The following is a 57,671-nucleotide window of genomic DNA, read 5'->3' on the forward strand; positions in this document are numbered from 1 at the left end:
AGAGCATCCTGAAAAAAATTCTGACATACTTTACGGGCAGGCATAGCGGTGATCCCATTGAATTTGTGGAAGAATCAGTAGATCACATCTTGCTATGTCTGTCTCATTTTTGTGGGGATTCGTCAGGGCGAAAGCCCCTTTTTACTGCAGGTTGTTATGAAGATAGGTCATGAGGCGGTCAATGCTTCGGTAACTGACGGCTTCCTGCAAATGATAACGGCTGATCGTCTCTTCACCGGCCAAATCGGCCACCGTGCGCGCCACTTTCAGGATCCGCTGCCACGCTCGTACTGATAAGCCCAACTGATTTAAAACAGACTCCAGCCACTTCGCATCCGCAGAACAAAGCGCACACCACCGTAATACCTCCGCATTAGCTAAATGAGCGTTGATTTTTCCTGAACGCGCTATCTGTCTTTGCCGGGCAACAAGCACGCGCTCGCGTACCGCCACAGAACTTTCTCCCGTCTGCTGTTGCTGGCCTAACAGTCCCGGCGGTAGCAATGGCACCTCCAGCGACAGATCAAAGCGATCAAGGAAGGGGCCGGAAAGTTTGCTGAGATAGCGTAAAATCTGCTGCGGCGAGGTGCGGTTATGCTGTCCCTGATAGTGTCCTGTCGGACTGGGATTCATCGCAGCGACTAACTGAAAGCGTGCAGGGTAAACCACCTTAGCCCTGGCTCGCGAAATCGCGACTTCACCGGACTCAATGGGTTCGCGCAATGCATCCAGAACGCTGCGCTGGAATTCAGGCAATTCATCTAAAAAAAGCACTCCATTATGGGCCAGCGAGATCTCGCCGGGACGGGGCAATGCGCCACCGCCAATGAGCGCATACAGTGAAGCACTATGATGAGGGGCCCTGAACGGCCTTTTACGCCATGAATGATGCACTGGGCCCGCATTACTCAGGCTGGCTATCGCTGCGCATTCTAAGGCCTCCTGATCGCTTAATGGCGGCATGATGCCCGGTAAACGAGTGGCAAGCATGGTTTTGCCTGTGCCTGGCGGTCCGATCAGCATCAGGTTATGTCCACCGGCCGCCGTGATCTCCAGGGCACGGCGTCCTTGTTCCTGCCCGACAATATCGCGAAGATCGTCTGTGATTTCGTCGGTGTTATCGGCGTGGGCGGTGGCAATCGTGAGTTCACCCCTGTTGTGTAAGAAAGCACAAACGTCGATCAAATGGGCGGCTACCAGCGTTGAGCCTTTACGGATTAAACCCACATCAGTCTGGTTTTCTGCTGAGAGAATCAACTGCCTGCCAGCTTTAATCGCCGCAAGGGCAGCCGGAATGGCGGCCTGTACACCACACAGAGCGCCGTTTAGCGCCAGCTCGCCCAGAAACTCATATCCGCCCAGCTTCTCTGCAGGGAGCTGTTCAGACGCGACCAGAATGGCGACAGCCATGGGCAAATCGTAGCGCCCGCCTTCCTTAGGCAGATCGGCCGGGCCCAGATTGATGGTGATTCGCCGGGCAGGGAAGTCAAAGCCGCTGTTAATGATGGCGCTACGGACACGTTCGCGTGCCTCCTTGACGGTAGTTTCCGGTAAGCCCACCAATGTCAGGGCAGGCAATCCGTTGCTGATATGGACTTCAATAGTCACCAGCGGCGCATCAACCCCGATGGCTGCACGTGTCAGAACTTTTGACAAAGACATGGCCGCTCCCAAATGCGGCAAGTCTGCCCTGGCGCTTCAATGACGGCGAGGGCCAAAAGGACAAAATGTAAGCTGCGCCGTGATTTTTTTGCGCACTATACATCCGCACGCTTTTTTTGTGGAACCGGACTTTGAACGCGGTATAACCGCATCGGCATGGTTTTTTTGTCAAAGTCGGGGCTCAATAAAATAATCTTTTAATTACAAATTGATAACGAAAGAACGCAATGGGCCGCAATAAAAAACCTGATAAAAAATATTGTAATTAGCCTACTAACTATGATAACTCTGTAGGCATTACTTCGAACGAGTTAAAGAATCGAATACGTTATGAAAGCCCTTCTACTAGTGATTAGCCTTGTCGTGATTAGCGTGGTGGTGATTATTAACCCACTGTGCGGGGCAACGCTTGGAGCAAGAAAGGCTTAAAAATCAAGCCAGAACTCTAAAAAACCCCCCGCACCGAAAGGTCCGGGGGGTTTTTTTTGACCTGGCAAAATTCAGTAAATCTGCAAGGAACAAACAATGAACAGTAGCATAAAATTCTGTTGTTCCCCTCAGGCGACAGGAGAATAACGATGACAGGTGCACAATGGGTAGTTCAGGCTTTACGCGCACAAGGCGTTGATACCGTATTTGGTTACCCTGGCGGCGCCATCATGCCAGTGTACGATGCGCTATACGACGGCGGCGTCGAACACCTGTTGTGCCGTCACGAGCAGGGCGCGGTGATGGCCGCAATCGGCTATGCCCGTTCAACCGGTAAAACCGGTGTCTGCATTGCCACTTCGGGCCCCGGTGCAACAAATCTGATCACCGGCCTGGCTGATGCCATGATGGACTCCGTGCCGGTTGTCGCGTTGACCGGTCAGGTCGCTTCTGCCTTCATCGGTACGGATGCCTTTCAGGAAATCGATGTTCTCGGTCTGTCGTTAGCCTGCACCAAACACAGCTTCATGGTTGAATCGCTGGATGATTTGCCTTCCGTGATGGCCGAGGCGTTCGCCATTGCGCAGTCGGGTCGCCCCGGGCCGGTATTAGTCGATATCCCAAAGGATATTCAGCTGGCAAAAGGGGAACCTTCACCGCAGTTGATGCCGGTGGAAGAAGCGATGTCGATGCCGCATCAGGCAATTATTGACGCGCGGGCAATGATGGCGCAGGCCAAAAAACCTATGCTGTATGTCGGCGGTGGCGTCGGCATGGCGCAAGCGGTGCCGGCACTGCGCGCGTTGATGCAGGAAACCGGCATTCCCGCTGTTGCCACGCTGAAGGGCCTGGGAAGTGTGGATGCCGACAGCGAATGTTATCTGGGCATGCTGGGCATGCACGGCACTAAGGCCGCTAATCTGGCCGTCCAGTCCTGCGACCTGTTAATCGCGGTGGGTGCCCGTTTTGACGACCGCGTCACCGGTAAACTGGACACCTTCGCCCCGCTGGCCAGCGTGATCCATCTGGATGTGGACCCTGCAGAACTGAATAAGCTGCGCCGTGCACATGTGTCGCTGCAAGGCGATCTCAACCATGTCCTGCCGGCCCTGAGCCAGCCTTTACAGATTCAGGCGTGGCGCGACGAAGTCATGGCGCTGAAAGCACAGCATGCGTGGCGCTACGATCATCCCGGTGAAGCCATCTATGCGCCGTTATTACTGAAACAATTGTCCGATCGCAAACCGGCAAACACTGTTGTTACCACCGACGTAGGTCAGCATCAGATGTGGGCGGCCCAGCATATAGCCTGTGACGCGCCTGAAGATTTTATCACCTCCAGTGGCTTAGGCACCATGGGCTTTGGCCTGCCTGCGGCAATCGGCGCACAGGTTGCGCGCCCTCACGATACCGTCATCTGTGTCTCGGGCGACGGCTCTATCATGATGAATATTCAGGAACTGGGCACCATTAAGCGTGGCAAATTGCCTGTGAAAATTCTGCTGCTGGATAACCAGCGTCTGGGCATGGTTCGCCAGTGGCAGCAGCTGTTTTTTGACGGTCGCTACAGTGAAACCATCCTGACCGACAACCCCGACTTCCTCACGCTGGCCAGCGCATTTGATATCCCGGGCCAGCGAATCACCCGTAAAGATCAGGTCGACGCCGCAATCGATGCTCTGCTGAACAGTGAAGGTCCTTATTTCCTGCACGTGTCAATTGATGAGCATGAAAACGTCTGGCCATTGGTACCGCCCGGTGCCAGCAACGCCAACATGATGGAGAAAACCGTATGAACCAGCATCAATTGTCTATCGAAGCGCGCTTTCGACCTGAAATATTGGAACGCATTTTACGTGTAGTACGCCATCGTGGCTTTCAGGTGTGTTCAATGAACATGGCGACTGTGGCTAACGCCGAAAACATTAATATCGAAATGACCGTTGCCAGCCAGCGCTCTGTCGATTTACTGTCTTCCCAGTTAAGCAAACTGATGGATGTCGCCTGCGTCCAGATTCAACAACAGACATCACAACAAATCCGCGCGTAGTCGCGAAAGGAAATAATAATGAGCACCAAGAAAGCAGATTTCATTTGGTTCAACGGCGAAATGGTTAAGTGGGAAGAGGCGAAAGTCAGCGTGATGTCTCACGCTCTGCATTACGGCACCTCGGTATTTGAAGGCGTGCGCTGCTACGACTCACACAAAGGCCCGGTCGTCTTCCGTCACCGCGAGCACATGCAGCGTCTGCACGATTCCGCCAAAATTTACCGTTTCCCGATCAGGCACAGCGTTGATGAACTGATGGAAGCCTGCCGTGAAGTGATTCGCGTGAACAACCTGAAAAGCGCCTACATCCGTCCGCTGGCTTTCGTGGGCGATGTCGGTCTGGGCGTGAACCCGCCGGATGGCTTCACCACGGATGTGATTGTTGCAGCGTTCCCGTGGGGCGCTTACCTGGGCGCTGAAGCGCTGGAAAACGGCATTGATGCCATGGTGTCTTCATGGAACCGCGTTGCGCCAAACACATTGCCAACTGCAGCAAAAGCGGGCGGCAACTATCTGTCTTCCCTGCTGGTGGGCAGTGAGGCGCGCCGCCATGGCTATCAGGAAGGCATTGCGCTGGATACCAATGGCCTGATTTCAGAAGGCGCAGGCGAAAATCTGTTTGAAGTGAAAGATGGCGTGCTGTTTACCCCGCCGTTTACCTCCTCTGCACTGCCGGGCATCACCCGCGATGCCATCATCACGCTGGCGCGTAATATGGGCATCGAAGTGCGTGAACAGGCACTGTCTCGTGAATCTCTGTACCTGGCTGACGAAGTCTTTATGTCCGGCACGGCGGCAGAAATCACCCCGGTACGCAGCGTGGATCGCATTCAGGTTGGCGAAGGCAAATGTGGGCCCGTCACCAAACGCATTCAGCAGGCATTCTTTGGCCTGTTTACCGGCGAGACCGAAGACAAATGGGGCTGGCTGGACCCGGTTAACGCATAACCAGACCTTGCGCGGATGTCGCTGGATGTCCGCGATCTTATTTTGACTGGAGTAAAGAGCATGCCTAAGTACCGTTCCGCTACCACCACCCACGGCCGCAACATGGCTGGTGCCCGTGCCCTCTGGCGCGCAACAGGAATGACCGACGATGATTTCGGCAAACCGATTATCGCCGTCGTTAACTCATTCACCCAGTTTGTGCCGGGCCACGTACACCTGCGTGACCTGGGTAAGCTGGTTGCCGAGCAAATCGAAGCGGCAGGTGGCGTGGCCAAAGAGTTCAACACGATCGCGGTGGACGACGGTATTGCCATGGGCCATGGCGGCATGCTGTATTCTCTGCCTTCACGTGAGCTGATTGCCGACTCTGTCGAGTACATGGTGAACGCGCACTGTGCTGATGCCATGGTCTGCATTTCAAACTGCGACAAAATCACCCCCGGCATGTTGATGGCCGCGCTGCGCCTGAATATTCCGGTGATCTTTGTTTCCGGCGGCCCAATGGAAGCCGGTAAAACCAAACTGTCCGATCAGATCATCAAGCTGGATCTGGTGGATGCCATGATCCAGGGGGCTAACCCGAACGTCAGCGATGCTGACAGCGAGCAGATTGAACGCTCCGCCTGTCCAACCTGCGGCTCCTGCTCGGGCATGTTCACCGCAAACTCAATGAATTGCCTGACCGAAGCCCTCGGCCTGTCACAACCGGGTAACGGTTCACTGTTGGCCACCCATGCCGACCGTAAAGCGCTGTTCATTAACGCCGGTAAGCGCATCGTCAGCCTGACCAAACGCTATTACGAGCAGGATGATGTGAATATGCTGCCGCGCAACATCGCCACCAAAGCCGCGTTTGAAAATGCCATGACGCTGGATATCGCCATGGGCGGCTCTACAAATACCGTTCTGCACCTGCTGGCCGCCGCGCAGGAAGGTGAGGTGGACTTTAACATCTCTGATATCGATCGCCTGTCACGCAAAGTTCCCCAGTTGTGCAAAGTGGCACCGAGCACGCCGAAATATCACATGGAAGATGTGCACCGTGCGGGTGGCGTCATCGGTATTCTCGGCGAGCTGGATCGTGCCGGGCTGATTGACACCAGCGCTCGTAACATTCTGCAGCAGAGCCTGCGTGAAACGCTCGATCAGTACGACATCATGCTGACTCAGGATCAGGCGGTGAAGGACATGTTCCGTGCGGGTCCAGCCGGTATTCGAACGACTCAGGCGTTTTCGCAAAGTTGCCGTTGGGACACGCTGGATGATGACCGCGCTGAAGGCTGTATCCGTACGCGCGAACATGCCTATTCCCAGGATGGTGGTCTGGCCGTGCTCTACGGCAACATTGCCGAAGATGGCTGTATCGTAAAAACCGCGGGCGTCGATAAAGAGATTCTGACGTTCAGCGGCCCGGCCAAAGTTTATGAAAGCCAGGATGACGCTGTGGAAGCTATCCTCGGTGGCAAAGTGGTAGCGGGTGACGTGGTTGTGATCCGTTACGAAGGGCCAAAAGGTGGGCCGGGCATGCAGGAAATGCTGTATCCCACCACTTACTTGAAGTCGATGGGGCTGGGTAAAAGTTGTGCCCTGATCACCGACGGTCGCTTCTCTGGCGGCACCTCTGGCCTGTCAATTGGTCACGCCTCACCTGAAGCCGCTAACGGCGGCACCATCGCGCTGGTGAAAGATGGCGATATCATCGATATCGATATCCCAAACCGCGGTATCAGACTGGCCGTACCGGATAATGAACTGCATGCCCGCCGTGAAGAGCAGGAAGCCCGTGGCGACGCAGCTTACACGCCGATGAACCGTCAGCGCGACGTGTCGTTTGCCCTGCGCGCCTATGCATCGCTTGCGACCAGCGCCGATAAAGGTGCTGTGCGCGATAAGAGTAAGCTGGGAGGCTAAGATGGCTGAGGCTCAACCGCTACCCGAGGCGCCCTGCGGTGCCGAGTATCTGCGTGCGGTGTTACGTTCACCGGTATACGAAGTGGCACAGGTTACCCCACTGCAGAAGATGGAAAAAATCTCTGCACGTCTGGGCAATACCATTCTGGTGAAGCGAGAAGATCGCCAGCCGGTGCACAGTTTTAAACTGCGCGGTGCCTACGCGATGATTGCCGGCCTTGATGAAGAGCAGAAAGCACGCGGTGTTGTCACCGCGTCGGCCGGTAACCACGCCCAGGGCGTTGCGTTATCGGCGACGAAGCTGGGCATCAAGTCGCTGATCGTCATGCCGCTGGCGACAGCGGACATCAAGGTGGATGCGGTGCGTGCATTTGGCGGTGAAGCCTTCCTGTATGGTGCCAACTTTGACGAGGCGAAAGCCAAAGCCATTGAACTGGCGACGCAGCAGGGTTACACCTTTGTGCCACCGTTTGACCATCCGGCGGTCATCGCCGGACAAGGCACGCTGGCGATGGAACTGCTGCAGCAGGACGCACATCTCGATCGGGTTTTTGTTCCGGTGGGCGGCGGCGGTCTGGCCGCGGGCGTGGCGGTGCTCATCAAGCAGCTGATGCCGCAAATCAAAGTGATCGCTGTCGAGTCAGAAGACTCGGCCTGCCTGAAAGCGGCGCTGGAGGCTGGTGAGCCGGTGGATTTACCGCGCGTGGGCTTGTTCGCCGAAGGTGTGGCCGTGAAGCGCATCGGTAACGAAACTTTCCGCCTGTGTCAGGAATATCTCGACGACATCGTCACCGTGGACAGCGATGCGATCTGCGCGGCAATGAAAGATCTGTTTGAAGATGTGCGCGCCGTGGCAGAACCTTCAGGCGCGCTGGCGCTGGCGGGCATGAAGAAATACGTCCAGCAGCACGATATTCAGGGCGAACGCCTGGCGCACGTGTTGTCGGGGGCTAACGTTAACTTCCATGGTTTGCGCTACGTTTCTGAACGTTGTGAGCTGGGTGAACAACGCGAAGCTCTGCTCGCGGTCACGATCCCGGAACAGCAGGGCAGCTTCCTGAAGTTTTGTCAGACGTTGGGTGGTCGCTCGATTACCGAGTTTAACTATCGCTATGCCGACACCGACAAAGCCTGCATTTTTGTGGGCGTGCGGCTGACGCGCGGGATGGATGAGCGCGCAGAGATCATCAGCCAGTTAACGGAAAACGGCTATCAGGTGGTGGATCTGTCTGACGATGAGATGGCGAAGCTGCACGTGCGTTACATGGTGGGCGGACGGCCTTCCAAGCCGCTGCGTGAGCGCCTGTTCAGCTTTGAGTTTCCGGAAGCGCCCGGCGCATTGCTTAAGTTTCTGCAAACGCTGGGCACGCACTGGAATATCTCACTGTTCCATTACCGTAGCCACGGCACGGATTACGGCCGGGTCCTCACGGCCTTCGAGCTTGGCAACGACGAACCGCGTTTTGAAGAGCACCTTGCCGACCTGGGTTACGATTTCCACGACGAAACGCATAACCCGGCATTCCGCTTCTTCCTGGCAGGCCAGTAACTATAGCTGGTGCCAGAATGCACTGATAAGCGGCTCTCCGAGCAGCTTTTTTTGTACACAAACACCCAGCTCCAGCGGTGCGACGGACGCCACGCTTTCCAGCGGCAGCACACGGTTTCGTACCGGCTCAGGGCTGTTCTCCAGCACCACATCCGGCAGCAGCGCAATCCCACAGCCCAGCGCTACCATCGACACGATTGCTTCATGACCGGCAACGGTCGCATAAATCAATGGGTTAACGATGCGATGACGGCGGAACCATAGCTCGATCGCCCGCCGGACCGGTCCCTGCTCGGGCAGGATAAACGGAATCTGTGACCAGTCCGGTGCCTCTTCTGTCGCCTGACTGCGCACCGGACAGGGCAGTGCAGGTGCAATCAGCCCCAGCGGCAACAGCCCCAGCGTGGTGAAATCAATGCTGGCAGGCAGCGATTCAGGTCGACCGGCAATCGCCAGATCGGCATTACCCGACTGGACCATTTCAATCGCATCGGCCGCATCGCCGGTAGTCAGTTTGATTTCCACCTGAGGATGCTCGGCGCGGAAACGATCCAGAATGGGCGGCAGATGGCTGTACGCGGCGGTCACCGAGCAAAACAGGCGCAGTTCACCACTGAGTGACGGACCGTTGAGATCCATGGCATGGCGCAATTGCTGATACTGCAGTAAGGTTTGTTGTGCAAATAACTTCAGTCTTTCGCCCGCTTCGGTGAGCGTGACGGTGCGGTTATCACGCAGAAACAACGCGTGGCCGACATCCTCTTCCAGCCGCTGAATCTGGCGTGACAGCGTGGACGGACTGACGTGCATGGCCCGTGCGGTGCGGCCAAAATGGCAACTTTCTGCCAGATGTAAAAACAATTTGAGATCGCGTAAATCCATACAGGTTCCACCTCAGGAATGCATTGCGATTATTGCAATATAATGTTGTTAATATATCAATTTAAGCAACAGAAATCCTGTCATATGATGGGGTCATTCGCGGCGCTGAATCTCACGCCGTCAACAGACAAAAGCAAACACAACATTTAACCGGAGTACCCATGGCTAATTACTTCAACACACTGAATCTGCGCAACCAGTTAGCGCAACTGGGCAAATGTCGTTTTATGGGGCGTGACGAGTTCGCGGATGGCGCCAGCTTCTTGAAAGGCAAAAAGATTGTGATTGTGGGCTGTGGTGCGCAGGGCCTGAACCAGGGCCTGAACATGCGCGATTCCGGTCTGGATGTTTCTTATGCCCTGCGTGCAGAAGCCATCGCCGAAAAACGTGCCTCGTATCGCAAAGCCACCGACAACGGTTTCAAAGTGGGCACTTACGAAGAACTGATTCCTCAGGCGGACCTGGTGGTTAACCTGACGCCAGACAAACAGCACTCCGCCGTGGTTCAGGCTGTACAGCCACTGATGAAAGACGGTGCCGCGCTGGGCTATTCACACGGCTTCAACATTGTCGAAGTGGGCGAAACCATCCGTAAAGATATCACCGTCGTTATGGTGGCGCCGAAGTGTCCGGGCACCGAAGTCCGTGAAGAATACAAGCGTGGCTTCGGGGTACCGACGCTGATCGCGGTTCACCCGGAAAACGATCCGAAAGGTGAAGGTATGGCTATCGCTAAAGCCTGGGCTTCTGCCACCGGTGGCGACCGCGCTGGCGTGCTGGAATCCTCTTTCGTTGCGGAAGTGAAATCTGACCTGATGGGTGAGCAGACCATTCTGTGCGGCATGCTGCAGGCCGGTTCTCTGCTGTGCTTCGATAAGCTGGTGGCTGAAGGTCACGATGCGGCGTATACCGAGAAACTGATTCAGTTTGGCTGGGAAACCATCACCGAATCCCTGAAATTTGGCGGCATTACGCTGATGATGGATCGCCTGTCTAATCCGGCGAAACTGCGTGCTTACGCACTGTCTGAGCAGCTGAAAACCATCATGGCTCCTCTGTTCCAGAAGCACATGGATGACATCATCTCAGGCGATTTCTCTGCTGGCATGATGGCGGACTGGGCGAATGACGATAAGAAGCTGCTGACCTGGCGCGAAGAGACCGGTAAAACCGCGTTCGAAACCGCCCCTCAGTTCGACGGCAAAATCGAAGAGCAAGAATACTACGACAAAGGCGTTGTCATGGTTGCCATGGTCAAAGCGGGCGTTGAGCTGGCATTTGAAACCATGGTAGATGCTGGCATCATCGAAGAGTCGGCTTACTACGAGTCACTGCACGAGCTGCCGCTGATCGCGAACACCATTGCCCGTAAACGCCTGTATGAAATGAACGTGGTTATTTCTGATACCGCTGAGTACGGTAACTACCTGTTCTCTTTTGCGGCGGTGCCGCTGCTGAAAGAGTTTATGGACTCACTGCAGCCGGGCGATCTGGGTAAAGCTATTGACGGCACGCAGGTGGATAACGCCCAACTGCGCGACGTTAATGAAGCCATTCGTCAGCATCCTATCGAGCAGGTTGGCCGCAAACTGCGTGGTTACATGACCGATATGAAACGCATCGCGGTTGCAGGCTAAGTCGCACCGCCACCGTTTTCAGCAAATGTAAGACAAAAAGGCGCAGCCATCTGGCTGCGCCTTTTTGTTTTAGCATGCGCCTGGCGACACGATAACAGGCGGTAAAAGGCTCCTGTAACCAACATACTGACACCCGGCAAGAATAAGGAACACGCCAGCCGTAAGGTTGCCAGCAAAATACTCGTGATGATGTTTGAGGGCATAGCATACGGCGACAGAAGCGACAGCCGTGCGCTGCGGGTCGGCATTCAGTCAGTCCCCGCCTTTTCCCCCAAATGCGCTTCGGGAAGAGTCTGGCTGCGCAATGTGTGTAGATTTATCGCAAACGGCTATCTGCTTGATGGTCCACTGCGTCGTGTTTTGCCGGACTGGCACAGTGAAAACACAACACCGATGACGCTCTGGGCCATCACCTTACCCAACCGTCTGCTGCCGCTAAAAACCCGGGTTTTTATCGACGATTTTATGGCCTGGCTTAAGTCGAAATAGCGCGCTTTCGCCGCGGAAACGCATAAAAAAACCCGACCTGAGCCGGGTTTTTTTATGAGCGTGACCTGAGATCACACTTCATACAGCGTTTGATGCCGGGTTTCTTTACAGGCAATCAGGGCGATCAGCGTCAGGAAGGCCATAGAGGCCAGGTACAATCCGACGGCATATAAGCCGTAGTGCACATTCAGCCAGGTTGCGATATATGGCGCAACGGAGGCACCCAGAATCGACGACAGGTTGTATGAGAACGACGCGCCGGTATAGCGCACTTCTGTCGGGAACAGCTCGGGCAGCAGCGCACCCATCGGGCCAAATGTCAGGCCCATGATGCTTAATCCCAGCAGCAGGAAGGCCATCACCAGCGCCTGAGAGCCGGAACCCAGCATCACAGGGAACAGGAATGAGAAACCGATAATCATCAGCGTAATGGTGATCATGGTTTTCCGGCGACCAAAGCGGTCAGCCAGCAGGCCCGCGATGGGGACCATCACGCCGAAGCCAATGACCGCCATCATCAACATCCACAGCATGCTGTTACGTGAGATGCCCAGCCCCGCAGGCGCGGCGGCGGTGCCGTAACTCATTGAGTAAACTGTCATGATGTAAAACAGCGTGTAGGTGGCAAGCATGATGAAGGTGCCCAGAATGGTCGCCGTCAGATGTTTGCTCAGAAGTGAGGCAATCGGCACGCGCACCTGCTTCTTCTCTTTCTGCACTTTGGCAAAGACCGGACTTTCATGTAGCGACACGCGCACATACAGGCCAATCAGGACCAGCACGGCAGACAGCACAAAAGGCACGCGCCAGCCCCACTGCATAAACTGCTCGTCGGCCAGCAACCAGGAGAGCAGCAGGAAGGTGCCGTTGGCAAAAAAGAATCCAATGGGCGCACCCAACTGCGGGAAGGAACCGTACAGCGCACGCTTTTTGGCTGGTGCATTTTCCGTGGCCAGCAGTGCCGCACCGCCCCATTCGCCGCCGAGTCCCAGGCCCTGACCAAAGCGGGCCAGTGCTAACAGCAGCGGGGCCAGAACGCCAATGCTCTGATAGCTGGGTAACAAACCGATGACCACGGTAGAGATCCCCATGGTCAGCAGCGAGGCTACCAGGGTGGCTTTACGACCGACACGGTCACCGAAGTGACCAAACAGCGCTGAGCCGATAGGGCGAGCAACGAACGCAATCGCGAAGGTCGCCAGTGACTGTAGCGTGGCGACAGTGGCATCACCCTGAGGAAAAAAGATATGCGGAAAGACAATGACCGCGGCGGTGGCATAAATATAGAAATCGAAAAATTCGATGGCGGTGCCAACCAGTGAAGCAATAACGACTTTACTGCGTGAGTTCACTGGCGTTGGCTCATGTTGTTTATCAAGAGTTTCTGAGATGGAGGCTTGCATAAATGTTTCTTATTTTTAAATACCGTTAAGGAATCTTACGCACCTGTATAGCGGCATTCAATGGCTGGAAACCGCGTCAGCCGCGGCTTTGTCTGCCTAAAAGTAGAAAATCTTTGCCTGATGTGAAATGTCGGAGAATGGCAGCGTTAACAGAGATAAACATGGCGAGATACTCTGTGAAAGCGCTGAAGAAAAGTGACCCCCTGGTTATTCATGCTGTAAAGTGGCTGATAAATAACCGGGGGTAGGGATTTTTCGCTGGTTACTGCTGTTCGTGGCTGGCCATTGCGCCTTTTTCAGGCAGGCGTGGATCGTCTTTGTATTTGGCGGTGGCAATCCAGGCCGCGCAGAACAATGTCAGGCGGGCAAAGAAATAGAAGAACGCCATCAGCCCCAACACCGAGCCAAAAGCCGCACCCGAGGGCGAGCTGGCGAGTTTCGGCAGCGTCAACGTCATCACAAACTTAATGACTTCAAACCCGATGGCCGCCAGTAAGGTGCCACGCAGCAGGGCTTTTTTGCGCGGTTTATGGCGAGGCAGAATCCAGAAAATCCACAGAAACAGCAGATAATTTGCCAGTACAGAGATGGACGTCGCGATGATCGTCAGTGCCGGGCGCAACCATTCAATGCCATCCAGCCCTAACGCATTAACGATAGTCGCTTGGGCGGAACCGGCGACGGAGGTCAGTGACAAAGTAATCACCAGCGCCAGCATCAGGCCGGTCAGGGACAAGAAGTCGCGAATATAGCGTTTCCAGATCTTCTCTTTATCGTCGGGTTGACGCTCCCAGACGTCGCGTGACTGCGCGCGAATAGCCTCGCGTAAATTCCCCATCCAGTTGAGACCGGAATACAACGCCAGCAACAAACCGGTGATGCCCACGGTTGCGCGTTGCTGAATGGCCGTGTTCACGGTGTTTTTTAACGTGGTCGCCAGCGACGGATCGCTGATGCTGCTGACGATTTTGTTGATGATATCGGTCAGGAGGTCCGGATTCGAGGCCAGCACGAAACCCACGGCAGCAAAAGACACCATTAAAATGGGGATGAGCGACAGAAACGAAAAATAGGTAATGGCGGCACCAAACTGGCTGCCGAGGCGATCGTTAAACCGATCCAGCGCGCGAATAAAGTGCGCTACCGCCGGTATCGCCTGGAACCAGGCGGCGAAGCGTGATATGCGCACGATGGAGCGATCGACGGACTTGTTGCCGGTTTTAATATCGATCAGCGGTTTGGCGTCTTTTACGTTGTCCTGCTCGTCTGTCATAGACATTCACTTTCCTGTTGAACCTTAAAATCACATTATAGCCTGTCAGGTGACATACTCCTGGAGCACCTGACTTAACCACTCCATAAACACCCGAACCCGACGCGCGACATTCCGGCGATGGGGATAGAGCAAGTGAATGGGCATCGGTTTGGCCGGGAACGCATGGAGCACCTCGACCAGTTGACCGCTTTCCAGATATTTTTGGATGCCCACCGTCGGCACCTGAATAATGCCCAGGCCCGCAAGGCAGGCGGCACGGTAGGTTTCGGTGCTGTTCACCGTCACGACGCCGCCCGTGTGCACATAGTGGCACTGCTTACCATCGAAGTATTCGAAGCCCTGCGCCGCCTGACCTAACGGCTGGCTGTAATGCACCATTGCATGCTGCGACAGCTCCTCAAGCCGAATCGGCCTGCCAAAACGCGCAAGATAGTCAGGACTGGCACAGTTAATCAAGGTGTGCGTGCCTATACGGCGGGCGATCAGTCCCGAATCCTTTAGCTCGCCAACGCGAATCACACAGTCAAAACCTTCGCGAATGACGTCAACCTGGCGATCGTTGCTGCTGAGTTCAATTTCCACGCCAGGATAGTGCTGAAGGAATTCAGGCAGACGCGGAAGAATAAGATCGCTCGCCATTGCCACGGACATGTCGACCCGCAGTTTGCCACTTAACGTCGCGGGATCGTGCTGAAACAGGCTGTCCATATCGCCAATCATCGCCAGCAAATCAAGACAGCCAGGCCATCCTGAGTAAGCTGCACGCGGCGGGTAGTACGATGCAGCAGCCGTGTGCCCATCAGATTCTCCAGCGCCTGAATTTGCCGTGATACGCTGCCTTTTGGTAACCCAAGGCTGTCAGCCGCCGCCGTAAAACTGCCCATCTCTGCAACTCTGACGAACACCTGCATTGCATGAATTTTATCCATATAGCCTGCCGATTGTTGTTGTAAGTGGAACAGTGCTGCGCATTCTTAAGCGTTTATAGAACAATTTTTAACGAATATCCTGAATCTGTGTTCAATTTTGCAACAGGAAATCAACATGAATCGTAAAATCGTCTTGATTACGGGCGCAAATCGCGGTTTAGGCAAGAATGCAGCGCTAAAACTGGCGGCAAAAGGCCGGGATATCATCCTGACGTACCGCAATCATCAAAACGAAGCACAGGACGTCGTCAACGCTGTTGAGCGCGCAGGCGGCCGCGCCATAGCGCTACAGCTGGATGTGGGTGATGTTAGCCAGTTCGACCGCTTCATTTCTGATGTCAAAAACACCTTACAGCAGCACTGGCAGCGTGAGACATTTGATTATTTAGTGAACAATGCCGGGCATGGTCACTACAAACCTTTTGCCGAGACGACGGAAGCGGAATTTGATGCGCTGATGAATGTGCATTTCAAAGGGCCGTACTTCCTGACGCAGAAACTGCTGCCTGTTATCAGCGACGGCGGGCGCATTCTGAATATCTCCAGTGGATTAACGCGCCTGACCTATCCTGGCTCGGGCACCTATGCGGCGATGAAAGGGGCGATGGAAGTGCTGACCCGTTACCAGGCCAAAGAGCTGGGGGAACGTCGAATCCGCGTTAATATCCTGGCGCCGGGCGCGATTGAAACGGATTTTGGCGGCGGACGGGTGCGTGACGATAAAGCCGTGAATGAAAGCATCGCTGCGTTGACCGCTCTGGGGCGGGTCGGATTACCTGATGATATTGGCGACGCCATTTGCGCCATTCTGAGCGAGGAAACCGGCTGGATCACCGCGCAACGCATCGAAGCATCGGGCGGGCAAGGACTGTAACAGTAAGGGCGACCCCGTCGCCCTGTCGTGTCTCAGGGCGTAACGTCAATTGAGCCCTCAACGATCGTCACTGTTTTTCCGCCAATCCAGATGGTTTCGCCCTCATAAGCCACGTTCACCCGGCCCTGACGTCTGACCTGCGTGCCCTGACGAACGCGGTAATTGTGCGGTTTACCCTGAGCCGCGAAGTAGCGCGCCAGGCAGGCATTTGCGCTGCCGGTAATCGGATCTTCTGTCAGGCTGCCGTGCTCAACCAGTAATCCCCGCACTTCATACTGTTCTGCTTCTCCCGAGGGCAGCGGGCCAAAGGGCATTACACCATCCACGCTGGCGTGGGTAATTAACCGCTCAAGATCGTTGACGTCGGGTATGACGGTGCGCACCGCCTCGGCACTGACCATCGGGATAAGCAACCAGCGAATGCCCATATCCGCCACGGTGACAGGCTGTGAATGATCCAGCGCGTCGCTGTTTAATGCTGTGCTGATCAGGGCATCGTGGTAGGGCGTCAGGGTGGCGCTGGGCGCGGCAAAAGCCAGCGTACCATCGGATGCGATTGTCACCACCACATTGCCGACGCCGCACTGCTGCACCATCCTGCCTGGTGTGTTGGTTTTCCAGCCCGCCTCAAGCAAGGCATGGGCGGTACCCAGCGTGGGATGACCTGCAAACGGTAGCTCGCCCTGTGGGGCCAGCGCCTGCAGTTCCGGCTTAAGCCGCCCCTGTTCATCAAACAGATCGTCAGGCTGATAGCTGCGCAGCCAGTTCTCCAGAATGTTACAGTGGTCTTCGTTTTCGCGGCAGGCCGCTACGGGCACCTGGTGCGCCCGCCAGAAACCTTCCACTTTTTTGCCGTCTACCGTTTTCGGCCCGGTCCAGCCTTTAGGGCTGCGCAGGATAATCATCGGCCAGCGGGGAATGGCCTTCATTGGTGAGCCCTGCCGGGCGGCCTGTTGAAAGCCGGCAATCTCTGAAAAAGCGCGATCCAGCGTGTCGGCCATCAACGGATGCATCTCTTCAGGTTCATGACCGCAGACAAACAGCGGTTCATAGCCGTAACCGCGAAACAGCTGACGCAGATCGTCGTCACTGGCGCGGCCCAGAATCGTTGGATTCGCAATCTTATAACCATTCAGATGCAGAATGGGCAGCACGGCACCGTCGCGCTGGGGATTAAGAAACTTAATCCCGTGCCAGCTGGAGGCCAGCGGCCCGGTTTCGGCTTCGCCGTCGCCAATGATGCAGGGCGCGATCAGATCGGGGTTATCAAAGACAGCGCCAAAGGCATGAGAAAGTGAGTAGCCTAACTCTCCACCTTCATTGATCGAGCCCGGGGTTTCGGGTGCCGCATGACTGGGAATACCGCCCGGAAAGGAAAACTGTTTAAACAGCTTCTGCATGCCGTCGGCATCCTGACGGATATGCGGATAGATTTCGCTATAGCTCCCCTCAAGCCAGGTATTCGCAACCATGCCAGGCCCGCCATGGCCGGGACCACAGACATAAATAAGGTTGAGGTCGCGCTGACGAATAATCCGGTTCAGATGGGCATAGATAAAATTCAGTCCGGGCGTGGTGCCCCAGTGGCCCAGCAAGCGCGGTTTAATGTGCTCTGGCTTCAATGGTTCGCGTAACAGCGGATTGTCCATTAAATAAATCTGCCCGACAGACAGATAGTTAGCGGCGCGCCAGTAGCGATCAAGTAACGTGAGTTCGTGTGCCGTGTTCGGTTGAGCCATGCCATTTTCTCCTGCATTACGTCAGACGATGCACTAACCCTAATAGAGAATGGGGGAGTCAACCAGGCAAGCGGCAAACAAAAAGGCCTCGCAAGCGAGGCCTCAGACAGGTAGAAGATGGTTATTTACCGACGACGTAGGCAGTTTCACGGCCTTCGTCATTCGCGGCCACCGGCGTTACAGGCGTATACGGCAGTTGCAGGACGCGGCTGGTTTCAGCCAGCACTTTTTCAGTCAGGGCGACGTCACCGTTAAGTTTGCGGCCCCAGGACGGCACAACGGCACGAATTTTATTTTGCCATTCCGGTGACGCCATCTGCTCTGGACAGACCTTGTGCAGCAGTTCCAGCATGATCGGTGCCGCTGTTGAGGCGCCCGGCGAAGCACCCAGCAGTGCCGAGATCGAGCCATCTTCCGACGACACCACTTCTGTGCCCAGACGCAATACCGCGCCTTCTTTTTCATCTTTCTTGATGATTTGCACGCGCTGACCTGCGGTCACCAGACGCCAGTCTTCCTGCTTCGCCTGCGGAACATAGGCGCGCAGCGCGTCCATCCGGTCACGGTCGCTTTGCAGAACCTGATCCATCAGGTACTTCACCAGATCAAAGCTTTTCAGTCCGACTTTGATCATCGGCATAAGGTTAGTACTGTTCAGCGAGGCAAACATGTCCAGCAGCGAACCCTGCTTCAGGAACTTGGTCGAGAAGGTCGCGAACGGCCCAAACAGCAGAACCTGTTTGCCGTTCAGAACGCGCGTGTCCACATGCGGCACGGACATTGGCGGCGCACCGACGCTCGCTTTACCATAGACCTTCGCCATATGTTGTTTCACAACATCGGGATTTTCGGTCACCAGGAAAGAGCCGCCGACCGGGAAGCCCGCATAGCCATTGGCTTCGGGAACGCCAGCCTTCTGCAGCAACGGCAACGCCGCACCGCCTGCGCCAATGAAAATCTTACCGGCGGTTAACGTACGACGTGAACCGTCTGTCAGGCTGACAAGGGTAACCTGCCAGCGACCATCGTTCAGGCGTGTAATGTCGCGAACTTCCTGGCTCATGCGCAAACGGAAACTGGCTTTTTTCTCCAGTGAGGCAATCAACTGACGCGTCACTTCACCGAAATCGACGTCGGTGCCCATATCGGTCCAGGTCGCGGCCACTTTTTGACTGGCGGGACGGCCTTTCATCACCAACGGAATCCACTTCGCAATTTGCTGTGGATCTTCAGAGTAAGCCATGCCACGGAACAAAGTGCTTTTCTGTAATGCGTTAAAGCGTTTGCGCAGGAAGTTAACGTTGTCATCGCCCCAGACAAAGCTCATATGCGGTGTGCTGTGGATAAAGCTTTTTGGCGTATGCAGATTGCCTTTCTGGACATGATAGGCCCAGAACTGGCGAGAAATCTGGAAGGCTTCGTTAATCGCAATGGCTTTCGCGATATCGATACTGCTGTCAGCTCTCTGCGGCGTATAGTTCAGCTCGGCCAGCGCGGCATGGCCTGTACCGGCATTGTTCCAGCCATTAGAGGACTCTTCCGCCACATGCGGCAGCCTTTCCACCATTTCAATGGACCAGTCTGGCTCAAGATCCTGCAGCCAGGTGCCTAAGGTGGCGCTCATGACGCCAGCGCCAATGAGTAGCACATCGACGTCTTTACGCTCCTGCGCCCCGGTGGTGTCCTTTCCGCTAACACTCATTGTGAGCGCAAGATTTACAGCTGATTTGCACATGAGGCGACATCTCCTCTTCTGTTGACCTGAAGCTCAACAGTGTTGCAGGCGAAATAGTCACGCTTCTGTCGAGCGCGTTGCGCTATTTCCGGGTTAAGACTCAGGTATAGGTTAAAGCGACGATAACGAGTTAACTGAACGTTATGCTTTGTTGCCCAAATATAACATTCTCGCGTTCGAATTAAACATTTGTTTATTTTTTAAATGCAGAAATGATTCAGCATAAGAAAGAATCATAATGGCAGGCGCGCCATAAGCTTTTTTTGCAGCTAACTCAACGGGTTAATTAAAAGTGGATGTTGCGGGATTGCCCCATAATGGTGCGGTATGAAAATGTCACTTATCGAAAGGAATAATCTAACCTAATGAAAAAAAAGGATTATTGAAATTTATTCTTTGCGTTGAATTTTTAATCGATAAGGCGGCGAAGGCTATTTTGTAAAACAAATGTTACATTTTTGTGACCTCAGAGCCAGCCAGGTGACTGACCGACGGCAAGGAAGCGCGCCGCATCGCTGACGCTTTGCATGATCAAAGGTTCTCCACCGCCAGCCTCTCAGTAATTCAGTCTTTTAAAAAAGAGGGGCAGCAGGCAGATGTCGCCCTGACGGCGTGATTACGCCCGAAACCAGCGGCGCCAGATAAAGCGAATAACAAAAAACTCCAGCGCGCCCAGAAGTAAAAACCACAGGCAAAAGACCACGGTATAAAGCTGAATAGGGTCCTGCAGATGGAACATCTGTTGCAGGTGCTGCGCGACGGCCAGGCTAAACGCGGGAGCGGGAAGCAGAAGGGCAGAGAGAAAGCCCAACAGTAAAATGCCGCCGGGAATGATCAGGGATTCGAAGGGGTTAGTCATGGACAAAAATTCCGTATTTACCAGCCCGCCATTTTCCGGCATTCCGCGGGAAGGTTCAATGACGGACTGTTCAGGGCAGGAAGTCACGCTGTGCATTGCAAAGAAAAGGCTTAAATGACATTAACTTAGAGACATTCATAGCGATTGTTATGAGTTATAGCCTTTGCTATACTTAAATCCCTGATTTTATTGTCTTTTTATAACGATTATTGCGTGATAGACTGCGCGCACTTTTTAATAACCGAGCCATATGTGTGATGAATTCAGCCCGAAATGCTGGCTTTTCATCCCAAGTGAACAAATCATGACCTTTATCGCCACCCTGATTCTTGCTTTTGGAATGTCGATGGACGCATTTGCAGCTGCGCTGGGCAAGGGTGCGACCTTGCATCGCCCGGGCCTGAAAGAAGCCGTGCGCACCGGTCTGATTTTCGGTTGTATCGAAGCCCTGACGCCGCTGATTGGCTGGGCATTGGGTCTTGCTGCCAGCCAGTATGTTGCCGCGTGGGATCACTGGATAGCCTTTTTCCTGCTGGCTTTCCTGGGTGCCCGAATGATGATGGAAGGCTTCCGTAAAACGGCGTCTGAACCGTGCGAAGCGCCGCAAAGCCATGGTTTTATGGTACTGGCGGCGACCGCCGTTGCCACCAGCCTGGATGCGCTGGCGGTTGGCGTGGGGCTGGCCTTCCTTCAGGTTAATATCGTCATCACGGCTCTGACAATCGGGGCCGCCACTACCGTTATGGCTACCACTGGCGTGCTGGTCGGCCGCTTCATTGGGCCTGTGTTAGGTAAATGGGCCGAAGTGCTGGGCGGACTGGTCCTCATCGCCATCGGCTCCACCATCCTCACCGAGCATCTCGGACTGTTTCAGTAACGCCCGCAAAATCGTATTTTGTGATCTGGTTCAAAATTTATTGCTGATTAAAACAGCAGGGGCTATACTTTTCCTGTAGTTATTCAACAAATTTTTAACTGGATGCTGTATGAAACGTTTTTTTAAGTACGTGTTTCACGCGTATGTGGAAACCTTTAAACACGTACCACCCGGTGCGCTGAACTAAGCGCCACGTTTTACCCTCGATAGTCGCGGTCAGGGAATGACCAGTGATTATCACCTCATTTTGTCGTTCTTCTCGCCTGTCTCCGCCTCTCTGTTCAGCCCGCACTGGTCTCGCATTCCGCCTGACATACTGTGATACATCTGGACATCCACTGTGCCAATCGCAGTACGATTTCCGTCATGTTTTTTGCTACTCTGCGCGCCGATTTATTCTCAACACGGGTGGATCGCCCGACATAATAAAAGAGGCAGCAATGCAATTATGCAGTTTTTATCTTCCCGCTCAGGGGAAAAAAAGCGTGGGTATCGTACGGGAACAGGGCGTGATCGATGTCGGGATGCGCCTGGGCAAAGCCTGCCCGGATTTAAAAACCTTTTTGACACGTTCTTCTCTGGCCGATCTTGCCGCCTTTCAGAACATGCCCGTCGATCACGCGTTTTCTGCCGTGCAGTTTCTTCCCGTTATTGAGCAGCCTGGAAAAATTTTCTGCGTAGGAATGAACTACGCAGATAAACGCCAGGAGTTTGCCGCAACGCTGGACGCGCCAACCTTATTTATCCGTTTTGCTGATTCACTGACCGGCCATGAGCAACCGCTGCAAAAACCGCTGACTACCCAGGAATTCGATTACGAGGGTGAGCTGGCGGTGATTATTGGTAAACCGGCGCATCGGGTTAAGGCCGCCGACGCGCTGGACGTCATTGCGGGTTACAGCTGCTTTATGGATGCCACCGTGCGCGACATGCAGTTTACCTGGTTTACCGCCGGGAAAAACTGGCCGCAGACCGGAGGATTTGGCCCCTGGATGACGACTGCGGACGAGATTCCTGATCCCCAACAGTTATCGATTAAAACGCGACTGAACGGTCGTGAAGTGCAAAACGATACCACCGCCAGCATGGTGCATCCGGTCGCCAGCATTATCGAATATATCTCTGCCTTCAGTCCGCTATCACCCGGCGATGTCATTATCACCGGCTCCCCCGGCGGCGTAGGGAAAAAACGGACGCCGCCCCTGTTCATGTTCCGTGGTGACGTGGTGGAAGTCGAGATAGAAAAAATCGGTTGCCTGCGTAACCCTGTCGCCTGACGCAGTGTATTCACTGCCTCTCTGCCGATCCCGTCCTACACTCAATAAGTACCCAGGAACAGGAGCAGCTGATGAGGCGTACCATCCGGTGTAAAAGGCGACAGGGCATAGCCGTGGCCGCAGGGGTTGGTTTAGGTATAGGCGCAGTGCTGTGGGGCGCGAAGCGCTGGCAGCAAATGAAACAAACGCCGCCTGTTTCACCGCGTAGTCACCATGCGGGACTGGCGGGTTACTATCAACAGATCGGTGACTGGCGCATGTTCACCCGCGTGACGCCCGACGCACCTCATGGTTTACCTGTCGTCCTGCTTCACGGTCTGGCGATGTCAGGCCGTTCGATGGAGGCGCTGGCCCTCGCGCTGGGTCGGGACTATCACGTGCTGGTCCCCGACCTGCCCGGCTTTGGCGGTAGCGCGTTGCCCGCATCGGCACCGGTGCTTTCCGTCAGTGAACTGGCCGATATCCTGTGGCAGTGGCTCCAGCACAATGGTTTCCGGCGGGCAATCTGGGTCGGCAGCGCCTTTGGCTGTCAGGTGCTGGCGGCGCTGGCGGATAAACACCCGGACGCCGTGGCCGGACTGGTGCTACAGGGGCCCACAGCCGATCGCCATGCGCGAAGCCTGTTGCGCCAGCTCTGGCGCGGCTGGCGCAACAGCCGACTGGAAGCCCACCGTTCACCTGACCCGCTGACCCGCTGACCCGCTGACCCGCTGACCCGCTGGCCCGCATCGACTGGGCGAAAGCCGGTCTCCCCCGTGTATTTGGCACGCTGCGCGCCATGCTTAACGATCCGATTGAATACCATCTGACGTATCTGACGGCCCCCACATTGTTGCTCCGGGGTTCGCGGGACCCGGTTTGTCCGGCGCGCTGGCTGGATGAGCTGGCGGGGCTGTTACCTCAGTGTGAAAAAATCACCCTGCGCGGCGGTACCCACCGGCTGCACTATGTCTATCCATGGAGCTTCTGCCATGCGATCCGACCCTTTTTGGCCCGTATTCAGCAGGAGAACGCCGATGAGTAAACCGCCGAAGGGCATCGCCCGCTTTGATTCCGCAGCAACCATGCTGCTGGCTCTGGCAAGTGCACTACGCGATGAGCCCCTTACCCGTTCGTCATCGATGCTGGACCGGTTACTGCCTTCACTGGATCGACTACCGAGCCGGTTACGTGAATGGGGCCATGCGATAAGTGGCCAGGCGGACGGAATCAGCCCGAAACAGGCGGGTGAGCTGGATGTGGAAGGCATCGCCGAATGGATGGTGAGTGCCTACCCGCAGCGCGAGTATCCGGCGGCATTTATCGGCGCATCGAACGGTGCGCTGGTCCATCTGGCGGCGGCGATGGGAACGCCCTGGCTACCGCAAACGTTTCTGTGCCCGGTGCGCGTGGAACCCAGCGATCCGGACGATGCCCAGGCCGGATTTGAGCAAGGCAAAGCGGTGGCCGCGGCGCTGCTGGCGACCTGGCCAAGGCTGGCGGTCCATCACAGGCAGGATCCGAGTCAGGACCGGCTGCTGCTCGAAAATATGCAGGCTTTCCGGCTTAAATTACGCGATATGCCACTCGCCTTTAATGAATTTCTGCTGGGAGGATTGCCCGCAGGCGCGACCCTGTTTATCAATCACTGCACGCGCCAGTGGCCGGTCACCCGCACCAGCGACCGTTCGTTTTTCCAGTTTGGCGCACCCGGTGGGGCAACGGAAAGCGAGTATTTGCAGGGCGGCCCCCGCGTTGCGGAATATCTGGCGCGGGCAGGGGTTGATCGGGCGCGCTGGACGCCGCCTGCCATCACCGATCATGTCCCTGAAGCCGAATGGGGGCTGGACGGTTACCTGATCTCTCCTCTGAAAAAACTGGCAGAAGCTCAACGCTGGACGCTGATGGAAATTCGTTATGAGCAACCGGAGGCGCTGAGTTTTGTGGTGGCGGAAATCTACCGTGACTGGTATCTGGCGGCAGGCGTGCTGCCCACCCGGCTTACGGTAGACAGCTTTATATTGCTGGATCCCTGGTGCAGTATGCAGCAACAGGCGATTCCCTTCTGGCTGATGTTCCCCTCTGCCGCCTCGGCAGATGCGCTGCAGCGTTTTCTGGAAAAACAGCCGCCGTTCCGCTACATCGATATGCTGTTGTACTCACAAGGGGCCGACAGCATCGGGCTGGCCGACATCGCCCGCTGGCAGCAGTTGCTTACCTTCGCCAAAGACGAAGGCGCGCTGGTCGGTGTGGATGAAACGCGTTTTCCTCATGATGTCACCAGTGTTTCGCAGTTTGACGCGGCGCTCCGTGAGCGGGCACCGCTGCTGCCTGCGCCGCCGCCGCTCACTGTCGGGACAGCGATCGCCGGTATTCAGCGTTACGGCGCCCGTCATGGCGTGAGCATCAGGGCGCTGACCTGAGTCAGGCTCCGTCGGTGATGGGCTTGCGAACCAGCACCAGATAGGCCAGTGCGCCCATCAGGGTTACGCAGGCACAAATCATCAGCGCCAGGCTGAAGGACTTCGTGGTGTCCAGTATCCAGCCGGTAATCACCGGAGCAAAGGACGCGAAGATAAAGCTGGCGAAGTTTTGAATGCTGCCTACGGAGGCCGTCATGCGCGCGGTCACGTTAGCGTGGATCAGGCCCCAGCATGAGGTCCCCGCAAAGTGAATACAAAACAGGGCCATGCCAATCAGGGTGACGGCGCTGGTGGTCTCAGTGGCGCGCGTGACGAAGGCGGTAAAACCCGCAGACAAAACCATGCCGCTGACAATGCACACCTTACGGGTTTTAACCGCATCCCAGCCGCGTTTCACTAACGCATCCACCACATAGCCGTTGAGCAACATGCCGGCTGCGCCAAACAGGAAAGGAATCGCCGCCAGTAAGCCTGTGCTCTTAAGATCAAGGTGATAGGTCGACTGCAGATAACCCGGCAGCCAGGCAATATACAGCCAGGCGGTGTAGTTAATGCCGCTGAAGCCAATCATCATGCCCCACATGGTGCGCTGCTTAAACAGGCCGCGCCATTCACGAAAGCTGATCGGCGCTTTACGCGATGCCACGCTGCCCGCCTGCAGATAATGGATCTCTTCCGCACTTAAGGTGTTGTTATCACGGTCGCGATAAGTCATGTACCAGCCGATCGCGAGGAAAATCCCTAAAATACCGATAGTCACAAACATGCCGCGCCAGCCCAGCAGCAGCATCATGGCCGCCAGGATCGGCGGCGCCACCGATAATCCGATCATCGAGGCGGCGTTAAACATCCCCATCGGCATCCCGCGATCTTTAATATTGAACCAGTCATTGATGACTTTTACGCCGCATGGATTCATGGGCGCTTCACCCATCCCGAGGCCAATGCGCACCAACACGAACTGAGTAAAGTTATGCACCAGTCCGGACGCGGCCTGGAAAAGTGACCAGATGAACATGCCCACGCCCAGCATAATACGTGGGCCTTTGCGGTCCAGCAGGGCGCCAGCGGGCAGTTGTGCCAGCCCGTAAGCCAGCGAAAATGCCGAGAGCAGCACGCCAATTTCCGTCGCGCTCAGCCCCATCTCCTCACGAATCGTCATATTGGCCACCGACAGCGAGCTGCGATCAAGGTAGTTAATGATGGCGGCAAGCAGCAGCAACAGCATGGCGGTAATCTGAACTTTACGGATGCGCGGCGAGCGCACGATATCACTGCGCAACGGCACAAACGCCTCATCAGGTGCAGCGGCGGCGGGCGAGGTTGAACGATCAATAACCGATCTGTTTTCCATGGCAATCTCCCTGAGCAGGCGATTTATCATTATTGTGAGCATTAAGGATGCCCGACGGCACAGGGCCGCCGGCGCGTTGCGATGAAGAGTAAGGGCGATAAAGCAGAGATGTTGTAAAGTTGTTTCAAAATCGTGCGAGAGCTAATGCTTTGCGGTTTTTAATCGGTTTTTAATTGTACTGATTAATGCTGCGGATCATGGATCGCTTGGCTGTGGCCAGATGACTGTGCAGGGCGCAAAGCGCATCCACATCCCGGCGACCGATTAACGCAGACAAAATCGCCATATGCTCCTCCAGGGCAACGATGTTGCGCTGCTTCAGATCGCTTTCATCCCACTGATAGTGCGAATGGAAAATAACGGAAATAATCTCCAGCGACTGATTAAAGAACGGGTTATTGGCGGCAGACAGAATCAGCGAGTGCAGTTGCTTATCCAGCGCCGCAAAATGGCGATAGTTGCTGGCAATGGTCTCACGCATCGATCGGTGCCGATCCAGTAGATCGCGCGCCTGAATCCAGCGTTCATCGTCCATGGGCAAGTTTAAAAAACGCGTCAGGGCATGGGTTTCCAGCATTTCACGTAGCTCAAACAGCTTTTCCGCATACGTCTGCGAAAACTTTTTCATCTGCCAGTGGCCGCGTTTGACCGGTTCCAGCAGGTTGTAGCGCATAAAATGCAGTAAGAATTCGCGCACGGCCACCGGGCTGACATTGGCCTGCTTTGCCAGTTGCAGCTCGCTGAAGGTATCGCCGGGCTGCAACTGTCGCTGATTGATCAGATCGAAAAAACGCTTTTCAACCAGACTGGCCTGTTGATCAATCGGCGGCATCACCGCGTTCAGGCTGTCCTGCGCCTCCGGCGCGCGCACAATAACCCAGCTGTCTTTGACTTTTTCCAGTACGCCTCGCTCATGCAGATAACTCAGCACATGACGCACGGTCGTGCGGCTGACCGTGAACATTTCGGCCAGGGTGGCCTGCGGTGGTAGCGGTGACTGAACGTGGCCCTGGGCGATGCTTTCCAGCATATGGTTGATGACGTTATGGCGTAAATTTTGGCTGCGGCTCATGCGGGGGCTCCGGTTTTTTATGCATTAAAAACCATTGAAGGCCCAAAAAAGCCGTTCTGGTTCACAAAGTGAGAAGAGGGGAATACGGTGCCGCAGCCAGATTCGCCATAACTGCGCTTTTGATAACCGGAGAGGGGCCATGACCACTATGAAAGCCTTAGTCATCGCAGAACCGCGTTCGCTGGTCTGGGCTACACGCCCTCAACCCCGGCCTGCCGCGACTGAAGCGCTGCTTAAAATCGTCAGCGCAGGCATTTGCGGCACCGACATTCATGCCTGGGCAGGAAACCAACCCTTTTTTAGCTATCCGCGAGTCCTCGGCCATGAACTCTGTGCGGAGGTGGTGGAGACAGGGGCTGCCGTTCACGATTTAGCCGCAGGACAGCGGGTGGCACTGATTCCCTATCTCTCCTGTTTTGAATGCGATGCCTGCCGCAGCGGTAAAACCAACTGCTGCGAAAACATTTCGGTGATGGGTGTTCATCAGGATGGCGGCTTTAGCGACTATCTTTGCGTACCGGCAGCTAACCTGCTGGTGGTGGACGATCTTGCGCCAGAAGCCGCAGCGCTCATTGAGCCTTTTGCCATCAGCGCCCACGCGGTGCGGCGAGCGGCGGTGGCGCAGGGCGAGCAGGTGCTGGTCGTGGGGGCGGGGCCGATCGGCCTGGGGGCTGCCGCCATTGCCGCTGCTAACGGCGCGCAGGTGGTGGTCGCGGATACCAGTGATTACCGCCGTCAGCACGTCAGTCAGCAGTTGGGCCTCTGTGCACTCAATCCGGCTGATGCGGCGTTTATAACCTCACTGCGAAACGAATTTGATGGCAGGCTGCCGTTGAAGGTGCTTGATGCCACAGGCAATCCTGCGGCGATGAACGCGGCCGTAAGCCTGATTCGCCATGGCGGAACAGTCGTGTATGTCGGTCTGCATAAAGGGGATTTGGTGATTCCTGACAGTGAGTTTCACAAGAAGGAGAGCACGATCATGGGTAGCCGTAACGCCACCCGTGAGGATTTTGATCGGGTGCGTGAACTCATGGCGGCCGGGACGTTACGTGCCGATATGATGCTCAACCGGCGTTTCGCGTTTTCGACGCTGGCAGAACACTTTGAGGCGCAGGTCATCAACAATCGTGCGTTAATTAAGGGCGTTATCGATTTTGATCGCTGAAGCCGGAGACAACGGGGTGCGCTGTCTCCGCACGCGCTACGCCGTTCCGGAGAGCGACTGGAAAAAGTGGCGACGCACGGCGTCGGCATCCACGCCCAATGCGATGCGTTGTCGGGGCAAATCGCGAAAAGGGTTGTGACGGGAAGCCAGCGTGCTGATCTGGCGCACCGTCTGACCACAGGCGATGCCTTCGGTAATCACCCGCAGTGGGCTTTCCACCAGCGTAAATGCCTCGGGCAAACAAAGCCAGGATATCGTCAGCGTGTCATGCAACGCCATTCCCGCAAATCCTTCCTTCTCAAGACTGTACGCCAGATAAGGGCGGCAGATCGCCCGCAGGATCGGCTGTTGTAGTTGATCCACCTCATCGCTATTGATCAACACTTTATGGGTAACATCCAGCGGGATCAGAATAATCGGCAAGGCCGAGGACAGGACCTGATCCGCAGCATGAGGATCCTTCCAGATATTAAATTCACTGAACGGTGTCACATTCCCGCTGTGGCCATCGGTACCAAAGGCGCCGCCCATGATGACCAGTTCTTTGACCAGCGGGATAATATCCGGTGCCTGGTTGATGGCGCTGGCGATATTGGTAAGGGGGCCGATTGCCACCAGCGTAATGACGCCGGGATTAGCACGAACGCTGTCGATAATAAACTGCACGGCACCGGGCGCGTCGTCGCTAAACGGATTATCAAACGCATCCCCTAAACCGTCTTCACCATGCAGCCTGGCAGGTGCGCTCGGTTCCCGTGCCAGCGGACGGGCGCAGCCGCGGTACACCGGCACGTCAATCGCCATTTTCTGGCAAAAGAGCCGCGCATTTTTCACCGCCTGGCCCACGGCAACGTTGCCGAATACCGTGGTAATGCCCAGCAGATGTTGCGTCCGCGCGGCATAGGCCAGCGCAAAGGCATCATCCACGCCGATATCAGTATCAAAAATGACAGTGCGCACAGGATTCTCCAGAAAGCGTGAGCGCCTCACCCGGGGCGACAATCGTTGTGTGGGCGCGGCAAGCGTAAAAGCCGTCATTTATTTAAGCGGAAAACGGAAAAAGGGGAAACCTGAATTCTCCCCCCTTTTAAGGCTACCCGCGTCGGGTTTTTAACACTACATGTCAGCCGCACATCACGGGCGCGCGTTCATATGGTCTGAGTTGCCAGTCAGAAAACGGCATCGTATGATTGCCTGCGCAAGGTGATGGCGTTCCACCTTCCCCAACCGCCAGCAGGTTTCCCCTGCGGCTGATGACGCCTGACACTATCCTTTATCCTTTCGTGGGAGCGGGAGCGTCAGGTGCCGGTATTTGCTGACCCTCCACCGTCTTCTGCACAATGCCTGTTAACGGGAGTATAAGATGTTAAAACCGCTATTCGCTGTGATTGTGGGCGGCAGCGTAGGTTGTGTACTGCGTTGGTGGTTCGGTATGCGTTTCAATGCGTTTTTCCCCAATCTTCCACCGGGTACGTTGCTGGTGAATCTGATTGGCGGCTTTGTGATCGGGGGGGCCATGGCCTGGTTTATTAAAAATCCCCAGCTCGATCCCGCCTGGCGGTTACTGATCATTACAGGCTTATGTGGCGGTCTCACCACGTTTTCCACGTTTACCGCAGAGTTAATGACCCTGTTGCAGTCCGGTAAATATCTCTGGGCGATGAGCAGCGCGCTGGTGCATGTCATAGGCTCGTTGCTGATGAGTTTTGCCGGTTTCGCGCTGATTAACCTGTTGGGTTAACGCCGCCGCGAAACCGGATGCCATCAGTCCTGCAGACACTGAGCGATGAAGCTGGCGGCGTGCAGGGCGCCCTCGGCTGAAATCGTGTGGCCAGTCTGCGGCTCAATCAATGCCTCGACCGGAACCGCCGCGGCTTTCAGGCGGGCCGCGGCTGACTCACTTTCGCTGACGGGGATCACCGCATCAGCCCGGCCATGGATCAGCAGGGCTGGCGTATGCGCGAGTGGTGTCAGTGGGCCGTCAAAGGCCAGTCGGCCGGAAAATGCCACCACGCCCGCCAGGGGATAACGGCCAGAGGCCAGTAGATCTAGCGCCATGATCGAGCCCTGAGAAAAGCCCACCAGGATGACCTTCTCCCAGCAATCTGCCATATCATGCTGCGCCATCAGGTCACGCAGAACGCGGTCAAACGCCTCACGAGCTTCGCGAACCCGCCCTGGGCGGTTTTCCGGCGTAATGCCCGCCAGACTGAACCACTGATAGCCCATGCCCTGTTCAAAAGCATAAGGCGCATCCGGTGAGGCAAAGACCACATCGGGTAACAAGGTTGCTCAATAATCGCCGACAGGTGCCAGATCGTCGCCGTTACTGCCTACGCCGTGCAGAAAAATCACCAGTGCTTTTGCCATGCCGGTTCCTGTAAAAGTTGTGTTGTCTGACAGGTATTTGAACAGTTACACCGGTTAACGTCAAAATCAAACTGACCGCCGGGAAGGCCGCCTGTCGTTCAGGAAAAGGCAAACATTACGTGCCGTCTCCCTTTCCCTGTAACGTAAAACCTGCTTGACTGAAACGTCACCGCTTGCCGTCTGGAGTTATGCATGTCGTTGTTTACCCTGAGCACGTTATCCGACATTCCCGCCGCTGAATGGGATGCGCTGCTGCCTGATGATCAGCCTTTTTTGCGCCATGCCTTTTTGCTGAGCCTTGAAGACAGCGGCAGCGTCAGGCCGGAAAGGGGCTGGCAGCCAGCCCATCTGGTCTGGCGTGAGCAGGGTGAACTCTGCGCCGCGCTACCCGGCTACCAAAAAAGCCATTCACAGGGTGAATACGTGTTCGATCACGCCTGGGCCGATGCCTGTCAGCGAGCCGGTATCGCTTACTATCCGAAATGGCTCGGTGCCATTCCCTTCAGCCCGGTAACGGGCGCGCGCGTGCTGGGCAAATCCGATGCCGCTATCCGTCTGCTGTCGAGGCTGCCAGACTGGCTGGAGCGCCAGGCGTTGAGTGGCGCGCATATCAATTTCACCGACTCTCACGCTAACGCGCTGCTGGCGGAACAACCCGACTGGCTGGCGCGGCTGGGCTGCCAGTATCACTGGCACAATCGCGGCTATCGCGACTTCCAGGACTTTCTGGATACGTTGATGTCACGCAAGCGCAAACAGCTGCGCAAGGAACGGGAGCAGGTCGCCCTGAACGGCTTTGAATTTGACTGGTATCGCGGCGATCAACTGCGTGAAGATCAATGGGATTTTGTGTACACCTGCTATGCCAACACGTACGCGGTGCGCGGTCAGCGTCCTTATCTGACGCGTGCCTTTTTTAGCTTACTGGCCGCGCGTCTGCCGGAAAACATTCGCGTCGTCATTGCCCGTTTGCAGCAGCAGCCCGCAGCGATGGCTTTTTACCTTAAAGACGGGGAAAGCCTGTATGGCCGCTACTGGGGCTGCCTTGCGGAATTTAACCAGCTTCACTTCGAAACCTGTTTTTATCAGGGGATGGATTTCGCCATCGCCGAAGGCCTGCAACGCTTCGATGCGGGCGCGCAGGGCGAACACAAGCTGGTGCGTGGTTTCGAACCGCAGATTACCCACTCCTGGCACTACCTGTGTCATCCCGGCCTGCGCGCCGCCGTTGACGATTTTTTGCAGCAGGAGCGGCAGGGCGTTCACCTGTGGGCCGAAGAAGCCAGGGACGCCTTGCCCTACCGACGCGGCGACTAGTCCGCCCCGACAAACCCGCCGGTCTGGTGTTGCCAGAGCCGGGCATACAGGCCATTTTGTGCCAGCAGTTCCTGGTGGCTACCGATTTCGACAATCTGGCCGTGTTCCAGCACCACCAGCCGGTCCATTTTTGCAATGGTGGACAGACGGTGAGCGATGGCAATCACCGTTTTACCCTGCATCAGCGACTCCAGGCTTTCCTGAATCGCCGCTTCCACCTCTGAATCAAGGGCGGAAGTGGCTTCATCCATGATCAGAACCGGCGCGTCTTTCAGCAACACGCGCGCAATGGCTATACGCTGACGCTGCCCGCCAGATAGTTTTACGCCGCGCTCACCGACATGCGCATCCAGCCCCGTCCGGCCCTGGGAATCCGACAGCAGCGGGATAAATTCGTCGGCGCGGGCGCGACGGATAGCCAGTTGCAGTTCTTCCTCGCTGGCATGGGGCCGGCCATAGAGCAGATTTTCGCGGATAGAGCGGTGCAGCAGCGAGGTATCCTGGGTGATCATGCCAATCTGGCTGCGCAGGCTTTCCTGCGTCACCTCGGCAATACACTGACCGTCAATCAGGATGCGCCCGCCGTTCAGGTCGTAAAGACGCAACAGCAGATTGACCAGCGTTGATTTTCCGGCACCGGAAGGTCCAATCAGGCCAATCTTTTCTCCCGGTTTAATGGTCAGGTTCAGGCCATTAATCACCTGCCGCTCGCCACCATAGTTAAAACGGATGTTGTCGAAGCGAATCTCCCCCTGCGTCACCCTGAGCTGTTTCGCCTGGGGCGCATCCTGCACGCTAAGCGGTTGGGAAATGGTGTTCAGTCCGTCCTGCACCATGCCGATATTTTCAAAAATGCCGTTCACCACCCACATCACCCAACCGGACATATTAACCAGACGGATAACCAGGCCGGTCGCCAGGGCAATGGCACCGACGCTAATCAGCGATGCGCTCCACAGCCACAGCGCCAGGCCGGACGTGGCGACAATCAGAACGCCGTTCAGCGTCGACAGCGTCAAATCCATGCTGGTTACCATGCGGTTAGCCTGCTGCGTTTTGTCTGTCTGCTCCTGAATCGCCTCACGTGCGTACTGCCGCTCCAGGTCGCTATGGGCGAACAGCTTGATGGTAGCGATATTGGTGTAACCATCCACAATCGTGCCCATGAGTTTCGAGCGCGCTTCTGAGGACACCACGGAACGGGCCTTTACGCGCGGCACAAAATAGCGCAGCGCCGCGCTGTAAAGCACAATCCAGATAATGAGCGGAATCATCAAACGCCAGTCCGCTTCGGCGAACAGCACCAGCGCCGTCGCGGCGTAGATCAGCACATGCCAGATGGCATCGACCAACTGCACCGCAGAATCGCGGAGCGAGTTGCCGGTTTGCAAAATGCGCTGCGCAATCCGGCCCGCAAAATCGTTCTGGAAAAAATTCATGCTCTGACGCAGAACGTAGTTGTGGTGCTGCCAGCGAATCATGCTGGTCATGCCGGGATTAATGCTCTGGTGAACCAGCATATCGTGCAGCGCAATAAACACCGGCCGCAGTATCAGGGCGACGCAGCCCATCCAGAGTAAGGTTGGCCAGTTATCGTGGAACAGCGTAGCCGGGGTGGAATGGTTAACCAGATCAATGATGCGGCTCAGATAACTGAACAGCGCCACCTCAATGAGCGCGCCCACCAGCCCCACCACCAGCAGTGCGGCGAAGCTCGGCCACACCTGGCGCAGGTAGTAAAAATAAAAAGGCCAGACCCGTGAGGGCGGCATATCGGTGGGGGCATCCTGAAAAATATTGATAAAACGTTCGAAACGACGATACAACATACAGTTACTCTTTCCGTTCGATAAGAATTACAGCTTAGTGCATGTGTACGCCCGATTAAAAAAAGGATTCTCTATGGATATCACTCTGCGCGGCCGTGAACCACATGATGCAGCGGCTTACCAACGTCTTTACGGCCATCCGGCGGTTTTCCCCTGGACGCTGCAATTGCCGTTTCCCAGCGTCGCCACCTGGGAAAAGAAATTCGCAAAAATGGATGCCGAGGGCTTCATCAATTTTGTTGCCGAAGTAGACGGCGAAATGGTTGGTGAGCTGACCTTGTTTACAAATCATAATCCGCGTACGCGTCACTGCATCAGCTTCGGCATCGGTGTCAATCCGGCGTTCTCAGGGCGCGGCATTGGCGAGCTGTTGATCCGCACGGCAATGGATTATGCACGTAACTGGCTGGGCATCACCCGCATGGAGCTTGAGGTGTTTCATGACAATCATCGGGCGCTGGCGCTGTATGAAAGGCTGGGTTTTGAGCGCGAAGGGGTGCGTCGTCAGGCATCCTTACGTGAAGGTAAACTTCATGATGTGGTGATGATGGCCAAACTGCTCAACGTGGCGTAACGACCGCGCATTGCCCGTTTTTGCGCGCGGCGTTAAGGTCAAAAGTCGCGCAACATGTTTAAACGTTGTTCTGTGCCACAGTTCGCACAAAATGCCCTGCATAAAACCCATCGCCTGCCGATATGACGGTATCACCCACTGATGCTCTGGAGGGCGATTGTGATAAAACTAATAACGATCGACGAACTGAAAACGGGCATGTTCGTCCTCAAACTTGAGGTCTGGTGGTTTAAAGACAAACGTATTCGTAATCAGATGCTGATCACCGATCCGCAGCAGGTTGCGATGTTCCGTCGTGAAGGTATTCAGCGGTTATGGATTGATGAAGAGAAATCGATTTCATCACCACCTCCTGAGCCAGTCCATACCGCACCCTGCCAGCAGGCTCCCTTTACGCAGGAACGTGAACAGGCACAGCAGCTGTTTGAACAAGGCAAAATCAAGGTCTTGGCGCTGTTTAACGAAGCGCGAATGGGTTGCGGCCTCGATCTGAGCAGTATGATTGATATTGTGGATAAAATAGCCGGTTCGATTGAGCGCGAGCCCAGCGCACTTCTGCGCGTGGCACAACTGAAAGATCACGATAATTACACCTACCTGCACTCCATGGCGGTCTGCGGCTTGATGATCGCTCTGGGTAAAAAGCTCGGCCTGGATGCGCATCAACTTCAGCGCGTTGGCATGGGAGGGTTGTTACATGACATTGGCAAAGCGGCCGTACCGCTCAGTATCCTGAATAAACCGGATAAGCTGAGCGACGACGAGTTTGCCATCATGTGCGAGCATCCGATAGCGGGTGCACAGATGCTGATGGAAGCGAACGCAGGGGATGACCTGGTCGATATTGCCCTGCATCATCATGAAAAATATGACGGCAGCGGTTATCCCTACCGCCATAAAGGCCATGAGATTAGCGTCTATTCCCGTATGGCCACCATTTGTGATGTGTACGATGCCCTGACCTCAACGCGTCCTTACCGCGAGGGCTGGACACCCGCACAAGCTTTACAGTCGATGCTGGCCTGGCGCGGGCATTTTGACACAACGCTGCTGCATGCGTTCGTTACGACAATCGGTCTGTATCCGGTGGGGTCGCTGGTGCGGCTGGCATCGGGACGTATTGCACTGGTGGTCAAGGCGGGCGAACAATCGCTTCAGAAGCCGCGCGTACATGTTTTCTGGTCGTTGCACGCTAAGCGCCCCGTCAGACCAGAAGTGGTCGATCTGGGGGACAGTTTTTGCACGGACAGCATTGTCTGCTCGGAGAGTCTCGCGGCCTGGCCAACGATCGACCTCAACCGGGTCTGGTTGCTGGACGTTGCCTGAGCCAACGTCGCCATTTTTATACCTTTTTTACAGCGTGCCAGTGCTTTTTAACCCTTTCTTTATGTGACTCAGCGCAAGCTATTCAGCAAATCCAAACCTCTGGAGGTTGCTGTGAGTGCAGGCGTGATAACCGGCATTGTGCTGGTTGTGTTGTTGCTGGCTATTTAGTGTATGCCCTGTTGAATGCGGAGGCCTTCTGATGGCGGCCAATGCATTTTTACTGATCGCGGTGTATCTGCTGGTGCTGATGGTGTTGGCACAGCCGCTGGGACGTGGTCTGGCAGCGCTGGTGGCGGACAAACCCCTTTTTACCCGTGCCGAAGCGCTGTTTTGGCGCGTCGCCGGGGTACAGCAAGGCGATATGCGCTGGCCGCAATACCTGCTGGCCATTGTGCTGTTCAACCTGTTCGGCCTGATCCTCCTGCTGGCTATACTGCTGCTTCAGGACAAGCTCCCGCTCAATCCACAACATTTTCCGGCCTTGAGCTGGGATCTGGCGCTTAACACCGCGATTAGCTTCGTCACTAACACCAACTGGCAAGCTTATTCAGGCGAAAGCACCCTGAGCTATTTCAGCCAGATGGTGGGCCTGACCGTGCAGAACTTTTTCTCTGCCGCGACCGGTATCGCTGTCGCCTTTGCCCTGATTCGGGGCTTTGCGAATCGCTCGATTGCAACCCTGGGTAACGCCTGGCGCGATCTGACGCGCGTGACGCTTTACGTGTTATTGCCCGTCAGTCTGCTGATGGCGCTGTTTTTTGTCAGCCAGGGCAGCATTCAGAACGTCCTGCCTTATCAGACGATTACCGGCCTGGATGGGGCGCAGCAAACGCTGGCAATGGGCCCGGTGGCCTCGCAGGAAGCCATCAAAATGCTGGGCACCAACGGCGGCGGCTTTTTTAACGCGAACTCTGCTCACCCGTTTGAAAACCCCACCGCGCTGACCAACTTCGTGCAGATGCTCAGTATCTTCCTGATACCGGCCGCGCTGTGCTTTGCCTTTGGCGAATGTGTGAAAGACCGTCGTCAGGGCAACATGCTGCTGTGGTCAATGACGCTGATGTTTGTTGTGGCGGCGGCCTTCGTGATGTGGGCTGAAGTGAACGGGAATCCGCACTTCCTGACGCTGGGCGCGGACAGTGCCATCAATATGGAAGGAAAAGAAACGCGCTTTGGCATTCTCAATTCCAGCCTGTTTGCGGTTATCACGACCGCCGCGTCCTGTGGTGCGGTGAATGCGATGCATGACTCGTTCACGGCCCTGGGCGGCATGGTACCTATGTTGCTGATGCAACTGGGCGAAGTGATCTTCGGCGGTGTCGGTGCGGGCCTGTATGGGATGTTGCTGTTCGTGTTGCTGGCGGTGTTTATCGCCGGACTGATGATTGGCCGTACTCCCGAGTTTCTCGGCAAAAAAATCGAAGTCTGGGAAATGAAAATGACCGCCCTCGCCATTCTGGTGACGCCCGCTCTGGTGCTGATCGGTACAGCCATCGCCATGATGACCGACGCTGGCCGGGCCGGTATGGCTAACCCAGGCACCCACGGCTTCAGTGAAGTGTTATACGCCGTATCGTCGGCCGCCAACAACAACGGCAGTGCCTTTGCAGGTCTGAGCGCGAACACGCCGTTCTGGAACGTTTTGCTGGCCATCTGCATGTTCCTGGGGCGCTTTGGCATCATCCTGCCGGTAATGGCGATTGCCGGTTCTATGGCCGGTAAAAAAATTCAGCCGGTCGGTAACGGGACGCTGCCAACGCATGGTCCGCTGTTTATCGCGTTGTTGGTGGGCACCGTCCTGCTGGTGGGTGCACTGATCTTTATCCCCGCTCTGGCTCTGGGTCCGGTAGCCGAGCATCTGCAACTTATTCAGGGACATTAATCATGAGTCGTCAACAACAGGTGTTTGACGCAGCGCTCTTGCGCACTTCAGCAATCGATGCCGTGAAAAAACTCGAGCCACGCGTTCAGTTTCGTAATCCGGTGATGTTTGTCGTCTACCTGGGCAGTCTCCTGACCACGGTACTGGCGGTGCTGATGTCTACTGGCTATCAGACCGGCAGCGCCAGTTTTACCGGCGCGGTGTCTGTCTGGCTGTGGTTTACCGTGCTGTTTGCGAACATGGCAGAAGCGCTGGCCGAAGGGCGCAGTAAAGCCCAGGCGAACAGCCTGAAAGGCGTCAAAAAAACCAGCTTTGCGAAAAAACTGTCGGCTGCGCATTACGGAGCAAAATGGCAGCAGATTGCGGCCGATGAGCTGCGCAAAGGGGATGCGGTATTAGTGGAAGCGGGTGACGTTATCCCGTGCGATGGTGAGGTGGTCGAAGGGGGCGCATCGGTTGATGAAAGTGCCATCACCGGGGAATCCGCGCCGGTGATTCGTGAATCGGGCGGTGACTTTGCCTCGGTAACCGGCGGGACGCGTATTCTGTCCGACTGGCTGGTCATCACCTGCAGTGCAAACCCCGGCGAAACCTTCCTGGATCGCATGATCGCGATGGTGGAAGGCGCACAGCGCCGTAAAACGCCCAACGAAATCGCCCTGACGATTGTGTTTCTGTTAGCTACCGTCACGCTGTGGCCGTTCTCCGCCTGGGGCGGTACGCCGGTGACCATCACCGTGCTGGTTGCGTTACTGGTGTGCCTGATCCCTACCACGATTGGTGGTTTACTCTCCGCCATCGGCGTTGCGGGGATGAGCCGAATGCTGGGGGCAAACGTGATTGCCACCAGTGGTCGTGCTGTCGAAGCGGCCGGGGATGTGGACGTGCTGATGCTGGACAAAACCGGCACCATCACACTGGGTAACCGCCAGGCGACCCAGTTTTTACCGGCCCCCGGTGTCACAGAAGAACAGCTTGCCGATGCCGCGCAGTTGGCCTCGCTGGCGGATGAAACGCCGGAAGGTCGCAGTATCGTGGTCCTGGCGAAGCAAAAATTTAATCTGCGTGAGCGGGACCTGAGCAGCATGGGAGCCAGTTTTATTCCCTTCTCAGCCGAGACGCGCATGAGCGGTGTGAACGTGCAGAACCGCCTGATTCGTAAAGGGGCGGTCGATGCGGTGCGCCGTCATATTGAAGCCAGTCACGGTGCGTTCCCGGCAGAAGTAAACGCCCGGGTAGAAGAGGTTGCCCGGGCGGGCGGCACTCCGCTGGTGGTCGCTGAAGGCCCGAAAGTGCTGGGCGTGGTCGCGCTGAAAGATATCGTCAAGGGCGGGATCAAAGAGCGCTTTGCCGAACTGCGCAAAATGGGCATTAAAACCGTGATGATTACCGGTGATAACCCGCTGACCGCCGCCGCGATTGCAGCCGAAGCGGGCGTGGATGACTTTTTGTCGGAAGCGACACCCGAAGCCAAACTGGCGCTGATCCGTCAGTATCAGGCCGAAGGCCGCCTGGTGGCGATGACCGGCGACGGCACCAACGATGCGCCTGCGCTGGCGCAGGCCGATGTCGCGGTCGCGATGAACTCGGGGACGCAGGCCGCAAAAGAGGCAGGCAACATGGTCGATCTGGATTCCAACCCGACCAAGCTGCTGGAAGTGGTCCATATCGGTAAACAGATGTTGATGACGCGCGGATCGTTAACCACGTTCAGTATCGCCAACGACGTAGCCAAATACTTCGCCATTATTCCGGCGGCGTTTGCGGCTACGTATCCTCAGCTCAATATGCTCAACGTGATGGAGCTGCACTCACCGTCCTCCGCGATTCTGTCGGCAGTGATTTTTAATGCCCTGCTAATCGTCTTCCTGATTCCGCTGGCCTTAAAAGGCGTGAGCTACCGGCCATTAAGCGCCGCATCACTGCTGCGCCGTAATTTGCTGATTTATGGATTAGGTGGACTGCTGGTGCCGTTTATCGGTATCAAAGCGATCGATATGTTGCTTGTGCTGTTTGGTATGGCCTGAGGAGAATAAAATGAGTCAGTTACGTCCGGCAATTTTTCTGCTGCTGCTGCTAACGGTTGTATGTGGCGTAGTTTATCCTTTGCTCACGACCGGGTTGGCGCAGTGGCTGTTTCCTTGGCAGGCTAACGGATCGCTGTTAAAGGTAGAAGGTGAAGAACGGGGCTCTGCACTGATTGGGCAGGCTTTTAGCCAGCCTGGCGAGTTTTGGGGCCGTCCTTCTGCCACCGGCGACAAACCGTATAATCCCCTGGCATCCAGTGGCAGTAACCTGGCCGCGAGTAATCCGGCACTCGACAAAGCGGTGGCTGAACGCGTTGCCGCGTTACGTGCAGCCAATCCGCAGGCCAATGGGCCGGTGCCGGTGGATCTGGTGACCAGTTCAGCCAGTGGGCTTGATCCAGAGATTTCGCCACAGGCAGCGCTGTGGCAGGCACCGCGCGTGGCGGCGGCCCGTCAGTTGCCGCTGGCGAAAGTGGATGCGCTGGTGGACAGCCTGACCCAACGTCCGCTGCTCCCATTTATCGGCGAACCCACGGTGAATGTGCTGCAACTCAATCTGGCGCTGAACGATCTTAAATAAGTAAAAGGACGCTATGAATCACGAACCGCTGCGCCCCGATCCGGATGCGCTGTTACAGGCCAACAGTGACAGCCATCGCGGTAAGCTCAAGATCTATTTTGGTGCCTGTGCGGGGGTAGGGAAAACCTACGCCATGCTGCAGGAGGCGCAGCGGCTCCGTGCCCAGGGACTCGACGTGCTGGTCGGCGTGGTGGAAACCCACGAGCGGCCGGAAACGGCCCAGCTTCTTAACGGACTGGTGGTGCTGCCGCGTCGCGCTACCGGCCGATCCCGCCATGCTGAATTCGATCTGGATGCCGCGCTGGCACGTCATCCGGCGGTCATCCTGATGGATGAACTGGCTCATACCAACGTGAAAGGCTCGCGACATCCCAAACGCTGGCAGGATATTGAAGAACTGCTGGATGCGGGCATCGATGTGCTGACCACAGTGAACGTTCAGCACCTGGAAAGCCTGAATGATGTGGTCGGCGGCGTTACCGGCATTCAGGTGCGTGAAACCGTACCAGACCCGTTTTTTGACAGCGCCGATGAAGTGGTGCTGGTGGATCTGCCGCCTGACGATCTCCGGCAACGTCTGAAAGAGGGCAAGGTCTACATTGGCGATCGCGCCGAGCGGGCCATCGAAAATTTCTTCCGCAAAGGCAACCTGTTTGCGCTTCGTGAGCTGGCACTGCGCCGCACGGCCGATCGGGTAGACGACCAGATGCGCGCCTGGCGCGACAGCCAGGGACGGGACAAGGTCTGGCACACGCGCGACGCGATTTTGCTCTGTATCGGAGACGATACGGGCAGCGAGAAACTGGTTCGTACGGCGGCACGGCTGGCCGCCCGGCTCGGCAGCGAATGGCATGCTGTCTATGTTGAAACGCCGCGCCTCAAGCGCTTACCGGAGGCCCGTCGCCGGGCCATTTTGCGGACGCTCAAACTGGCGCAGGAGATGGGCGCGGAAACGGCAACGCTCTCCGATCCCGACGACGCTCAGGCGGTGCTGCGCTACGCGCGGGAACACGATCTGGGCAAGATTGTGACCGGACGGCGTCCCGTGCGGCGCTGGCGACGCGACAGTTTTGCTGAGCGGCTGGGGCAACTGGGCCCGGATCTGGATTTGCTGGTAGTGGCACTCAATGAGCCCATGCAGGATGCGCCGCATCCTTTAGCCAGCGACCGGGTTAACAGCGACAAATGGCGCATGCAGTTGCGCGGCGTCATGATGGCGCTGGTGCTGTGTATTCTGGTCACCGCCGCCGGACAATCGGTGCTGATCAGCTTTGATCCGGCCAACTGCGTGATGATCTACCTGCTGGCAGTGGTGATCGTGGCCCTGCGTTATGGCCGATGGCCATCCGTGATCGCCACAGTCATCAACATCATTGCCTTTGATCTGTTTTTTGTGGCACCGAAAGGCACGATTGCCGTCTCCGATTTACAGTACCTGGTGACCTTTGGCGTAATGCTGGCGGTCGGCGTGATCGTGGGTAACCTGACGGCGGGCGTGCGCTACCAGGCGCGCGTCGCCCGTTATCGCGAACAGCGCACCCGGCAACTGTATGAAATGGCTAAATCGTTGGGCAGCGGTCTGACACCCGAGGATATCGCGGCCACCAGTCAGCGCGTGCTCGACGCCACATTGCAGGCCCGATCCCTGCTGCTGCTGCCGGATGAGCAGGGCGAGCTGCAAACCCTGGGCAACGCGCTGCCGGGAAATGAACCGCACTGGGCTATCGCCAAATGGAGCTACAGCAAAGGCCAGCCAGCCGGCGCAGGCACAGACACGTTACCGGCCGTGCCCTACCAGATTCTGCCGCTGAAGGTAGGAGAATCCTGTCGCGGGCTGCTGGTCGTCGAGCCAGAAAACGTGCGCCAGCTGATGATTCCCGAACAGCAGCGGCTGTTAGAAACCTTCACCGTCCTGATTGCGAACGCGCTGGAACGTCTGGCGCTGTCGCAGAGTGAAGCGGCTTCGCGGCTGGCCGCCGAGCGTGAACAGTTACGCAATGCCCTGTTGTCGGCGCTGTCTCACGATTTACGCACGCCCTTAACCGTGCTGTTTGGTCAGGCGGAAATGCTGATGCTCGACCTGGCCAGTGATAATTCAAAGTATGTGCCCCAGGCCAGCCAGATTCGCGAACAGACCCTGAGCACGATTCGTCTGGTCAGCAATATGCTGGATATGGCGCGTATTCAGTCCGGCGGTCTGAATTTACGGGAAGAGTGGCTGGCTCTCGAAGAGGTGATCGGCGGGGCGCTCAGTAGCATGGCACCGTCGCTGAAAGGAAAGGCGGTCGAACTCGATCTGCCTGCGGATATCGTCCTGATTAAGGGAGACAGCACCTTGCTGGAGCGGGTGTTTACCAACCTGATCGAAAACAGCCTCAAATACGCCGGTAACTGCGCGCCGCGCGGGATCCGCGCCTGGTGTGATCATGCCCGCCTGGAAATTACCGTCTGGGATGGCGGTCCGGGCATCGCGGAACAGGACATGACCCGTATTTTTGATAAGTTTTCGCGTGGCGACAAAGAGTCGGCCGTGCCTGGCGTCGGACTAGGACTGGCCATTTGTAAAACCATCATTGAGAGTCACGGCGGTCAGATCTGGGCGGAAAATCGCCCGGAAGGTGGGGCCTGTTTCCGCCTTTCTTTACCCTTGCCGCCCGCACCTGAAATTTCTCCTGAAGGGCTGAAATAACTTCACAGATGATCGGTTATAATGCGCGACTTTACTGCTTATGACTGGGAAATTATGGAACGTTTTACCGAAAACCTGATGTATGCATCGCGCTGGCTGTTGGCTCCCGTTTACATTGGACTTTCGCTGGGATTACTGGCACTGACCATCAAATTTTTCCAGGAAATTGTTCACCTGTTGCCCAATATTTTTAGCATTGCAGAAAACGATCTGATCCTGCTGTTGCTGTCACTGGTGGACATGACGCTGGTCGGCGGGCTGCTCGTGATGGTGATGCTGTCTGGCTATGAAAACTTTGTCTCCAAACTCGATATTGATGAGGGCAAAGAGAAGCTGAGCTGGCTGGGTAAGATGGATTCCGGCTCGCTGAAAAACAAAGTGGCGGCGTCGATTGTGGCTATCTCCTCCATCCACCTGCTGCGGGTGTTTATGGACGCGCGCAATGTCGAAAACGATAAGCTGATGTGGTACGTGATCATCCATCTGACCTTCGTTTTGTCGGCCTTTGTGATGGGCTGGCTGGACAGCATGTCGCGGGCAGAGAAGAAAAACGTGTAACCGACGGCACGCGTTATCCGCGCCGGCGACTGACGTCGCTTTTCCCGCGAGATGCCGGCGTCAGCCTGACGCCGGCCGTGCCCCCGCCAGATGAGGCAACACCGCCTTGATCATGGCAAAAAACGCAGTCAGCCGGGCAGGATAATAGCTTGCCCAGGGATAGGTCAGCCATACCGGTAACGCCGGAGCCTGCCATTCCGGCATGAGCTGGACCAGCCTGCCCTCTGCTAAATCCTCTTGTATCACCCACGACGAGACGATGGCGGCCCCCAGGCCCGCCAGCGCGGCTTTGCGTACCGCATAGAGGCTGTCGCTGCTTAAAACAGGGGCGATCGGCAGATTCACCGGTTCACCTTTGTCCTGATGCTGTAACGCGATTTCGTTACGGTAGAAGCTGGTTAACGCGAGCCAGGGCAACGCGCCCAGCTGTTCGACCCGGGTGATCGGTGCATGCTGCCGGAGCAGTTCAGGGGCCGCGACAACAATGCGCGGCACTTCAGCCAGCAGCACCGCCACGACCGAAGGATCGGTAGGCGCGCCGACCTGAATGGCGCAGTCAACGTTCTCGGCCACAAAATCGGGTGTTCTGTCGTTCAGCATCCACTCTATGCGTAAACGGGGATAGCGGCGCATAAAGTCCACCAGCGGGGCGACCAGTTGATCCTGACCAAATGCATGCGGTGCGCGTACCCGCAGTGTCCCGACGGGATCGCTGCCTGCGCCGGTTAAATCGTCTTCCAGCGCATGCCAGGTGGCGAGCAGTTGCCGTGCCTGTGCATAACAGCGTTCGCCATCATCGGTGAGCTTGAGCGCGTGCGTCGTGCGCAGTATCAGTTTCACGCCGAGCCCGTGCTCAAGCGCCTGCAACCGACGGCTGATAGTGGGCTGCGTTGTGCCAAGTTGCACTGCGGCGGCAGACAAACTGCCGCTTTCGACAATGCGAATAAAGGTATGCATCAATGCGATACGATCGTTATTGCTGAAATTGCTCATGCGCCCCACGTATAACCGTTTTGTTTTTTATCAGTCTACCGCGTATGCCAAAAACAGGCTTTACTTGCCACACGCTTTTTTCGAGGATTTCACTATGACAGTGGTACATAACCTGAACCGGCATTCAACTGAGCGCCTGCCTGCGCCCCTTGTTTTTACGTTAGCAACCGGTGCGGGTCTGAGCGTGGCATCGATTTATTACAGTCAGCCCATGCTCGACATCATCAGCAAGCAGTTCCAGATAAGCGTCGGCAGCGTCGGTATGGTGCCCATGTTAACCCAGGCGGGTTATGCGCTGGGGATCCTGCTGCTGGCCCCGCTCGGCGATCGTCACGATCGTCGCACCATTATTTTAATCAAAGGGTTACTGCTAGTCATGGCGCTTCTGCTGTGCGGCTTTTCCGGTGGCATCAGCGCACTGCTTATCGCCAGTTTTATCACCGGCCTGACGGCGACCGTGGCGCAGGACATTGTTCCGGCGTCGGCCGCGCTCGCCCCGGTGGCCAGCCGGGATAAAACGGTTGGCACGGTGATGACGGGTTTACTGGTCGGCATTTTATTATCCCGTGTCGTTAGCGGTGTGGTGGCGGAGTATTTTGGCTGGCGCACCATGTACATGATTGCGGCTGTGGCCGTGTTGCTGATCAGCCTGACGCTGTGGCGCGTACTGCCGCGCTTTACGCCGGGTACGTCGGTAAGCTATCCCCGCCTGCTGTTGTCACTGGTGCACTTATGGCGTGCGCATCAAACCCTGCGGCGTGCGGCGCTGGCACAGGGACTGCTCTCCGTGAGTTTTAGTGCGTTCTGGTCAACGCTGGCGATCATGCTTAGCGACCGCTTCCATTTTGACAGTGCCATTGCCGGTGCTTTTGGTCTGGCAGGGGCGGCAGGCGCGCTGGCGGCTCCGCTGGCCGGGAACGTGGCGGATCGTATTGGCCCGGCGCGTGTCACCCAGTTTGGTGCCGGTCTGGTGACGCTCTCTTTCGCGCTGATGTTTTTACTGCCTTTCCTGCCGCTGTCTGCTCAACTGGCCGTCATTATTATCAGCACAATAGGTTTTGACTTAGGCGTACAGGCGACCCTGGTGGCCCATCAGACATTGATTTACGGTCTGGTTCCCGAGGCGCGTAGCCGGCTAAATGCCCTGCTGTTTAACGTGGTGTTTATCGGTATGGCCAGCGGGGCGGCACTGGGTAGCCTGGCGTTGGCGCACTGGGGCTGGAATGGCGTTGTCGTGTTATCCACCGTTGCCGCCGCTCTCAGCCTGTTGATCCGCCTCGCCAGTCGTCACCTCAGGGACTGATTCTTCCGCCCGCCAGCAAATGTGCCAGGCTTAGTCATAAACTCAATTAAAACGGTGCGTTATGAACTTCATTGCCTGGACAGCTGCGACGGGCTGTCTGCTGTTATTAATGTCGCTGGCATCAGGGTGGATCCACCGCGGCCCCGTGACCTCTTTTGGTCTTTTTTTATTAACCGGGATCGCCTGTGGGCCGTGGGGATTTGATGTGATTGAAATCGATATCCTCCGCCATGCTGAACTGGTCGCGCATATTACCGAGATAACGATGGCCGCGTCGCTGTTCATCACCGGGCTCAAGCTGCGTCTGCCGCTGAAAGCCAGGCAATGGCGCGCGGGCAGCCTGCTGGCGTTTCCGGCCATGTTGTTGACGGTCGCCGCAATGACGCTGCTGTCTCACTGGCTGGTGGGGCTGTCATGGCCGATTGCGCTGGCCTTTGGTGCCATTGTTGCGCCCACCGATCCTGTGCTGGCCAGCCTGATTTCCGTCAGCGATGCGCAGGACGATGATGCCCTGCGCGTTGCGATATCCAGTGAGGCGGGTATGAATGATGGTTCGGCGCTGCCGTTACTCATTCTGGCCCTGTTGCTGTTTAACGGTGAAAGTCTGGGCACGGGCATGCTGGCACGCTGGGCAGCCATTGATGTGGTGTGGGCCATTGGCGGCGGCATTCTGCTGGGGTTTGGTCTGGGGCGGTTAGTCGGCCTGCTGGCCGCACGGCTTCGTCATGCGCATGGTGATGTCGCACCCAATGACTTTCTGGCGCTGGCGCTCATTGCGTTGAGCTATGCCCTTGCTGAATCGCTGGGCGCGTCGGGCTTTCTGGCTACCTTTGCGGCAGGCCTGGGATTACGTCGGGCTGAACTGGGTGTGTTCAAACGTTATCAGCCTGATGATATGCCGGATGACGATCGGGTGCTGCCTGCGGAAGCACTGGTCAATCCCAACCAGCGTTTACAGCAACACGGTAGCGGTATGGTGAAATCGGTCGGTTTAGTGGTAGGCGACGCGCTGTCTTTTGGCGATACTATTGAGCGTTTACTGGCGGCCACAATGATGGTGGTCCTCGGCGTGACGCTGGCCCATCACTGGAACATGCAGGGCGTGATGCTCGGCCTGTTGCTGTTTGTGGTCGTCCGGCCACTCGCCGTATGGCTGGTCACGCTGCGCTGCGGCGTATCGCTTCCTCACCGTTTGCTCATCGGCTGGCTGGGGATTCGCGGTATAGGTAGTCTTAATTATATTGCGTTTGCCTGGGTCCATGGTATGGGCGGCTCGCAGGCAACGATGATGGTTGATATGGCGCTGACGCTGGTGGTATGCAGCATCGTGGTGCACGGCGTGTCGGTAACGCCGCTGCTAAACTGGCGCCAGGCCCGACTGGATGCAAAGCAGCGCCAGTCATGAAAGTGGGTTAACTGATAACAGGAGAAGACGATGAAGATATCTCAGATACTGTTGCTGAGCGTACTGGCCTCTGGCAGTGCGCTGGCGGCAGACGACACGGAACAAAGTGCTTACGCCAGCCAGCTGTGTCACATCGTGAGCAGTGAAAAAAGCGTATCGACAGCCGATCAGTATGTCGAAAAAATGAAATCCAGCGTCGCAGGATCGCAGTCCTCTTCCGCCTTCAATAAACCTGAATTTGACGAGGAACTGGCGAATGAAGTCGCCAGCGCATGGCTGCAGCTGGGTGACGAAGAGCGCGCTAAACTGCGTAAAAATACGCAGCAGTGTGAGCAAACGGTGATGACGCAGTTCCAGCAGGAAGATTAACCGCAGTTAAATCGTCAATAAACGCGCTAAAATGGCGCGTTTTTTAATGGATTTTCATGCCCGATTGCGTACATAATCGCCAGCGTCTTCACCAAACGTGCGATACATAATAAAAACGCAGCGGACCGACAGGGCCGTCTGACCTTTCTGGCATAGATTTAACAGGCATCATGATTACGCGTCGACGCTTTATTTTCGGCACAGGAGCGCTTGCGCTTTCACTGGCTACCAGCAAACTGTTTGCCCGCGATGATATTATTCCCCTCTGGCCGGACGAACCGCCCGGCGGTGGCGGCCCTGGCGGAAAATTACGTGTTGATGCATGGGGCTCTTGGTCGAATATCGTCAGCCCGGCGATTCAGCGTTTCAGACCTGAAAACCCCAACGGTGAAGCGGTGCTCATCGCGGCAGGCGGCGGCTACCGCTGGATCGGTATGGGACGTGAAGCCTGGCCCGTTGCACACTGGTTAAATGCCAACGGCTATACCGCCTATGTTCTCAGCTACCGTTTGCCGCGTGAAAAGTGGCAGGCCGGGAATCTGGCGCCTTTACAGGATGCCCAGCGCGCGCTGCGTCTGCTTCGCTCATTCGAACGAAAAGTGCATGTATTAGGATTTTCGGCCGGTGGGCATTTGCTGGGGATGGCGGCGGCGCGTCCGGACTTTCAGTCCTATCCCCCCATTGACAGAGTGGATCAGGAAATCCCCAAAGCGGACAGTGTCGGGCTGATTTATCCGGTCATTACCCTGGAAGCCCCTTATCAACATACCAACACACATCTGATGATGGTCGGTAATGATGCCAGCCCACAGGAAGAAGCCAGTTGGTCTGTGCAAAATTATGTCACGCACGCTTATCCGCCAACCTTCCTGGCTCAGGCCGGTGACGACCACACTTCGAAACCCTTTAACACGCAGTTAATGCGCGATACCTGTCGCCGCAATCGCGTGCCGGTTCAGTTGATTCAGCTTTCCAGCGGCGGGCATGGTTTTGGCCTGGGTAAAGCGGGCACGCCGGCTGCGCTGTGGGATCAGGCCTATGTGAAATGGCTGGAAAACCTTGATCAGAACCCCTCGCCGTTGACGCATCGGTCTGCCACTGTCCTTTAGTTATTCTGGCAACGCCGGTCATAAAAAAAGCCGGCAGTTGCCGGCCTCGCTAAAACAGCGATTCTCAGGATTGAAGCGACACAGGGCAAAGCATGTGATAAAGCATGGTCACTGCGATTAAAACTGATAGGTCAGGCCCATCCCGACGCTGTCTTTCGTAGTGATACCAGTAGCACGAGTAAAGTCATTATCTTTCAACAGGTTAATGCGGTAATCCACATAGGTCAGCATGTTCTTGTTGAAGTAGTAATAGGTGCCCACCGCAATATACTTCTGCATGGTCTGACTTCCACCGGCAAAGTTGCCTGCGCCTTGCAGGTTTTCCCCACGCTGCGTGACAAAACCAATGGAAGGGCGTAAGCCGTTGAGGAACTGATATTGCGCAATGGCTTCGAAGTTATGCGTCTTGTCAGCAATCTGCGACAGCTGGCCGTACGGGGTCACATCGTTGGCCTCACCGTACATCGCGGCAAGGTAGATTTGGTTCGCATCGTATTTGGCCGAGGTCACCCATGCCGTCGCATCGTCACCCTGACCGTCAGCTTGCTGTGTCAGCGTACGATTGGCTTTCATACCGGCCGCAGCAATGCTCAAACCATCGGTAATGCTGTAGGTCAGACCGGCACCGTAGCCGTCGCCGTTTGCCAGCTTAGCGGTTGAGCGGTCGTTTTTCCCCTGATACTGAAGAATGACCTTCAGGCCGTTCCAGTCTGGCGAGTGCCAGGTGGCCAGGCCGGTTGAGCGTTTTGACAGGAAGTTGTCGTTGGTGGTCATGGTGCCGGAACCGTAAATCGGTGCCATATCGGTGTAAGCCGATGCGGTATACAGCACGCCAAAGCTGCGGCCGTAATCGAATGAGCCAAAGTCAGCCAGTTTCAGACCTGCAAAACCCAGACGCGTCGCATTCCCGGTTTGTGCGTCAGTGCCGCCTTCACTGTGGTTCAGCTGGAAGTTATATTCCCATTGACCATAGCCTGTCAGCTGATCGTTAATTTGGGTTTCACCTTTAAAACCCAGGCGCGCATAAGAGTTATCACCATCTTCGGCGGTATTGTCCGAAAAGACATGACGCGCATCGACTTTACCGTACAGATCAAGTTTATTACCGTTTTTATTATAAATTTCAGCGGAGCATGCAGAAAATGAGATCAGCAAACACAGTGCATGCGGCGCGCATATTTTTATTTTACGTTGCATATCATCTACCCTTTAATGTTGGTGAAGCATGAGGTTTATTTCCGCACAAGGCGGCATTGTTCAAAAATGTCAGTTTCGTTATGACGAAATAATTAAAAGCGTTACGTGGCTACATCATGTGGCCGTATTTTTATGGTTTTCCCTGGTGTTGATTATCAGGGCGAATAACGCCTTGATAATGTATTTATTATTAAATGGCTAAATCAGGTATATCGCTCAATATCGTTTGCGCGCCACTGTGTAAATATTTACGGGCGACAGCAGGGTCATTAATTGTGGCAATCGCAAACTCAATACCGGAATCGGCCAGGCGTTTCAGGTCGTCATCCGTCGCAAAGTCCGCCAGGAAGTGCAGGATCTGACAGCCGGTTCTGGCCAGTAATGCCACAGGATCGCTGGGAGGAACGCACACGGCCAGTCCACGCGGGACGTCAGGCATGATCCTTTCCGCAACCTTCAGCGAGAGCTCAGAAAAGCTGCTGATAAAGAGCTTCTTTTCATCCGCAGGCCACAGCGATTTCAGCTGCGTAATGGCAATTTCCGCGGTTTCAATTTCCTGACCAGACGTTGGTTTGATCTCCAACTGAAGGCCAATACCTTTATCCAGCACAAATCCCACGGTTTCAGCCAGTGTAGGGACTTTAACGCCTTTGAACAGGTGGCCATAACAGACGCCCGCATCCAGCGACCGGATTTGGTCCAGGGTTAAATTGGCAACATAGCCGGTGCCATTTGTTGTCCGATCCACCGCATCATCGTGAATGATGACCGGGTGCCTGTCTTTGGTCAGTTTGACATCCACCTCTATCCACGTCGCGCCATGCTCAACGGCCGCCTGAAAAGAAGGCAGTGTGTTTTCTGGTGCCAGCAGAGGCGCACCACGATGTGCAATCAGGCGGGAATTCACTACGCGTACAGGGTGTTTTTTTGTCGGCATGCTCAGCGTTACCTTCTGTTGTCGGGTTAGCACAGGCTTACTTAAGTAAGACCTGGTTAGAAAATTCGGTTCTGACTTCGTCGCCCAGCGGTTTAGGCATGAACTGGGTGCCATGAACACGTTCTTTGCTGTTGATCAGACCAGCATCGCGATTCACTTCTTTATTTTGTGGCGTAATGCCATAAACCTGTTGAAACAGCCTTTGTGTCGTGGGCAGCGTCAGCCAGTGGATAAACAGTAATGCTGCCGCTTTGTGCGGCGCATTCTTGGGAATCGCCACCATATTTCCGCCGCCGGGCATGCCAAAATCGGGGATGTAGAGTCGGATGGTTTTGGGGACTTCGCCGTGGTTTTCTAAGCCCACCAGATAGTCTTCCCAGGCGGGGACCAGCAGAAACTCACCGCTCACCAGTCGCGTTACGCTGTCGGCGTTAGAGGCGGTAATAATGTAATCAGGACGCAGTTGTTTGAACCAGTTCCAGGCCGGTTGTAAGGCCGTCAGGGGCTTTGTTGAATAAATGGATTTTATGCTGTGGTACTATGAAAACGGTTGTTTCAGATAACATAAAATCAATGCGTTACATGCTTGCGTATGACGGTGTTCTGTCTGGCATCAGCGTTTTCTACCAAAACAGTGAAGACAAAACAGAATGATTACCTATTATTCAACAAAGCCGCCGTCAGGCTTTTTACATCCGCATCGCCTTTGGTGAAATCAAAGCCAGGCACCAGCGTACGCGTGACAGATTCAATAAACGCCGGACCGGAACCGCCGTTTTCCACGTTAAAGCCAAACTCCTGAGGATGAGTCTGCAGGAAGGTGGTGAGCTGCGGCAGGGTACGGGGCAACTCGCTTTCTTTCATGCGGCGCGAATCGTAGGCCAGGCCCGTCTGATTGCCCCAAAATGCCACGCCATAACCTTTACTGTCCGTACCCTCAATGGTGTAGTTCAGGGTTTTGCCTTCCGGCAGCTGCGTATTAATCGGGCCAAAAAACGTTTGCTGAGGCGATACCGTACCGAATGCGCCTCCGCCAATCGAAAATACATCAATATCGCCTGTTTCCCGTCCCCGGTCAGCCATGAGTTTATTAATATTGCCTTGCAGCGGACCTTCAGAGATCGTAACAGCAATACCGTACTGTTTTTCAAACAGGCTGACCTGCTCTTTAAGACGATCCTGGTAATACCATTGGTACCAGGTTAATTTCCCTTCTTTTTTAGCCTCGTCAACAATGTGTTGCCAGTCCATTTGTGTAATATCCTGAGCCTGAGTACAAAAAGCCCACGCAAGTAATAATAAGGTGGCAGATCGTCTGAACATGATTTTCCCCAGTTAAGCGAGTTAATAACCGTCAGCCTTTTCCAGCAAAAGCGGCGACGGGATTCTTTGTCAGTAATTTTTCAGCTATCAGCATTAAAATGACATTCGGCACGACCAGCATTAAAGAAATAACAGCGGCATTAGGTCTGATAAAGTTGTAACCCAGATAAGAATAAAGAATGGTCGGTACGGTAATAAAATCCGGCGAGCCGACAATAAAGCTAATGGCGAACTCTTCGATGGATAACGTAAAGACAATAATTAAGGCCGCAAATATGCCGGGTCTGATAGTTGGCAGGCAGGCAACTAAAAAACGATTTACTACAGACGCGCCCATATCGCGGGCGGCATCCAGGGTGTCCTGACGTATTTGAGAAAAGGAAAGGGTCAGAATCCTCACGGCATAGGGCATTAAGATGATGGTATGTCCCAGTAAAATGCCGACAAACCGACTGTGGATGCCCACCACGTTCAACAGCATGGAAAAAAACAGCGCAATCACAAAGCCGGGCACAATGAGCGGAAGCAAAATCGCATTCTGTAGCAGGGATTTACCCGTAAACGACATCCGGCCAAACGCCCAGGCCGCTGGCAGGGCCAGTAGCAACGTGAGCACAGAGACGGTTGCCGCCAGTAAATAGCTGTTCTTCAGCGCCTGCGGCAGGGCCGTGGTCGTCCAGACTTCGACCCAGCGGCCCAGGGAAAGCACGGGCGGCAGGGCATCCGGCCAGGCCCAGGGATGTGTTTTATCCACCAAGGACCACAGCACGGTCAGAATAAAGGGGATCACCAGCCACAACATGAACAGTGCGGTAATCAGGATCATCATCATGATACGCAGGGGCGACATGCTTTTTCTGGCTCTCATCATTTATGTTCTCCCACTTTTTGCAGCCACTTCGCCAAACCGGCCAGCACCACCGCACCGACAAACGCCGCCAGCATTAATATCACCGCCACCACGGCCGCAAGGTTCCAGCCCTGGGCGCTGATTTCCGGAAAGCGCAGCATGTATTGCGACAGGGAGAAAACGCTGGTGGGTCCAGCCACGACCTGGAATGAAAAGTCGCCCAATGCGCCAATGAAGATCAGGATCAGCGAGACCTGAACGGCTTTGATGGATAAGGGCAGAATGATCTGTAAAAGGCGGGCGGTTTTGCCTGCGCCCAGATCGCGGGCCGCATCAACGATTTCGTCCCCGATAGCGCGCAGGCTGCCGGTGATGATCAACAGGGCATAGGGAAGCTGTTTCCAGACCTGCAGGATAATGACACCAATGCCCCAGCGATCATTCTGCATACGAATGGGTTGCGAGATGATGCCCAGTTTGAGCAGGCCGAGGTTAATAAAGCCCTGCCAGGAAATCAGATTGATGAACAGCAGGGCGGCGACCAGCCCGTGTACCATCAACGGGGCTTTCAGTAAGCCGCTCATCAGCACAGAGCCGGGAAAGGGCTTTCTCAGCCACAGCGCCAGCGGCAGGGCCAGCGCCACAGACAGGACGGCACTGACCACGCCAATTTTCAGGGAATAGCCGGTGGCGCGCCACAGCTGACTGTCGTTCAGGATGGTTTCCCAGTACTGCAGCGTAAAATGCGCAGGCGCGCCAAAGTTGAACAGTCCGACAGATTGCGCGATGGCCATAACGACAATCAGAATCAGGGTGAGCACGACGGGAGCGACCGCAGGCAGCACCAGTAACCAGGCGACTATGTTTCGGTTGTGCACTTTCATGACCAGCTTTCCTGCAAAAAGCGAATCCTGTCAGGCGCGATGGAAAAATTAACGCTATCTCCTTCCCGAATGTGATTTTTACCGACTAACTGAATATGCCACTGGTATTCCGGCTCTTCATGGTCCTTTGGGTGAACCTGTAGCTCGGACAGGTTGCCCAGAAAGCTCACGGCACCTATTTCGAAAGCACGGGTATTCATACCGGTTTCCTGTTCGCTCAGCAGAGCGTCTTCCGGACGCCAGAAGGTGTATACCTTGTCGGAAAGGGGCGGAACAGGACTGTGAATGTTCATTTCACCCAGCACGCAGGAAACACGATACATTCCGGTGTGACTGTCACCGTCAATGACATGCGCTTTCATCACATTCGCCTGGCCAACAAAGCCCGCAACAAACCGGTTAACCGGCGAGTAATAAATATCTTCAGGGGTGCCGGTTTGCTCAATGCGTCCGGCGTTCATAACCACGACGACGTCAGACATGGACAGGGCTTCTGCACGGTCATGGGTCACATAGATAGCGGTAAACCCGTGTGAACGCTGCAGCTGGCGGATTTCGAGGCGGACTCTGTCGCGTAATGTGGCGTCGAGATTCGACAGCGGTTCGTCGAACAACACGATTTCGGGCCGCACAGCCAGCGCTCTGGCCAGCGCGACACGCTGCTGCTGACCGCCCGATAACTGCGCAGGCAGCTTCGGTAAGTGGGCGTTTAACGAGACCTGAGAGGCGGTTTGCGTGACGCGATCCTGTCTCTCCGCTTTGGCCATTTTCCTCTGCTTCAGCCCAAACCCAATGTTTTCGGCCACAGACAGGTGAGGGAACAGCGCATAGGACTGAAAGCACATGGCCGTATCGCGGTGCTCAGGTTTAACCTGATGCATGTCCTGCTGGTGAATCAGGACTTCCCCGCTGTCCAGGCTGTAAAAGCCCGCAATCACTTTGAGCAGCGTGGTTTTGCCACATCCAGACGGACCCAGCAGGGAAACGAACTGTCCTTTTTCGGCCTTCAGTGAAATGCCGTCCAGCGCGACAAAGTCGTCGAATCTGAGCATGGCATTATTGATTTCAAGCGTATTCACGTATGGCTGCCCCGTCATTGAAGAAATGTGTGCATCTTAATTAATGCGATGCGCATAATAATTTGATGCGGCGAAATTAGGCAATTTCAGGCAGGTTAAGAATTTATTAATTTTATAAAACCCATATTTAACATGATAATAATGAGTTGCTTTGATTTCGTACATTTACTCTGATAACTATTATCATGCATAGTGAATAATATTGAAGGCAGAACGTTTGTCGGTCATATGAAGAAAAAAGCGGGGAGGACAGCGCCGAAACGCTGTCCTGAAAAGACGGCAGGAAGAGAGCGCGGACTGACGGATATTCAGGCGGGGGTAAAGCGGGGGTGCGGAATAAACTGGGCGGAAAGGCGATTGAGTGCCGCGGTGCCAACACTCACATGTGTTGAACTTTTTTCCTGGCTCCCGGCCAGATGAGCATCAAGCCCTGCGGCTTTGCATAGGGCATAGCCCGCGGAAACATCCCACATACTGCTGAAGCACTCCTGATAGCCATCGACATAGCCCAGCACACTAAAGCTTAAACCGATGGTGGCACAGCGGTAGCGCACCACATTCCAGCCAGTATCCCGGTACGCTTTTTCAATGCAGAGCTGGTGGGTGAAGCCCCATGAAGGACTGTCGCCAATGGCAACGGTTTTGAGTCCCTGGGCGATTTCGGGTCGCGTAAAAGGCTGGCCGTTAAAATAAATGCCGGCCTTCCTTGCCCCCGCTCAGCATGATGTTTAACACCGGATGAACAATCACCCCGATGACCGGTTCGCCGTCGATGACATAACCGACAGAAATGCCCCATAACGACGAGCCACGGAGAAAGTTACTGGTGCCATCAATCGGATCGACCGACCAGTAACGGTCACTGAGTTCGCCGCCTTGCTCTTCGCCAACGACGCGTTCATTGGGGAAATATTGCGCCAGACGTTGACGAATCAGCTTCTCAACCTCCTGATCTGCTTCACTGAACACATCCTGGGGCCTTTTTTCGCAGATTTCTAATTCACTGAGCTGCCTGAAATAATCCAGCGCCAGCTGTGATGCCTCTTGAGCAATACGTTCAATCACCTTTACGCGCGTATCCATTCTTAATCCGTTCATTTTGTGAAAGGTCCTGAGCTCGTTCGTTTACCTTGTGCTGCACAATGACTCAGCAACGGGAAACGCTGATTTAATATAATGCTTTACGCATGAAATTAGAGTGTCGGCCTGTTTTGTGTCAGTATTATGATGATTTGGTGATGCGATTTTTTTTAGGAATATCGTCCTGAATCAGCATGTTCACACAGCACGTAAAGGTCAGGCGCATGACTATTCGGAATGCATAAAAGCGTGCTAGGGTGTAACAGAACCTGTCATTAAAACGGTGAGGATAACGTGGTGGTTCATGGATATTCAGGTCGTGATGAAGTCGAACTTAATCGCAGTGAAAAACTTATTCTTGAGCTTGTTCGCCGCAATCATGGCATTTCCCGCTCCTCGCTGGTTTCACAAACGATTCTGAATCAGTCATCGGTTCACCGTATTGTTGATACACTGACCGAAAACGGTTTTCTCAGCCTGGGGGAATCACCCTCACAGGGAAGGGGTAAGCCCAGCCCGTCGTTATCCCTGAATCCGGACGCACGTTACAGTTACGGTATTTCCATTAACTCTGACAGCGTGGCGGCAAGCCTGATTAATTTCCGCGGCGATATTATCGAATACTGCGTGCTGGACACGCTGCCCGGCAATCCTGCCCGAACGCTGCTGGATCTCAAACGCCATTATCTGGATACCTTAAAACATATTGGTATTTCGTCAGAAAAAGTGTGTGGCGTCGGATACAGCATGGCGGGCTTTCTGTATGACTCCCGGAAATATTTTAATCCGCCAGAACCGCTGAAAAACTGGATGGGCATTGATCTGCGCCGTGAAATTATGACGCTGTTTGACCGGCCCGTCTGGATTGAAAATAACGCCACGACGGCCGCGCATGCAGAAGCTTTTTTGGGCGCGGGCCTGCACTACGAGACCTTCGGCTACCTCTCTTTTAATTACGGCTTTGGTGGCGGCATTGTCATTAACGGCAAACCGTTTCAGGGCGCTTTTGGCAATGCGGGCGAGATCAGCCGGATTTTTTCGTCGGAAGAGGGCAAACTGCGTCCTGCGCTGGGGATCTTAATTGATCGACTGCGCAACGGCGGTATTGAAATTCACAACATTCGCGATCTGAATAATAAATTCGATCCGGACTGGCCCATTGCCCGGCAATGGGTCAACGAAGTCACGCCCAATTTACATCGGGCCATGGATGCCCTGAATGCCGTTATCGATCCCGGTGCCATTATTTTAGGCGGCGAATTGCCCCGTAAGCTGGGCGAAATGTTTTTAGCCATGCCCCGGGTCAGTTCGGGCAAACGCTGGAATATTTCGGCGGAGTATCCGGATATTCTGCTGAGCACTATTGAGGGCGACAGCTCGGCACTCGGTGCGGCGTTGACGCCGCTGCGGGAGACCTATTTCAACTGATAAATCGCTCACTGGCGCGAAGGCCAGCGAGCGGTGGTCT

51 protein-coding genes, 3 pseudogenes and 1 riboswitch are annotated in these 57,671 nt (G+C 55.5%); of the genes and pseudogenes, 31 read left to right on the forward strand and 23 right to left on the reverse strand.

What is annotated here, in order from left to right; genetic code table 11:
• Window positions 1-141: 141 nt before the first annotated feature.
• Entirely contained in the window at window positions 142-1,662 is a 1,521-nt protein-coding gene (locus F7Q90_RS06850) for a YifB family Mg chelatase-like AAA ATPase (RefSeq protein ID WP_006121162.1), read from the reverse strand.
• Between the two features lie 330 nt (window positions 1,663-1,992).
• On the opposite strand from F7Q90_RS06850, the gene ilvL reads away from it, so the two are divergent.
• The 6 genes from ilvL (at window position 1,993) to ilvA (ending at window position 8,549) form a co-directional block, all read left to right on the forward strand.
• Complete coding sequence (gene ilvL / locus F7Q90_RS06855; RefSeq protein WP_071785161.1) at window positions 1,993-2,091, forward strand: ilv operon leader peptide; 99 nt, start codon at window positions 1,993-1,995, stop codon at window positions 2,089-2,091.
• Between the two features lie 149 nt (window positions 2,092-2,240).
• The gene (gene ilvG, locus F7Q90_RS06860; protein ID WP_006121161.1) at window positions 2,241-3,887 is read left to right on the forward strand and encodes an acetolactate synthase 2 catalytic subunit; all 1,647 of its coding nucleotides are present in this window, start codon (window positions 2,241-2,243) and stop codon (window positions 3,885-3,887) included.
• Window positions 3,884-4,141: an acetolactate synthase 2 small subunit gene (ilvM, locus tag F7Q90_RS06865; RefSeq protein ID WP_006121160.1), complete on the forward strand. Its 258-nt coding sequence runs from the start codon at window positions 3,884-3,886 to the stop codon at window positions 4,139-4,141. Before ilvG ends, ilvM begins: the two co-directional genes overlap by 4 nt.
• A gap of 18 nt (window positions 4,142-4,159) precedes the next feature.
• Window positions 4,160-5,089 carry a branched-chain amino acid transaminase gene (locus F7Q90_RS06870; protein WP_006121159.1) on the forward strand — a complete coding sequence of 310 codons (930 nt, stop codon included), beginning with the start codon at window positions 4,160-4,162 and terminating at the stop codon, window positions 5,087-5,089.
• A 60-nt stretch (window positions 5,090-5,149) separates the two neighbouring features.
• Window positions 5,150-7,000, forward strand: a complete 1,851-nt coding sequence (gene ilvD / locus F7Q90_RS06875) for a dihydroxy-acid dehydratase (RefSeq protein ID WP_006121158.1) — start codon at window positions 5,150-5,152, stop codon at window positions 6,998-7,000.
• 1 nt (window position 7,001) lies between these two features.
• Window positions 7,002-8,549: a threonine ammonia-lyase, biosynthetic gene (gene ilvA / locus F7Q90_RS06880; RefSeq protein WP_006121157.1), complete on the forward strand. Its 1,548-nt coding sequence runs from the start codon at window positions 7,002-7,004 to the stop codon at window positions 8,547-8,549.
• On the opposite strand, the gene ilvY is transcribed toward ilvA, so the two are convergent.
• Entirely contained in the window at window positions 8,550-9,431 is an 882-nt protein-coding gene (gene ilvY / locus F7Q90_RS06885; protein WP_006121156.1) for an HTH-type transcriptional activator IlvY, read from the reverse strand.
• Window positions 9,432-9,592: 161 nt separating this feature from the next.
• On the opposite strand from ilvY, the gene ilvC reads away from it, so the two are divergent.
• Complete coding sequence (gene ilvC / locus F7Q90_RS06890) at window positions 9,593-11,068, forward strand: ketol-acid reductoisomerase (protein WP_006121155.1); 1,476 nt, start codon at window positions 9,593-9,595, stop codon at window positions 11,066-11,068.
• 306 nt (window positions 11,069-11,374) lie between these two features.
• The gene (locus F7Q90_RS06895; RefSeq protein WP_006121154.1) at window positions 11,375-11,557 is read left to right on the forward strand and encodes a type 2 periplasmic-binding domain-containing protein; all 183 of its coding nucleotides are present in this window, start codon (window positions 11,375-11,377) and stop codon (window positions 11,555-11,557) included.
• A gap of 71 nt (window positions 11,558-11,628) precedes the next feature.
• Here F7Q90_RS06895 and F7Q90_RS06900 read toward each other — a convergent pair whose 3' ends face one another.
• The 3 genes and pseudogenes from F7Q90_RS06900 to F7Q90_RS06910 form a co-directional block, all read right to left on the reverse strand.
• Window positions 11,629-12,960, reverse strand: coding sequence for an MFS transporter (locus F7Q90_RS06900; protein WP_006121153.1), 1,332 nt, complete (start codon window positions 12,958-12,960; stop codon window positions 11,629-11,631).
• Between the two features lie 262 nt (window positions 12,961-13,222).
• Complete coding sequence (yhjD, locus tag F7Q90_RS06905; protein WP_006121152.1) at window positions 13,223-14,239, reverse strand: inner membrane protein YhjD; 1,017 nt, start codon at window positions 14,237-14,239, stop codon at window positions 13,223-13,225.
• A 39-nt stretch (window positions 14,240-14,278) separates the two neighbouring features.
• A pseudogene (locus tag F7Q90_RS06910) lies at window positions 14,279-15,165 on the reverse strand (LysR family transcriptional regulator).
• A gap of 115 nt (window positions 15,166-15,280) precedes the next feature.
• On the opposite strand from F7Q90_RS06910, the gene F7Q90_RS06915 reads away from it, so the two are divergent.
• Entirely contained in the window at window positions 15,281-16,039 is a 759-nt protein-coding gene (locus F7Q90_RS06915; RefSeq protein ID WP_006121151.1) for an SDR family NAD(P)-dependent oxidoreductase, read from the forward strand.
• Between the two features lie 32 nt (window positions 16,040-16,071).
• Here F7Q90_RS06915 and F7Q90_RS27600 read toward each other — a convergent pair whose 3' ends face one another.
• The 3 genes from F7Q90_RS27600 to F7Q90_RS06930 form a co-directional block, all read right to left on the reverse strand.
• Entirely contained in the window at window positions 16,072-17,778 is a 1,707-nt protein-coding gene (locus F7Q90_RS27600; protein WP_006121150.1) for a PhzF family phenazine biosynthesis isomerase, read from the reverse strand.
• A gap of 121 nt (window positions 17,779-17,899) precedes the next feature.
• Complete coding sequence (gene mqo, locus F7Q90_RS06925) at window positions 17,900-19,513, reverse strand: malate dehydrogenase (quinone) (protein WP_006121149.1); 1,614 nt, start codon at window positions 19,511-19,513, stop codon at window positions 17,900-17,902.
• Window positions 19,514-20,129: 616 nt separating this feature from the next.
• The gene (locus tag F7Q90_RS06930) at window positions 20,130-20,372 is read right to left on the reverse strand and encodes a DUF1158 domain-containing protein (protein ID WP_006121148.1); all 243 of its coding nucleotides are present in this window, start codon (window positions 20,370-20,372) and stop codon (window positions 20,130-20,132) included.
• Window positions 20,373-20,676: 304 nt separating this feature from the next.
• Between F7Q90_RS06930 and mntP the strand changes: the two genes are divergently transcribed.
• From mntP to F7Q90_RS06955, 6 genes are all read left to right on the forward strand, one after another.
• Entirely contained in the window at window positions 20,677-21,249 is a 573-nt protein-coding gene (gene mntP / locus F7Q90_RS06935; protein WP_006121147.1) for a manganese efflux pump MntP, read from the forward strand.
• Between the two features lie 109 nt (window positions 21,250-21,358).
• The gene (gene azuC / locus F7Q90_RS27815) at window positions 21,359-21,436 is read left to right on the forward strand and encodes a stress response protein AzuC (RefSeq protein WP_112900613.1); all 78 of its coding nucleotides are present in this window, start codon (window positions 21,359-21,361) and stop codon (window positions 21,434-21,436) included.
• Between the two features lie 253 nt (window positions 21,437-21,689).
• Window positions 21,690-22,526, forward strand: coding sequence for a fumarylacetoacetate hydrolase family protein (locus F7Q90_RS06945; RefSeq protein WP_006121146.1), 837 nt, complete (start codon window positions 21,690-21,692; stop codon window positions 22,524-22,526).
• Window positions 22,527-22,597: 71 nt separating this feature from the next.
• A complete protein-coding gene (locus F7Q90_RS06950; protein WP_237166099.1) occupies window positions 22,598-23,224 on the forward strand; it encodes an alpha/beta fold hydrolase in 627 nt (208 codons plus the stop codon).
• 80 nt (window positions 23,225-23,304) lie between these two features.
• Complete coding sequence (locus tag F7Q90_RS27065; RefSeq protein ID WP_237166098.1) at window positions 23,305-23,550, forward strand: alpha/beta fold hydrolase; 246 nt, start codon at window positions 23,305-23,307, stop codon at window positions 23,548-23,550.
• Window positions 23,543-24,928, forward strand: coding sequence for a hypothetical protein (locus F7Q90_RS06955; RefSeq protein ID WP_006121145.1), 1,386 nt, complete (start codon window positions 23,543-23,545; stop codon window positions 24,926-24,928). Before F7Q90_RS27065 ends, F7Q90_RS06955 begins: the two co-directional genes overlap by 8 nt.
• 1 nt (window position 24,929) lies before the next feature.
• On the opposite strand, the gene F7Q90_RS06960 is transcribed toward F7Q90_RS06955, so the two are convergent.
• A complete protein-coding gene (locus F7Q90_RS06960) occupies window positions 24,930-26,282 on the reverse strand; it encodes an MFS transporter (RefSeq protein WP_006121144.1) in 1,353 nt (450 codons plus the stop codon).
• A gap of 169 nt (window positions 26,283-26,451) precedes the next feature.
• Window positions 26,452-27,354 (reverse strand): GntR family transcriptional regulator, encoded by a 903-nt coding sequence (locus F7Q90_RS06965; protein WP_006121143.1) that lies wholly within the window; start codon window positions 27,352-27,354, stop codon window positions 26,452-26,454.
• Between the two features lie 139 nt (window positions 27,355-27,493).
• On the opposite strand from F7Q90_RS06965, the gene F7Q90_RS06970 reads away from it, so the two are divergent.
• Entirely contained in the window at window positions 27,494-28,522 is a 1,029-nt protein-coding gene (locus F7Q90_RS06970; RefSeq protein ID WP_006121142.1) for a zinc-binding alcohol dehydrogenase family protein, read from the forward strand.
• Between the two features lie 36 nt (window positions 28,523-28,558).
• Here F7Q90_RS06970 and F7Q90_RS06975 read toward each other — a convergent pair whose 3' ends face one another.
• Window positions 28,559-29,482: a nucleoside hydrolase gene (locus F7Q90_RS06975; RefSeq protein ID WP_006121141.1), complete on the reverse strand. Its 924-nt coding sequence runs from the start codon at window positions 29,480-29,482 to the stop codon at window positions 28,559-28,561.
• A gap of 233 nt (window positions 29,483-29,715) precedes the next feature.
• Window positions 29,716-29,792: riboswitch (Fluoride riboswitch) on the forward strand.
• 93 nt (window positions 29,793-29,885) lie between these two features.
• Here F7Q90_RS06975 and crcB point away from each other — a divergent pair.
• Complete coding sequence (gene crcB, locus F7Q90_RS06980) at window positions 29,886-30,263, forward strand: fluoride efflux transporter CrcB (protein ID WP_006121140.1); 378 nt, start codon at window positions 29,886-29,888, stop codon at window positions 30,261-30,263.
• Window positions 30,264-30,286: 23 nt separating this feature from the next.
• On the opposite strand, the pseudogene F7Q90_RS06985 reads toward crcB, so the two are convergent.
• Window positions 30,287-30,892: pseudogene (locus tag F7Q90_RS06985) on the reverse strand (alpha/beta hydrolase).
• Window positions 30,893-31,084: 192 nt separating this feature from the next.
• Between F7Q90_RS06985 and F7Q90_RS06990 the strand changes: the two are divergent.
• Window positions 31,085-32,209, forward strand: coding sequence for a GNAT family N-acetyltransferase (locus F7Q90_RS06990; RefSeq protein ID WP_006121139.1), 1,125 nt, complete (start codon window positions 31,085-31,087; stop codon window positions 32,207-32,209).
• Here the strand turns inward: F7Q90_RS06990 and F7Q90_RS06995 are convergent.
• Window positions 32,206-34,038, reverse strand: coding sequence for an ABC transporter ATP-binding protein (locus F7Q90_RS06995; protein ID WP_006121138.1), 1,833 nt, complete (start codon window positions 34,036-34,038; stop codon window positions 32,206-32,208). The genes F7Q90_RS06990 and F7Q90_RS06995 overlap by 4 nt on opposite strands.
• Before the next feature lie 73 nt (window positions 34,039-34,111).
• Between F7Q90_RS06995 and F7Q90_RS07000 the strand changes: the two genes are divergently transcribed.
• The 8 genes and pseudogenes from F7Q90_RS07000 (at window position 34,112) to F7Q90_RS07030 (ending at window position 43,674) form a co-directional block, all read left to right on the forward strand.
• Window positions 34,112-34,612, forward strand: a complete 501-nt coding sequence (locus F7Q90_RS07000; protein ID WP_006121137.1) for a GNAT family N-acetyltransferase — start codon at window positions 34,112-34,114, stop codon at window positions 34,610-34,612.
• Between the two features lie 159 nt (window positions 34,613-34,771).
• Window positions 34,772-35,938, forward strand: coding sequence for an HD-GYP domain-containing protein (locus tag F7Q90_RS07005; protein ID WP_006121136.1), 1,167 nt, complete (start codon window positions 34,772-34,774; stop codon window positions 35,936-35,938).
• 111 nt (window positions 35,939-36,049) lie between these two features.
• Window positions 36,050-36,138, forward strand: a pseudogene (gene kdpF / locus F7Q90_RS26845) (K(+)-transporting ATPase subunit F).
• On the forward strand, window positions 36,138-37,820 hold the full coding sequence (gene kdpA / locus F7Q90_RS07010) for a potassium-transporting ATPase subunit KdpA (RefSeq protein ID WP_006121135.1): 1,683 nt from the start codon (window positions 36,138-36,140) through the stop codon (window positions 37,818-37,820). The pseudogene kdpF and the gene kdpA overlap by 1 nt, the downstream one beginning before the upstream one ends.
• 2 nt (window positions 37,821-37,822) lie before the next feature.
• Window positions 37,823-39,847 carry a potassium-transporting ATPase subunit KdpB gene (kdpB, locus tag F7Q90_RS07015; RefSeq protein ID WP_006121134.1) on the forward strand — a complete coding sequence of 675 codons (2,025 nt, stop codon included), beginning with the start codon at window positions 37,823-37,825 and terminating at the stop codon, window positions 39,845-39,847.
• A 10-nt stretch (window positions 39,848-39,857) separates the two neighbouring features.
• The gene (gene kdpC, locus F7Q90_RS07020; RefSeq protein WP_006121133.1) at window positions 39,858-40,427 is read left to right on the forward strand and encodes a potassium-transporting ATPase subunit KdpC; all 570 of its coding nucleotides are present in this window, start codon (window positions 39,858-39,860) and stop codon (window positions 40,425-40,427) included.
• Window positions 40,428-40,440: 13 nt separating this feature from the next.
• Window positions 40,441-43,116 (forward strand): two-component system sensor histidine kinase KdpD, encoded by a 2,676-nt coding sequence (gene kdpD / locus F7Q90_RS07025; protein WP_006121132.1) that lies wholly within the window; start codon window positions 40,441-40,443, stop codon window positions 43,114-43,116.
• A 54-nt stretch (window positions 43,117-43,170) separates the two neighbouring features.
• Window positions 43,171-43,674 carry a TIGR00645 family protein gene (locus F7Q90_RS07030; RefSeq protein ID WP_006121131.1) on the forward strand — a complete coding sequence of 168 codons (504 nt, stop codon included), beginning with the start codon at window positions 43,171-43,173 and terminating at the stop codon, window positions 43,672-43,674.
• 60 nt (window positions 43,675-43,734) lie between these two features.
• Here the strand turns inward: F7Q90_RS07030 and F7Q90_RS07035 are convergent, their stop codons facing one another.
• Complete coding sequence (locus tag F7Q90_RS07035) at window positions 43,735-44,667, reverse strand: LysR family transcriptional regulator (protein ID WP_006121130.1); 933 nt, start codon at window positions 44,665-44,667, stop codon at window positions 43,735-43,737.
• A 94-nt stretch (window positions 44,668-44,761) separates the two neighbouring features.
• Here F7Q90_RS07035 and F7Q90_RS07040 point away from each other — a divergent pair, with 94 nt between their 5' ends.
• The 4 genes from F7Q90_RS07040 to F7Q90_RS07055 all read left to right on the forward strand — a co-directional run bounded on the left by F7Q90_RS07040 (window position 44,762) and on the right by F7Q90_RS07055 (window position 48,853).
• Window positions 44,762-45,970, forward strand: a complete 1,209-nt coding sequence (locus F7Q90_RS07040; protein WP_006121129.1) for an MFS transporter — start codon at window positions 44,762-44,764, stop codon at window positions 45,968-45,970.
• Window positions 45,971-46,031: 61 nt separating this feature from the next.
• Window positions 46,032-47,375, forward strand: a complete 1,344-nt coding sequence (locus F7Q90_RS07045; protein ID WP_006121128.1) for a cation:proton antiporter — start codon at window positions 46,032-46,034, stop codon at window positions 47,373-47,375.
• Between the two features lie 30 nt (window positions 47,376-47,405).
• Window positions 47,406-47,744 (forward strand): hypothetical protein, encoded by a 339-nt coding sequence (locus F7Q90_RS07050; protein WP_006121127.1) that lies wholly within the window; start codon window positions 47,406-47,408, stop codon window positions 47,742-47,744.
• A 170-nt stretch (window positions 47,745-47,914) separates the two neighbouring features.
• The gene (locus tag F7Q90_RS07055; RefSeq protein ID WP_006121126.1) at window positions 47,915-48,853 is read left to right on the forward strand and encodes an alpha/beta hydrolase; all 939 of its coding nucleotides are present in this window, start codon (window positions 47,915-47,917) and stop codon (window positions 48,851-48,853) included.
• A gap of 117 nt (window positions 48,854-48,970) precedes the next feature.
• On the opposite strand, the gene F7Q90_RS07060 is transcribed toward F7Q90_RS07055, so the two are convergent.
• From F7Q90_RS07060 to F7Q90_RS27075, 9 genes are all read right to left on the reverse strand, one after another.
• Window positions 48,971-50,050: a porin gene (locus tag F7Q90_RS07060; protein ID WP_006121125.1), complete on the reverse strand. Its 1,080-nt coding sequence runs from the start codon at window positions 50,048-50,050 to the stop codon at window positions 48,971-48,973.
• 190 nt (window positions 50,051-50,240) lie between these two features.
• A complete protein-coding gene (locus F7Q90_RS07065; protein WP_006121123.1) occupies window positions 50,241-50,987 on the reverse strand; it encodes a glycerophosphodiester phosphodiesterase family protein in 747 nt (248 codons plus the stop codon).
• Window positions 50,988-51,024: 37 nt separating this feature from the next.
• Entirely contained in the window at window positions 51,025-51,516 is a 492-nt protein-coding gene (locus tag F7Q90_RS07070; protein WP_346265389.1) for an extracellular solute-binding protein, read from the reverse strand.
• 125 nt (window positions 51,517-51,641) lie between these two features.
• Window positions 51,642-52,238: an extracellular solute-binding protein gene (locus F7Q90_RS07075; RefSeq protein ID WP_237166097.1), complete on the reverse strand. Its 597-nt coding sequence runs from the start codon at window positions 52,236-52,238 to the stop codon at window positions 51,642-51,644.
• Between the two features lie 103 nt (window positions 52,239-52,341).
• Window positions 52,342-53,178, reverse strand: coding sequence for an ABC transporter permease (locus tag F7Q90_RS07080; RefSeq protein ID WP_006121122.1), 837 nt, complete (start codon window positions 53,176-53,178; stop codon window positions 52,342-52,344).
• Window positions 53,178-54,044 (reverse strand): ABC transporter permease, encoded by an 867-nt coding sequence (locus tag F7Q90_RS07085; protein WP_006121120.1) that lies wholly within the window; start codon window positions 54,042-54,044, stop codon window positions 53,178-53,180. The genes F7Q90_RS07080 and F7Q90_RS07085 overlap by 1 nt, the downstream gene beginning before the upstream one ends.
• Window positions 54,041-55,141 (reverse strand): ABC transporter ATP-binding protein, encoded by a 1,101-nt coding sequence (locus F7Q90_RS07090; protein WP_044242719.1) that lies wholly within the window; start codon window positions 55,139-55,141, stop codon window positions 54,041-54,043. Before F7Q90_RS07090 ends, F7Q90_RS07085 begins: the two co-directional genes overlap by 4 nt.
• 290 nt (window positions 55,142-55,431) lie before the next feature.
• Window positions 55,432-55,677 (reverse strand): hypothetical protein, encoded by a 246-nt coding sequence (locus F7Q90_RS27070; protein ID WP_237166096.1) that lies wholly within the window; start codon window positions 55,675-55,677, stop codon window positions 55,432-55,434.
• 130 nt (window positions 55,678-55,807) lie between these two features.
• Window positions 55,808-56,206, reverse strand: a complete 399-nt coding sequence (locus tag F7Q90_RS27075) for an inositol monophosphatase family protein (protein ID WP_237166095.1) — start codon at window positions 56,204-56,206, stop codon at window positions 55,808-55,810.
• Window positions 56,207-56,500: 294 nt separating this feature from the next.
• On the opposite strand from F7Q90_RS27075, the gene F7Q90_RS07100 reads away from it, so the two are divergent.
• A complete protein-coding gene (locus F7Q90_RS07100) occupies window positions 56,501-57,631 on the forward strand; it encodes an ROK family transcriptional regulator (RefSeq protein WP_006121118.1) in 1,131 nt (376 codons plus the stop codon).
• The last annotated feature ends 40 nt before the right edge of the window (window positions 57,632-57,671 follow it).

The sequence above is a fragment of the Pantoea stewartii subsp. stewartii genome (genome assembly GCF_008801695.1).
Taxonomy (GTDB): Bacteria; Pseudomonadota; Gammaproteobacteria; order Enterobacterales; family Enterobacteriaceae; genus Pantoea; species Pantoea stewartii.

Coding starts and splice junctions, on each gene's coding strand:
- F7Q90_RS06850 (WP_006121162.1), bottom strand. CDS start 1,662: ATGTCTTTGTCAAAAGTTCTGACACGTGCAGCCATCGGGGTTGATGCG.
- ilvL (WP_071785161.1), top strand. CDS start 1,993: ATGAAAGCCCTTCTACTAGTGATTAGCCTTGTCGTGATTAGCGTGGTG.
- ilvG (WP_006121161.1), top strand. CDS start 2,241: ATGACAGGTGCACAATGGGTAGTTCAGGCTTTACGCGCACAAGGCGTT.
- ilvM (WP_006121160.1), top strand. CDS start 3,884: ATGAACCAGCATCAATTGTCTATCGAAGCGCGCTTTCGACCTGAAATA.
- F7Q90_RS06870 (WP_006121159.1), top strand. CDS start 4,160: ATGAGCACCAAGAAAGCAGATTTCATTTGGTTCAACGGCGAAATGGTT.
- ilvD (WP_006121158.1), top strand. CDS start 5,150: ATGCCTAAGTACCGTTCCGCTACCACCACCCACGGCCGCAACATGGCT.
- ilvA (WP_006121157.1), top strand. CDS start 7,002: ATGGCTGAGGCTCAACCGCTACCCGAGGCGCCCTGCGGTGCCGAGTAT.
- ilvY (WP_006121156.1), bottom strand. CDS start 9,431: ATGGATTTACGCGATCTCAAATTGTTTTTACATCTGGCAGAAAGTTGC.
- ilvC (WP_006121155.1), top strand. CDS start 9,593: ATGGCTAATTACTTCAACACACTGAATCTGCGCAACCAGTTAGCGCAA.
- F7Q90_RS06900 (WP_006121153.1), bottom strand. CDS start 12,960: ATGCAAGCCTCCATCTCAGAAACTCTTGATAAACAACATGAGCCAACG.
- yhjD (WP_006121152.1), bottom strand. CDS start 14,239: ATGTCTATGACAGACGAGCAGGACAACGTAAAAGACGCCAAACCGCTG.
- F7Q90_RS06915 (WP_006121151.1), top strand. CDS start 15,281: ATGAATCGTAAAATCGTCTTGATTACGGGCGCAAATCGCGGTTTAGGC.
- F7Q90_RS27600 (WP_006121150.1), bottom strand. CDS start 17,778: ATGGCTCAACCGAACACGGCACACGAACTCACGTTACTTGATCGCTAC.
- mqo (WP_006121149.1), bottom strand. CDS start 19,513: ATGTGCAAATCAGCTGTAAATCTTGCGCTCACAATGAGTGTTAGCGGA.
- F7Q90_RS06930 (WP_006121148.1), bottom strand. CDS start 20,372: ATGACTAACCCCTTCGAATCCCTGATCATTCCCGGCGGCATTTTACTG.
- mntP (WP_006121147.1), top strand. CDS start 20,677: ATGACCTTTATCGCCACCCTGATTCTTGCTTTTGGAATGTCGATGGAC.
- azuC (WP_112900613.1), top strand. CDS start 21,359: ATGAAACGTTTTTTTAAGTACGTGTTTCACGCGTATGTGGAAACCTTT.
- F7Q90_RS06945 (WP_006121146.1), top strand. CDS start 21,690: ATGCAATTATGCAGTTTTTATCTTCCCGCTCAGGGGAAAAAAAGCGTG.
- F7Q90_RS06950 (WP_237166099.1), top strand. CDS start 22,598: ATGAGGCGTACCATCCGGTGTAAAAGGCGACAGGGCATAGCCGTGGCC.
- F7Q90_RS27065 (WP_237166098.1), top strand. CDS start 23,305: ATGCTTAACGATCCGATTGAATACCATCTGACGTATCTGACGGCCCCC.
- F7Q90_RS06955 (WP_006121145.1), top strand. CDS start 23,543: ATGAGTAAACCGCCGAAGGGCATCGCCCGCTTTGATTCCGCAGCAACC.
- F7Q90_RS06960 (WP_006121144.1), bottom strand. CDS start 26,282: ATGGAAAACAGATCGGTTATTGATCGTTCAACCTCGCCCGCCGCCGCT.
- F7Q90_RS06965 (WP_006121143.1), bottom strand. CDS start 27,354: ATGAGCCGCAGCCAAAATTTACGCCATAACGTCATCAACCATATGCTG.
- F7Q90_RS06970 (WP_006121142.1), top strand. CDS start 27,494: ATGACCACTATGAAAGCCTTAGTCATCGCAGAACCGCGTTCGCTGGTC.
- crcB (WP_006121140.1), top strand. CDS start 29,886: ATGTTAAAACCGCTATTCGCTGTGATTGTGGGCGGCAGCGTAGGTTGT.
- F7Q90_RS06990 (WP_006121139.1), top strand. CDS start 31,085: ATGTCGTTGTTTACCCTGAGCACGTTATCCGACATTCCCGCCGCTGAA.
- F7Q90_RS06995 (WP_006121138.1), bottom strand. CDS start 34,038: ATGTTGTATCGTCGTTTCGAACGTTTTATCAATATTTTTCAGGATGCC.
- F7Q90_RS07000 (WP_006121137.1), top strand. CDS start 34,112: ATGGATATCACTCTGCGCGGCCGTGAACCACATGATGCAGCGGCTTAC.
- kdpA (WP_006121135.1), top strand. CDS start 36,138: ATGGCGGCCAATGCATTTTTACTGATCGCGGTGTATCTGCTGGTGCTG.
- kdpB (WP_006121134.1), top strand. CDS start 37,823: ATGAGTCGTCAACAACAGGTGTTTGACGCAGCGCTCTTGCGCACTTCA.
- kdpC (WP_006121133.1), top strand. CDS start 39,858: ATGAGTCAGTTACGTCCGGCAATTTTTCTGCTGCTGCTGCTAACGGTT.
- kdpD (WP_006121132.1), top strand. CDS start 40,441: ATGAATCACGAACCGCTGCGCCCCGATCCGGATGCGCTGTTACAGGCC.
- F7Q90_RS07030 (WP_006121131.1), top strand. CDS start 43,171: ATGGAACGTTTTACCGAAAACCTGATGTATGCATCGCGCTGGCTGTTG.
- F7Q90_RS07035 (WP_006121130.1), bottom strand. CDS start 44,667: ATGAGCAATTTCAGCAATAACGATCGTATCGCATTGATGCATACCTTT.
- F7Q90_RS07040 (WP_006121129.1), top strand. CDS start 44,762: ATGACAGTGGTACATAACCTGAACCGGCATTCAACTGAGCGCCTGCCT.
- F7Q90_RS07045 (WP_006121128.1), top strand. CDS start 46,032: ATGAACTTCATTGCCTGGACAGCTGCGACGGGCTGTCTGCTGTTATTA.
- F7Q90_RS07050 (WP_006121127.1), top strand. CDS start 47,406: ATGAAGATATCTCAGATACTGTTGCTGAGCGTACTGGCCTCTGGCAGT.
- F7Q90_RS07055 (WP_006121126.1), top strand. CDS start 47,915: ATGATTACGCGTCGACGCTTTATTTTCGGCACAGGAGCGCTTGCGCTT.
- F7Q90_RS07060 (WP_006121125.1), bottom strand. CDS start 50,050: ATGCAACGTAAAATAAAAATATGCGCGCCGCATGCACTGTGTTTGCTG.
- F7Q90_RS07065 (WP_006121123.1), bottom strand. CDS start 50,987: ATGCCGACAAAAAAACACCCTGTACGCGTAGTGAATTCCCGCCTGATT.
- F7Q90_RS07075 (WP_237166097.1), bottom strand. CDS start 52,238: ATGGACTGGCAACACATTGTTGACGAGGCTAAAAAAGAAGGGAAATTA.
- F7Q90_RS07080 (WP_006121122.1), bottom strand. CDS start 53,178: ATGAGAGCCAGAAAAAGCATGTCGCCCCTGCGTATCATGATGATGATC.
- F7Q90_RS07085 (WP_006121120.1), bottom strand. CDS start 54,044: ATGAAAGTGCACAACCGAAACATAGTCGCCTGGTTACTGGTGCTGCCT.
- F7Q90_RS07090 (WP_044242719.1), bottom strand. CDS start 55,141: ATGACGGGGCAGCCATACGTGAATACGCTTGAAATCAATAATGCCATG.
- F7Q90_RS27075 (WP_237166095.1), bottom strand. CDS start 56,206: ATGGATACGCGCGTAAAGGTGATTGAACGTATTGCTCAAGAGGCATCA.